The sequence below is a fragment of the Thiomicrolovo sp. ZZH C-3 genome, assembly GCF_054862725.1.
In genome coordinates this window covers 53,940-110,781 of the sequence record NZ_JBTKXX010000004.1, presented here as the reverse complement: position 1 = coordinate 110,781, position 56,842 = coordinate 53,940, and the positions used below count along the sequence as shown (strand labels likewise).

General features: G+C 57.8%; 52 protein-coding genes and 5 tRNA genes (2 of these 57 only partly in view). 26 read left to right on the top strand and 31 right to left on the bottom strand.

Annotation, left to right across the window (positions count from 1 at the left end; all coding sequences use genetic code 11):
• From ACXWTF_RS11895 to ACXWTF_RS11835, 13 genes are all read right to left on the bottom strand, one after another.
• On the bottom strand, nucleotides 1-78 hold the start of the coding sequence (locus ACXWTF_RS11895) for an HAD-IIB family hydrolase (protein ID WP_461715197.1). 756 nt of this gene lie to the left of the window's left edge; only the first 78 of its 834 coding nucleotides appear in the window; it begins with the start codon at nucleotides 76-78; its stop codon lies off the left edge, out of view.
• 37 nt (nucleotides 79-115) lie between these two features.
• A complete protein-coding gene (locus ACXWTF_RS11890; RefSeq protein WP_461715196.1) occupies nucleotides 116-445 on the bottom strand; it encodes an iron-sulfur cluster assembly protein in 330 nt (109 codons plus the stop codon).
• A 1-nt stretch (nucleotide 446) separates the two neighbouring features.
• A complete protein-coding gene (locus tag ACXWTF_RS11885; RefSeq protein ID WP_461715195.1) occupies nucleotides 447-863 on the bottom strand; it encodes a SufE family protein in 417 nt (138 codons plus the stop codon).
• 47 nt (nucleotides 864-910) lie between these two features.
• Nucleotides 911-2,062 carry a SufD family Fe-S cluster assembly protein gene (locus ACXWTF_RS11880; RefSeq protein ID WP_461715194.1) on the bottom strand — a complete coding sequence of 384 codons (1,152 nt, stop codon included), beginning with the start codon at nucleotides 2,060-2,062 and terminating at the stop codon, nucleotides 911-913.
• Entirely contained in the window at nucleotides 2,059-2,805 is a 747-nt protein-coding gene (gene sufC / locus ACXWTF_RS11875) for a Fe-S cluster assembly ATPase SufC (protein ID WP_461715193.1), read from the bottom strand. Before sufC ends, ACXWTF_RS11880 begins: the two co-directional genes overlap by 4 nt.
• Nucleotides 2,802-4,235, bottom strand: a complete 1,434-nt coding sequence (gene sufB / locus ACXWTF_RS11870; RefSeq protein WP_461715192.1) for a Fe-S cluster assembly protein SufB — start codon at nucleotides 4,233-4,235, stop codon at nucleotides 2,802-2,804. The genes sufC and sufB overlap by 4 nt, the downstream gene beginning before the upstream one ends.
• A gap of 1,249 nt (nucleotides 4,236-5,484) precedes the next feature.
• Nucleotides 5,485-5,561, bottom strand: a tRNA-Asp gene (locus ACXWTF_RS11865).
• 71 nt (nucleotides 5,562-5,632) lie between these two features.
• Nucleotides 5,633-5,708: transfer RNA gene (locus ACXWTF_RS11860), tRNA-Glu, on the bottom strand.
• A 235-nt stretch (nucleotides 5,709-5,943) separates the two neighbouring features.
• Nucleotides 5,944-6,972, bottom strand: coding sequence for a lactonase family protein (locus ACXWTF_RS11855; protein ID WP_461715191.1), 1,029 nt, complete (start codon nucleotides 6,970-6,972; stop codon nucleotides 5,944-5,946).
• 290 nt (nucleotides 6,973-7,262) lie between these two features.
• Nucleotides 7,263-7,338: transfer RNA gene (locus tag ACXWTF_RS11850), tRNA-Val, on the bottom strand.
• Nucleotides 7,339-7,348: 10 nt separating this feature from the next.
• Nucleotides 7,349-7,425 (bottom strand) — tRNA-Asp (locus tag ACXWTF_RS11845).
• Between the two features lie 82 nt (nucleotides 7,426-7,507).
• A tRNA-Lys gene (locus ACXWTF_RS11840) sits at nucleotides 7,508-7,583 on the bottom strand.
• A gap of 60 nt (nucleotides 7,584-7,643) precedes the next feature.
• Nucleotides 7,644-8,738: a CinA family protein gene (locus tag ACXWTF_RS11835; RefSeq protein ID WP_461715190.1), complete on the bottom strand. Its 1,095-nt coding sequence runs from the start codon at nucleotides 8,736-8,738 to the stop codon at nucleotides 7,644-7,646.
• A gap of 157 nt (nucleotides 8,739-8,895) precedes the next feature.
• Here ACXWTF_RS11835 and ileS point away from each other — a divergent pair, with 157 nt between their 5' ends.
• The 9 genes from ileS to ACXWTF_RS11790 all read left to right on the top strand — a co-directional run bounded on the left by ileS (nucleotide 8,896) and on the right by ACXWTF_RS11790 (nucleotide 18,597).
• A complete protein-coding gene (ileS, locus tag ACXWTF_RS11830) occupies nucleotides 8,896-11,658 on the top strand; it encodes an isoleucine--tRNA ligase (RefSeq protein ID WP_461715189.1) in 2,763 nt (920 codons plus the stop codon).
• Complete coding sequence (locus ACXWTF_RS11825; RefSeq protein ID WP_416768374.1) at nucleotides 11,651-11,776, top strand: hypothetical protein; 126 nt, start codon at nucleotides 11,651-11,653, stop codon at nucleotides 11,774-11,776. The genes ileS and ACXWTF_RS11825 overlap by 8 nt, the downstream gene beginning before the upstream one ends.
• Nucleotides 11,773-13,113 (top strand): Asp-tRNA(Asn)/Glu-tRNA(Gln) amidotransferase subunit GatA, encoded by a 1,341-nt coding sequence (gene gatA, locus ACXWTF_RS11820; RefSeq protein WP_461715188.1) that lies wholly within the window; start codon nucleotides 11,773-11,775, stop codon nucleotides 13,111-13,113. Before ACXWTF_RS11825 ends, gatA begins: the two co-directional genes overlap by 4 nt.
• A gap of 11 nt (nucleotides 13,114-13,124) precedes the next feature.
• Entirely contained in the window at nucleotides 13,125-14,570 is a 1,446-nt protein-coding gene (guaB, locus tag ACXWTF_RS11815; RefSeq protein WP_461715187.1) for an IMP dehydrogenase, read from the top strand.
• Nucleotides 14,571-14,692: 122 nt separating this feature from the next.
• Complete coding sequence (locus ACXWTF_RS11810; RefSeq protein WP_461715186.1) at nucleotides 14,693-15,964, top strand: O-acetylhomoserine aminocarboxypropyltransferase/cysteine synthase family protein; 1,272 nt, start codon at nucleotides 14,693-14,695, stop codon at nucleotides 15,962-15,964.
• Nucleotides 15,961-17,076, top strand: a complete 1,116-nt coding sequence (gene metX / locus ACXWTF_RS11805; RefSeq protein WP_461715318.1) for a homoserine O-acetyltransferase MetX — start codon at nucleotides 15,961-15,963, stop codon at nucleotides 17,074-17,076. The genes ACXWTF_RS11810 and metX overlap by 4 nt, the downstream gene beginning before the upstream one ends.
• A 33-nt stretch (nucleotides 17,077-17,109) precedes the next feature.
• Nucleotides 17,110-17,310 carry an exodeoxyribonuclease VII small subunit gene (gene xseB / locus ACXWTF_RS11800; RefSeq protein WP_461715185.1) on the top strand — a complete coding sequence of 67 codons (201 nt, stop codon included), beginning with the start codon at nucleotides 17,110-17,112 and terminating at the stop codon, nucleotides 17,308-17,310.
• Nucleotides 17,307-18,101, top strand: a complete 795-nt coding sequence (locus ACXWTF_RS11795; RefSeq protein WP_461715184.1) for a carbon-nitrogen hydrolase family protein — start codon at nucleotides 17,307-17,309, stop codon at nucleotides 18,099-18,101. The genes xseB and ACXWTF_RS11795 overlap by 4 nt, the downstream gene beginning before the upstream one ends.
• Nucleotides 18,094-18,597 carry a redoxin family protein gene (locus ACXWTF_RS11790; RefSeq protein WP_461715183.1) on the top strand — a complete coding sequence of 168 codons (504 nt, stop codon included), beginning with the start codon at nucleotides 18,094-18,096 and terminating at the stop codon, nucleotides 18,595-18,597. Before ACXWTF_RS11795 ends, ACXWTF_RS11790 begins: the two co-directional genes overlap by 8 nt.
• Before the next feature lie 723 nt (nucleotides 18,598-19,320).
• Here ACXWTF_RS11790 and ACXWTF_RS11785 read toward each other — a convergent pair.
• Together ACXWTF_RS11785 and ACXWTF_RS11780 are read right to left on the bottom strand one after the other, a co-directional pair.
• Nucleotides 19,321-19,725, bottom strand: a complete 405-nt coding sequence (locus ACXWTF_RS11785; RefSeq protein WP_461715182.1) for a secondary thiamine-phosphate synthase enzyme YjbQ — start codon at nucleotides 19,723-19,725, stop codon at nucleotides 19,321-19,323.
• A 7-nt stretch (nucleotides 19,726-19,732) separates the two neighbouring features.
• Nucleotides 19,733-20,224 (bottom strand): hypothetical protein, encoded by a 492-nt coding sequence (locus ACXWTF_RS11780; protein WP_461715181.1) that lies wholly within the window; start codon nucleotides 20,222-20,224, stop codon nucleotides 19,733-19,735.
• Nucleotides 20,225-20,650: 426 nt separating this feature from the next.
• On the opposite strand from ACXWTF_RS11780, the gene ACXWTF_RS11775 reads away from it, so the two are divergent.
• From ACXWTF_RS11775 to ACXWTF_RS11760, 4 genes are all read left to right on the top strand, one after another.
• Nucleotides 20,651-21,319, top strand: a complete 669-nt coding sequence (locus ACXWTF_RS11775; protein WP_461715180.1) for a HesA/MoeB/ThiF family protein — start codon at nucleotides 20,651-20,653, stop codon at nucleotides 21,317-21,319.
• A 98-nt stretch (nucleotides 21,320-21,417) separates the two neighbouring features.
• Nucleotides 21,418-22,344, top strand: coding sequence for a ribose-phosphate pyrophosphokinase (locus ACXWTF_RS11770; RefSeq protein WP_461715179.1), 927 nt, complete (start codon nucleotides 21,418-21,420; stop codon nucleotides 22,342-22,344).
• A 165-nt stretch (nucleotides 22,345-22,509) separates the two neighbouring features.
• On the top strand, nucleotides 22,510-24,306 hold the full coding sequence (gene lepA / locus ACXWTF_RS11765; protein WP_461715178.1) for a translation elongation factor 4: 1,797 nt from the start codon (nucleotides 22,510-22,512) through the stop codon (nucleotides 24,304-24,306).
• 10 nt (nucleotides 24,307-24,316) lie between these two features.
• Entirely contained in the window at nucleotides 24,317-24,889 is a 573-nt protein-coding gene (locus ACXWTF_RS11760) for a ComF family protein (RefSeq protein WP_461715177.1), read from the top strand.
• 2 nt (nucleotides 24,890-24,891) lie between these two features.
• On the opposite strand, the gene ACXWTF_RS11755 is transcribed toward ACXWTF_RS11760, so the two are convergent.
• The 5 genes from ACXWTF_RS11755 to ACXWTF_RS11735 form a co-directional block, all read right to left on the bottom strand.
• Nucleotides 24,892-25,614, bottom strand: a complete 723-nt coding sequence (locus ACXWTF_RS11755; RefSeq protein WP_461715176.1) for a DUF4230 domain-containing protein — start codon at nucleotides 25,612-25,614, stop codon at nucleotides 24,892-24,894.
• A 33-nt stretch (nucleotides 25,615-25,647) separates the two neighbouring features.
• Nucleotides 25,648-27,204: a SagB/ThcOx family dehydrogenase gene (locus ACXWTF_RS11750; RefSeq protein WP_461715175.1), complete on the bottom strand. Its 1,557-nt coding sequence runs from the start codon at nucleotides 27,202-27,204 to the stop codon at nucleotides 25,648-25,650.
• Between the two features lie 135 nt (nucleotides 27,205-27,339).
• A complete protein-coding gene (locus ACXWTF_RS11745; RefSeq protein WP_461715174.1) occupies nucleotides 27,340-29,682 on the bottom strand; it encodes a putative bifunctional diguanylate cyclase/phosphodiesterase in 2,343 nt (780 codons plus the stop codon).
• Nucleotides 29,683-29,794: 112 nt separating this feature from the next.
• Complete coding sequence (locus ACXWTF_RS11740) at nucleotides 29,795-31,768, bottom strand: hypothetical protein (RefSeq protein ID WP_461715173.1); 1,974 nt, start codon at nucleotides 31,766-31,768, stop codon at nucleotides 29,795-29,797.
• A 71-nt stretch (nucleotides 31,769-31,839) separates the two neighbouring features.
• A complete protein-coding gene (locus tag ACXWTF_RS11735; protein ID WP_461715172.1) occupies nucleotides 31,840-32,229 on the bottom strand; it encodes a hypothetical protein in 390 nt (129 codons plus the stop codon).
• A gap of 215 nt (nucleotides 32,230-32,444) precedes the next feature.
• Between ACXWTF_RS11735 and grpE the strand changes: the two genes are divergently transcribed.
• Both grpE and dnaK read left to right on the top strand, forming a co-directional pair.
• On the top strand, nucleotides 32,445-33,002 hold the full coding sequence (gene grpE / locus ACXWTF_RS11730) for a nucleotide exchange factor GrpE (protein WP_461715171.1): 558 nt from the start codon (nucleotides 32,445-32,447) through the stop codon (nucleotides 33,000-33,002).
• 20 nt (nucleotides 33,003-33,022) lie between these two features.
• Nucleotides 33,023-34,903, top strand: coding sequence for a molecular chaperone DnaK (dnaK, locus tag ACXWTF_RS11725; protein ID WP_461715170.1), 1,881 nt, complete (start codon nucleotides 33,023-33,025; stop codon nucleotides 34,901-34,903).
• 83 nt (nucleotides 34,904-34,986) lie between these two features.
• Here dnaK and ACXWTF_RS11720 read toward each other — a convergent pair whose 3' ends face one another.
• Nucleotides 34,987-36,195 (bottom strand): MFS transporter, encoded by a 1,209-nt coding sequence (locus tag ACXWTF_RS11720; protein WP_461715169.1) that lies wholly within the window; start codon nucleotides 36,193-36,195, stop codon nucleotides 34,987-34,989.
• 87 nt (nucleotides 36,196-36,282) lie between these two features.
• Between ACXWTF_RS11720 and ACXWTF_RS11715 the strand changes: the two genes are divergently transcribed.
• The 3 genes from ACXWTF_RS11715 to ACXWTF_RS11705 all read left to right on the top strand — a co-directional run bounded on the left by ACXWTF_RS11715 (nucleotide 36,283) and on the right by ACXWTF_RS11705 (nucleotide 38,574).
• A complete protein-coding gene (locus tag ACXWTF_RS11715; RefSeq protein WP_461715317.1) occupies nucleotides 36,283-37,545 on the top strand; it encodes a glutamate-5-semialdehyde dehydrogenase in 1,263 nt (420 codons plus the stop codon).
• A complete protein-coding gene (locus tag ACXWTF_RS11710) occupies nucleotides 37,545-38,114 on the top strand; it encodes an ATP-binding cassette domain-containing protein (protein ID WP_461715168.1) in 570 nt (189 codons plus the stop codon). The genes ACXWTF_RS11715 and ACXWTF_RS11710 overlap by 1 nt, the downstream gene beginning before the upstream one ends.
• Nucleotides 38,115-38,202: 88 nt before the next feature.
• The gene (locus tag ACXWTF_RS11705; protein WP_461715167.1) at nucleotides 38,203-38,574 is read left to right on the top strand and encodes a response regulator; all 372 of its coding nucleotides are present in this window, start codon (nucleotides 38,203-38,205) and stop codon (nucleotides 38,572-38,574) included.
• An 82-nt stretch (nucleotides 38,575-38,656) separates the two neighbouring features.
• On the opposite strand, the gene ACXWTF_RS11700 is transcribed toward ACXWTF_RS11705, so the two are convergent.
• Entirely contained in the window at nucleotides 38,657-40,717 is a 2,061-nt protein-coding gene (locus ACXWTF_RS11700) for an ATP-binding protein (RefSeq protein ID WP_461715166.1), read from the bottom strand.
• A 160-nt stretch (nucleotides 40,718-40,877) separates the two neighbouring features.
• On the opposite strand from ACXWTF_RS11700, the gene ACXWTF_RS11695 reads away from it, so the two are divergent.
• The 4 genes from ACXWTF_RS11695 (at nucleotide 40,878) to ACXWTF_RS11680 (ending at nucleotide 45,661) form a co-directional block, all read left to right on the top strand.
• Complete coding sequence (locus ACXWTF_RS11695; protein ID WP_461715165.1) at nucleotides 40,878-44,030, top strand: FIST N-terminal domain-containing protein; 3,153 nt, start codon at nucleotides 40,878-40,880, stop codon at nucleotides 44,028-44,030.
• 127 nt (nucleotides 44,031-44,157) lie between these two features.
• Complete coding sequence (locus tag ACXWTF_RS11690; protein WP_461715164.1) at nucleotides 44,158-44,676, top strand: PAS domain-containing protein; 519 nt, start codon at nucleotides 44,158-44,160, stop codon at nucleotides 44,674-44,676.
• 16 nt (nucleotides 44,677-44,692) lie between these two features.
• On the top strand, nucleotides 44,693-45,082 hold the full coding sequence (locus tag ACXWTF_RS11685) for a hypothetical protein (protein ID WP_345969389.1): 390 nt from the start codon (nucleotides 44,693-44,695) through the stop codon (nucleotides 45,080-45,082).
• Between the two features lie 45 nt (nucleotides 45,083-45,127).
• Nucleotides 45,128-45,661 carry a SixA phosphatase family protein gene (locus ACXWTF_RS11680; RefSeq protein ID WP_461715163.1) on the top strand — a complete coding sequence of 178 codons (534 nt, stop codon included), beginning with the start codon at nucleotides 45,128-45,130 and terminating at the stop codon, nucleotides 45,659-45,661.
• On the opposite strand, the gene ACXWTF_RS11675 is transcribed toward ACXWTF_RS11680, so the two are convergent.
• Nucleotides 45,655-46,293 (bottom strand): response regulator, encoded by a 639-nt coding sequence (locus ACXWTF_RS11675; RefSeq protein ID WP_461715162.1) that lies wholly within the window; start codon nucleotides 46,291-46,293, stop codon nucleotides 45,655-45,657. The genes ACXWTF_RS11680 and ACXWTF_RS11675 overlap by 7 nt on opposite strands.
• 134 nt (nucleotides 46,294-46,427) lie before the next feature.
• Here ACXWTF_RS11675 and ACXWTF_RS11670 point away from each other — a divergent pair, with 134 nt between their 5' ends.
• Nucleotides 46,428-46,742 (top strand): hypothetical protein, encoded by a 315-nt coding sequence (locus ACXWTF_RS11670; protein ID WP_461715161.1) that lies wholly within the window; start codon nucleotides 46,428-46,430, stop codon nucleotides 46,740-46,742.
• A gap of 9 nt (nucleotides 46,743-46,751) precedes the next feature.
• Nucleotides 46,752-47,303, top strand: a complete 552-nt coding sequence (locus tag ACXWTF_RS11665; RefSeq protein WP_461715160.1) for a YqiA/YcfP family alpha/beta fold hydrolase — start codon at nucleotides 46,752-46,754, stop codon at nucleotides 47,301-47,303.
• Here ACXWTF_RS11665 and ACXWTF_RS11660 read toward each other — a convergent pair.
• The 8 genes from ACXWTF_RS11660 to ACXWTF_RS11625 form a co-directional block, all read right to left on the bottom strand.
• Entirely contained in the window at nucleotides 47,300-48,442 is a 1,143-nt protein-coding gene (locus tag ACXWTF_RS11660) for a DegT/DnrJ/EryC1/StrS family aminotransferase (protein WP_461715159.1), read from the bottom strand. The genes ACXWTF_RS11665 and ACXWTF_RS11660 overlap by 4 nt on opposite strands.
• A 31-nt stretch (nucleotides 48,443-48,473) precedes the next feature.
• Nucleotides 48,474-48,860 (bottom strand): fluoride efflux transporter CrcB, encoded by a 387-nt coding sequence (crcB, locus tag ACXWTF_RS11655; RefSeq protein WP_461715158.1) that lies wholly within the window; start codon nucleotides 48,858-48,860, stop codon nucleotides 48,474-48,476.
• Nucleotides 48,857-49,549 carry a lysophospholipid acyltransferase family protein gene (locus ACXWTF_RS11650; RefSeq protein WP_461715157.1) on the bottom strand — a complete coding sequence of 231 codons (693 nt, stop codon included), beginning with the start codon at nucleotides 49,547-49,549 and terminating at the stop codon, nucleotides 48,857-48,859. Before ACXWTF_RS11650 ends, crcB begins: the two co-directional genes overlap by 4 nt.
• The gene (locus tag ACXWTF_RS11645; protein WP_461715156.1) at nucleotides 49,527-50,702 is read right to left on the bottom strand and encodes a hypothetical protein; all 1,176 of its coding nucleotides are present in this window, start codon (nucleotides 50,700-50,702) and stop codon (nucleotides 49,527-49,529) included. Before ACXWTF_RS11645 ends, ACXWTF_RS11650 begins: the two co-directional genes overlap by 23 nt.
• Nucleotides 50,702-51,376: a phosphoribosylformylglycinamidine synthase I gene (purQ, locus tag ACXWTF_RS11640; RefSeq protein ID WP_461715155.1), complete on the bottom strand. Its 675-nt coding sequence runs from the start codon at nucleotides 51,374-51,376 to the stop codon at nucleotides 50,702-50,704. The genes ACXWTF_RS11645 and purQ overlap by 1 nt, the downstream gene beginning before the upstream one ends.
• 91 nt (nucleotides 51,377-51,467) lie before the next feature.
• Complete coding sequence (gene purS / locus ACXWTF_RS11635) at nucleotides 51,468-51,710, bottom strand: phosphoribosylformylglycinamidine synthase subunit PurS (protein ID WP_345987174.1); 243 nt, start codon at nucleotides 51,708-51,710, stop codon at nucleotides 51,468-51,470.
• A complete protein-coding gene (purC, locus tag ACXWTF_RS11630; protein WP_461715154.1) occupies nucleotides 51,710-52,426 on the bottom strand; it encodes a phosphoribosylaminoimidazolesuccinocarboxamide synthase in 717 nt (238 codons plus the stop codon). Before purC ends, purS begins: the two co-directional genes overlap by 1 nt.
• The gene (locus ACXWTF_RS11625) at nucleotides 52,426-53,754 is read right to left on the bottom strand and encodes a S41 family peptidase (RefSeq protein WP_461715153.1); all 1,329 of its coding nucleotides are present in this window, start codon (nucleotides 53,752-53,754) and stop codon (nucleotides 52,426-52,428) included. The genes purC and ACXWTF_RS11625 overlap by 1 nt, the downstream gene beginning before the upstream one ends.
• Nucleotides 53,755-53,974: 220 nt before the next feature.
• Here ACXWTF_RS11625 and ACXWTF_RS11620 point away from each other — a divergent pair, with 220 nt between their 5' ends.
• Nucleotides 53,975-56,551: an ATP-dependent Clp protease ATP-binding subunit gene (locus ACXWTF_RS11620; protein ID WP_461715152.1), complete on the top strand. Its 2,577-nt coding sequence runs from the start codon at nucleotides 53,975-53,977 to the stop codon at nucleotides 56,549-56,551.
• Between the two features lie 23 nt (nucleotides 56,552-56,574).
• Nucleotides 56,575-56,842: the 5' portion of a hypothetical protein gene (locus tag ACXWTF_RS11615; RefSeq protein WP_461715151.1), read on the top strand. It continues 131 nt past the right edge of the window; the window shows 268 of its 399 coding nt (coding positions 1-268); the start codon lies at nucleotides 56,575-56,577; its stop codon lies beyond the right edge, outside the window.

The window sequence follows — 56,842 nt, the reverse complement described above, 5'->3', positions numbered from 1 at the left end:
GCGGGAGAAGGGGCTGACGCTCTGGTCGGAACGCAGAAAGGTGTGGTCAAGATCGGTCAGAAATACGGGACTGTTCATAAGGCATAGTGTAGCACTTGTGCGCTTGGAAACGGACTTACAGCATCCCCAGCTGCAGCCGTGCCTCCTCGCTCATCTTCTCCATCGTCCAGGGGGGATCGAAGACGAGGTTGGCTTCGACGACGAGGTCGGGTTCGTCGTTGATGAGGTAGCCGATGTTTCGGACCTGGTCGATAAGGCTCTCGGAAACGGGGCAGGTGGCGGAGGTGAGGGTCATCGTCACGACGCACCTGGTCGCCCCGCCACTCTCTTTGGCGCAGTCGATGCCGTAGATGAGCCCCAGGTCGTAGATGTTGACGGGGATCTCCGGGTCGTAGATGCCGCGCAGCTTTTCGGTGATCTTCTCTTTGAGGGCGTCGAAGTTCATGTCACTCCCCTTTGCAGGCCTTGGCGTACCCGTATATGACGTTGAGGAAGGCTTCGAGCCCCTGCTGGCGGACGGGGCTGAGCAGCTCCATAACACCCATCTCTTTCAGTTTGTTCGGATCGAAGGCGAGGATCTCGTCGGGGGTCCTATTGTGGAAGATGCCCAGCAGCATCACGAGCATCCCCTTGGCGATGATGGAGTCCCCCTCGGCCTCGAGGAGGATCTTTCCCTTGTCATAGGCTTTGTGCAGCCATGCCAGGGAGGAGCATCCTTTGATGATGTTCTCCTCGGTCTTGTACTGAGGATCGAGCTTGCCTGCCTCCTTGCCGAAATCGAGGATGTACTCCATCTTCACGTCTTTGTCGGGGAGGAGGGCAAGGTCCTCTTTGTAGAGCTGAACCTGTTCATCCATCGTCATGGTATCTCCTTTAATCGTAATACGTAGCACTTAGCACACAGCACGCTTCACTCTGTAAAGTATGCCGCTTCGAAATCGGCACGGATGCGTTCGGCGTAGGCGCTGTCGCCGACACTGCCGATGAGGGCGTCGGCGAAGGCGAGGACGAGCATGCTGCGCGCCTCCTCCTCGGCGATCCCCCGCGAACGCAGGTAGAAAAGCGCGTCTTCATCGAGCTGGCCTATGGTCGCACCGTGGGAGGCTTCGAGTTCGTCGGTATAGATCTCCAGCTGCGGCTTGGCGTACATATAGGCCTGCGGGGAGAGCAGCACGGCTTTGGTGTTCTGCCGCGCGTCGGCGTAGCGCGCCTGCGCGTCGACGCGGATAAGGCCGTCGAAAATCCCGGTGGCCGCGCCGCGCAGGACGCTGCGCGCCTCCTGGACGCAGGTCGCATGGGGCGCGTGATGGTTGATATGCACGACGTTGCCCCGGCGCGCAGTGCCCGACGCCATCAGCAGGTGGCCGGCGTCGCAGCGGGCATGGGCCTCCAGGTCGATTTTGTAGAGGTGCAGGGCCTGGGCGCTGCCGAAGTCGAAGGTCTTCAGCTCCAGTCGGCCGTTTTCAGCGAGATGGAAGCGGTGGGTGCCGATAAGCGCCGTCTCCTCCGCCGTGCCGCGCTCGTCCCTAATCCACCGCAGGGCGGCACCGTTGCCGATCTCGGCGTCGATGCCGTACAGTACGAGGCTCTCCGCGCTTCCTTCCCCCTCGAAGGTCTCGAAGATCTCCGCATGTTTTTCCGGCGCGACGGTGACAGAGAGGCGGTAGGGGAGAAGGGTCCGGGCATCACTGACGATGTGCCGGAGCTCAAAACTCGCATTTTCATCAATATGCAGTGCAATGACGGCAGGCGCCAGCAGGTGCGAGAGAAAATAGAGCGCGTCGTAGTGGTCCGGATCGGCCATCAATTCGGAGGGGTAGGAGACAGAGCAGTCCGCCGGGAGTTCGGTGACAACCCCGTCTTCGATGACGAGGCGTTCGCCGGTTTTCGGGGTGTGCGCCGCGGCCGTCTTGAGGGTGTAATCCCTGGTAAGCAGGGGCTTGACCGCAAAATGACGGTACTGCTCCGTTTTATTGCCGGGAAGGCCGAGCTGCTTCAGCCGCTCGAACAGCGGACCGGGGGATCGTTCCCGGACGAGGTCAAGGCTCAGCGCACCCATCATGCATCCTCCGCGATCGCCCCGTAGCCCTCGGCTTCGAGGCGCTTGACCAGTTCCGGACCGCCCGTTTTGACGATCCGGCCGTCTTGGAGGACATGGATGTAGTCGGGGTCGATATAGTCGAGGATGCGGCTGTAGTGGGTGATGACGAGGAAGGTGCGCTCCCCGTTCTTCATCCGGTTGATCCCCTCGGAGACGGCTTTCAATGCGTCGATGTCGAGGCCGGAGTCGATCTCGTCGAGGAGGATGACGTCGGGTTGCAGGATCTCCATCTGCAGGATCTCATTGCGTTTTTTCTCGCCGCCGGAGAAGCCTTCGTTGAGGTTGCGCGAGATCATATCCGGTTTCATCCCCAGCTGTTCGACGTGGCTGCGCATCAGCCGCAGAAACTGCGCCGCGTTCGTTTCGGGTTTTCCCTCGTGGCGCTCTTTGGCGTTGAGGGCGGTCCGCAGGAAATAGGCGTTGTTGACGCCGGGAATCTCGACGGGGTTCTGAAAACTGAGGAAGATTCCTTCCAGCGCCCGCTCCTCCGGTGCCATCTCCAGAACGTTCTTGCCGTTATAGAGGACCTCACCTTCGGTCACGTCGACATCGTAATGGCCGACCACTGCTTTGGAGAGGGTCGACTTTCCCGCGCCGTTGGGGCCCATAATGGCATGGACCTTCCCCTTTTCCAGAGTGAGGCTGAGGCCTTTGAGAATGGTGTTGCCGCCTATGGCGGCATGCAGGTTCTTTATCTTCATCATCCGACACTTCCTTCCAGGGTGAGATTGAGCAGCTCTTTGGCTTCGACGGCGAACTCCATGGGGAGCTGGGCGAAGACCTCTTTGCAGAAGCCGTGGACGATCATGGAGACGGCGTCCTCTTCGCCGATACCCCGCGAACGGAGGTAGAAGAGCTGCTCGTCGCTGATCTTGCTCGTCGTCGCTTCGTGTTCGATCTGCGCGGAGGCCTCCTGCGACTCGAGGTAGGGGAAGGTGTGGGCCCCGCACTCCCCGCCGATGAGGAGGCTGTCGCACTGGCTGAAGTTGCGCGCACCCTGTGCGTTGGGCCCTACTTTGACCAGCCCGCGGTAGCTGTTCTGGCCGTGCATGGCGGAGATCCCCTTGGAGACGATGGTCGAACGGGTGTTTTTCCCGACATGGATCATCTTCGTGCCCGTGTCCGCCTGCTGGGCGCGGCTCGTGACGGCGACCGAGTAGAACTCGCCGACGCTGTTGTCGCCTTTGAGGATGCAGCTGGGGTATTTCCAGGTGATCGACGAGCCCGTCTCCACCTGGGTCCAGGAGATCTTGGAATTGGCCCCTTCGCAGATGCCCCGCTTGGTAACGAAGTTGTAGATCCCCCCTTCGCCCTCGCTGTCGCCTGGGTACCAGTTCTGGATGGTGGAGTATTTGATCTCCGCGTCTTTTTTCGCGATCAGCTCGACGACGGCAGCGTGGAGCTGGTTCTCGTCGCGCTGCGGGGCGGAACACCCCTCGTTATAGGAGACGTAGCTGCCTTCGTCGGCGATGATGAGCGTGCGCTCGAACTGGCCGGTGTTCTGGGCATTGATGCGGAAATAGGTGGAGAGCTCCATCGGGCAGCGGACCCCTTTGGGAACGTAGACGAAGGTGCCGTCCGTGAAGACGGCGGCGTTGAGGGCGGCATAGTAGTTGTCCGTCATCGGAACGACGGAGAACATATACTCCTGCACAAGCGCGGCATGGTCGCGCATCGCCTCGGAGATGGAGCAGAAGATGATCCCGAGCTCCTGGAGGGTGTCGGCGTAGGTCGTCTTGACCGAGACGGAGTCGAAGACCGCGTCGACGGCGATGCCCTGAAGCATCTTCTGTTCATCCAGGGGAATGCCGAGTTTGTCGTAGGCTTCAAGGATCTTGGGGTCGACCTCGTCGAGGCTGTTGGGGGCTTTTTTCGGGGCGGCAAAGTAGGAGATGGCCTGGTAGTCGATGGGGGTGTAGTGCAGATGGGCCCAGTGGGGCTCCTCCATCTTTTCCCATTTATGCAAGGCCTTGATGCGCAGCTCGGTCATCCACCCCGGTTCGTGTTTCTTGGCGGAGATGAAGCGGATCACATCCTCGTTCAGCCCCGGGGGAACGGTGTCTTCTTCGATATCGACGGTAAAGCCGAGTTCGTAATCTTTTGCAAGAATTTTGTCAACTTCAGCCTGTGCCATAGCGGCTCCTTTTAAGGGCATCACCAAAGTCCCTGTGTGGAGCTCAGAGAGCATTTGAAGCATGAGATTTTTTTTGTTTTCATTGAAGGCCTAGCCAAAAGCTAAGTCAAGATGAAAACGGAAGAAAGATCGTGCTTCAAACGCTCTCCCGCAGGGCATAACAGTGAAAAGCCATACTCAGCGTTGCCACTTTTCGACTTAGCTAAGGCTAGGTCTTCAAAGCGTCGCCTTGATTATGACTTTCTCTGCTATGCTGAGACCACACAGGGATTTTGGTGATGCCCTCGTGTCTATCCAGCCACTATAGAGCAAATAAGACAAAATTAGTCTTAAAAAATAAAACAGTCACAGATGCTATGGTGAAATAAAGTCGGCGTATTTCGGAATGAAAGAAAAAGGTTGAGAATAGGTGATTTGATTGTAAAAGCATGGCGCGGTGGACGTGAGAAGCGTCACAAAACGTGAACTGCTTCACGTTTTTAGCTTTGAAACCGGCGTGTTGTCGAACAGCGTGAGACCACGAAGGTGGTGTCATAAACAGAGAGCGGAGCGATACCTTGATAGCGAAGCGGGTGAGAGTGTATTGGAACGGTTGGACATAGGTTAAAATAAACGTGTTTTGATTGTAAAAGCATGGCGCGGTGGATGTGGAAAGCGTCATAAAACGTGAACTGCTTCACGTTTTTAGCTTTGAAACCGGCGTGTTGTCGAACAGCGTGAGACCACGAAGGTGGTGTCATAAACAGAGAGCGGAGCGATACCTTGATAGCGAAGCGGGTGAGAGTGTATTGGAACGGTTGGACATAGGTTAAGATAAACGTGTTTTGATTGTAAAAGCATGGCGCGGTGGATGTGGACAGCATCATCAACCGCGAACTGCCTCACGCTTTTATCTCCGAAACCGGCGTGTTATCGCACAGCGTGAGACCACGAAGGTGGTGGCATAAACAGAGAGCGGAGCGATACCTTGATAGCGAAGCGGGTGAGAGTGTATTGGAACGGTTGGACATAGGTTAAAATAAACGTGTTTTGATTGTAAAAGTATGGCGCGGTGGACGTGAGAAGCGTCACAAAACGTGAACTGCTTCACGTTTTTAGCTTTGAAACCGGCGTGTTGTCTAACAGCGTGAGACCACGAAGGTGGTGTCATGAATAAAGAGCGGAGCGATACCTTGATAGCGAAGCGGGTGAGAGTGTATTGGAACGGTTGGACATAGGTTAAAATAAACGTGTTTTGATTGTAAAAGCATGGCGCGGTGGACGGGACTCGAACCCGCGACCCCCTGCGTGACAGGCAGGTATTCTAACCAGCTGAACTACCACCGCACATGAAGTAGAGCGAAAGTATACTTCGCTAACTTTAAAAAGAGCTTTTTGGGCATCGAAAAGCACCCGTATGGCGACCCTTGAAGGATTTGAACCTCCGTCTCTACCATGAAGTGGCAGCGTCCTTGGCCCCTAGACGAAAGGGTCATCGTGCAAAAGCAGGGGAGGATTATACTGCGAAGTTGCCTATTCTGTTATTAATTTATCGAAAATTGCTGCTTTGTCCACGGTCTGGAAATCGGGTCTCTTTCTTCGTCGTGAAAACTGTCCAATAAAAAGTGATGAGAAGCATCTTGGCTTTTGCCGATGTGTGTGAATGGATGGAGTGTTATTGTAAAAAGGTGTACCGGGAAATGTACCGGTACACCGTGCAGTTGCAGGCTTAATGCGCCGTGATCAACATTTTAGGTCCGACACCAACGGCATATTTGCTGATTGGTGTCAATGCACCCGTATCGCCGATCTCGAAAGCACTTACATTATTATCGTCGTAATTTGCGACGTAAAGCGAGGTACTCTTGGAGTCGACGGCCACAGATTTCGGATGACCGCCGGAGGCATAGGTGTCGATGTATGTCAGCGAACCGTTTGATTCGACGTTGTATGCATTGACGGAAGCATCGGATTTCGTTGTCACATAAAAATACTTTCCGTTCGGTGTTACGGCACAGCTTTTCATACCGGAACCGGTGGTCGTGACCGGGAAACCGGCCATGAGGGTGATCTCGCCGGTCTTCTCATTCACACTGAAGCCCTTGATCTCATTGCCGGTGGCATCGACTGTATAGAGGTAATCGCCGTTCGGGGTAATGGCCAGCCAGTTGTTGGCCCCTGAAGCCGCATAGGGCGTATTGGGCGTGCCGGTGTAATTACCGTCATTCGTGATGACATGCCCGTGGATCTCACTCTCTTCCGTACCGACATAGAAGAACTTGCCTGAGGGGTGCATGGCGATGGAGTGTGCCTCATACTCCGATGTCGGCGAGAAAGGCTGTTCGGTCAATGCGCCCGTCGTTGTGTTGATCTTGAATGAATGCAACTCATACTCATTCTGGTCGGTAACGTAGAGGTATCTGCCGTTCGGTGAAATAACGGCGTTCAGGGCCATACCCACCACTCGGGTGTTTGCAAGGTGTGTCAGGCCACCGCTTGCATTGAGTTCCCAGGTATCGATGCTGGCTGAAGAGGTGTTGTCCCAATCGTCAACGTTCATCGAATAAACGAATTTACCGTTTGGATGCTGCACCAAACCGGTCGGGTTGGAACCTGCCGCCATGACCGCAACCGGCGTCAGCGCACCCGTTGCCGTGTCACGGGTGAAAGAAGAGAGCGTGTCATCTTCCGCATTTGCTGTGATGACATATTTGGATTTAGGAACACTTGAACTGCTGCTGCCACATCCCGTGGACATAACCAATGCTGCTGCCAGTAATGACAGACCTATTAAACCGATGTTTTTCATAGCCATTCCTTTATGTTGATAACACAGCATGGCATAACAAAAATTAGCAGTGGCTTAAGATGTTAAGCCCTAAAAACAGGGGTTTTTGAGGATAGTATTATTAAATATTTCTATATGTTACAAAGTGGTTAACTGTGTAATTTTTCGATGAATGGGAGTGTGCGCTTCTGACGATGTTTGTATCGCGTTTATGCAACTGTTGATAGTGGCTTTTGTGATACAAAAAGATAAAGAGTGAGTGGTGGGCACTACTGGACTCGAACCAGTGGCATCTACCTTGTAAGGGTAGCGCTCTACCAACTGAGCTAAGCGCCCGAAAAAAAAGTGGCGCGGTGGACGGGACTCGAACCCGCGACCCCCTGCGTGACAGGCAGGTATTCTAACCAGCTGAACTACCACCGCATCCGTAATAAGTAGGGCGAAATTTTACCGCTTAATCTTTAAAATCAGATTAATTTGGTGTCATTTCATTTTGCAAAATAGATGGTGTCCCGTGTTGGATTCGAACCAACGGCCACATCATTAAAAGTGACGTGCTCTACCAGCTGAGCTAACGAGACATGCTCACAAATGCAAGGCCGAAATTATAGGGAAATATGCCTTATAAAGTCAAGAAAATCTCAAGAAATTTTGAAAAAAGTTTTTTTATCCAGGAGCATCAGCATTTTAACCGCATGCAGGACCGTCTGTTCCTGTATATAGTTGCGGTCGCCGCTGAGGTGCAGACGCGCCGTATCGAGCGCCTCCTTGCTGCGGACGGCGACCTGGACTGTACCGACGGGTTTTTGCGGCGTGCCCCCCGTCGGTCCCGCGACGCCGCTGACGGCAATGGCGTAATCGGCGCCGGAAACTTCCAGCGCACCGGCGCTCATCGCCTCGACGACTTCGCGGCTGACGGCGCCGTGGGCTTCGAGGGTGGCGTTTTCCACTGCGATCCACTCGGATTTGAGCCGGTTCGAGTAGGTGATGAGCCCCCCCTCAAAAACGCCGGAAGCGCCGCTCTCTTTTGTAAGGTAGTAACTGAGCAGGCCGCCGGTGCAGCTTTCGGCGAAGGTGACCGTCTTGCCCGCGCTGTCGAGGGCCTCGATAAGCCAGAGGGCGATGTTGTCCGCCGCGACGGCGCTCGGGAAGCGGGTCATGAGGTGCTGGACGGCACCGTCGACATCCCCGAAGCGTTCCGCTTCCAGGCGGCACTGCAGCCAGCCGGGAATAGGCGCGGTGAGGGCATAGGTCACCCGGTAGCTCTCCGCGAACTGTTTCAGAACGGGCATCAATGCCGCCTCGTCGCACTCGAAAAGGTGAACGAGGGCACCTTCGGAAGGGGTGGTCATTAACTCCGGGGCGGGCAGTTCACCGCCGTTTTCGACCTGCATCACGTGCAGATCGAGGCTGCCGTCACTGAGACGGTAGTACGCCGGGGTTATACTGCGGGAGCGGGAAGGAACGAGCCCCTCGTCGCGCATGACGAGAGCGTCGTCCGTCAGTGTGGCGAGCTCCCTGGCGACGAGGGGGGCGAGGGCGGGCTCGCAGAGGATAAAAAAGGTCTCTGCTTTTTCCGAGGCACAGCTGCGTTCCGGAAAAAAACGCTCGGCTTCCCTGAAAAGAAAGCGCCGCTCAGGCGTGATGCCGGAACGGGCAAAATGGCGGTCGATATAGCGGCACATCGGCTGGTTTTCGATCAGGCCGTCGCCGATAAGAAAAAGGGAGTACTTCATACCGTGAGTATAGCGCAAAACGCTCCGTTGCCGGTGAAGCGAAGATTGCGCCACGTTCGGCCCCGGGGCAGGAATAAACAGCTTTTTTTAATGGGTTTGAAGCTATAATGCACCAATTTTTTAGATTGAGAATATTCGCCCTTCTTGAAGGAAAATGATGGATTACAAAGCGACACTGCTCCTGCCCACGACGGACTTCGCCATGCGCGGCAACCTGGTCCAGAACGAACCCAAACGCTACGCCGAATGGTTCGAAACGGGTGTGTACGAGACGATGAAACAAAAACGCGAAGGGGCCCCGTCTTTCACCCTGCATGACGGCCCGCCCTATGCCAACGGCCATACGCACATCGGCCATGCGCTCAACAAGATCCTCAAAGACATCATCGTCAAGCAGCACTACTTCAACGGCAGCAGCGTCCGGTTCACCCCGGGCTGGGACTGCCACGGTCTGCCGATCGAGCAGCAGGTCGAGAAGAAGCTCGGCGGCAAGCAGAAGAAAGAGGCGCTCTCCACGGCCGAAGTGCGCAAGCTCTGCCGTGAGCACGCCCAGAACTTCGTCGGCATCCAGCGCGATGAGTTCAAACAACTCGGCATCATCGCGGACTGGGACAACCCCTACCTGACGATGGATTACAAGTTCGAAGCAAACATCTACCGCACGCTTTGCGACGTGGCGAAGAAGGGACTGCTGGTCGAGCGCAGCAAGCCGGTCTACTGGAGCTGGGCGGAACGCACGGCACTGGCCGAGGCGGAAGTGGAGTACGAGGACAAAGAGGACTACTCCATCTTCGTCGCCTTTGAGCTGAGCGAGGAGTCCAAGGTCCGCCTCGGCATCGAGGGCAGCGCTGCGCCGGTCATCTGGACGACGACCCCGTGGACCCTGCCGGCCAATACGGCAATCTCCATGAACCCGGAGGAGCAGTACGTCCGCAGCGCCGACGGCTACATCGTCGCGAAGAAACTCTACAGCGCGCTCAAAGAGCAGGAGATCGTCAAGGGCGAGGTCGTCCAGACCTTCGACGCGACGCAGTTCGAGAACCTGCACGCGGTGAACCCGCTCAACGGGCGCCGCTCGCAGATCGTGCTCGGCGAGCATGTTTTGATGGATAACGGTACGGGCTGCGTCCACACGGCGCCGGGCCACGGTGAGGACGACTACCGCGTCGGGCTCAAGTACAACCTCGACGTTATCATGCCCGTCGACGAGACGGGCTGCTACGACCAGAGCGTCGTGCGCGAACGCCTTATCCCGGATGCAGAAAGCTTCGTCGGGATGCATATTTTCAAAGCGAACGAGCCGATCATCGAGCTGCTGGGCGACAGCCTGCTCAAGGTCAGCAAGTTCAACCACTCCTACCCGCACTGCTGGCGTTCGCATACGCCGCTGATCTTCCGTGCGACAAAGCAGTGGTTCATCGCCGTTGACGAGAAACCCGAAGGCCAGAGCAAGACCCTGCGCGAGATCGCCCAGGAGGAGGTCGAAGCGACGACGTTCTATCCGGAGTGGGGCCGCAACCGCATCAAGGCGATGGTCGAGAACCGCCCGGACTGGTGTATCTCCCGTCAGCGCGACTGGGGCGTGCCGATCGCCTTCTTCCGCGTCAAGGCGACGGGCGAGGTCGTCCTGGACGAGAAGGTTCTCAACTTTACCGCGATGGTTTTCGAGATGCACGGGACCGACGCATGGTACAGCATGCCGATCGAACAGCTGCTCTACCCGGGCAGCGGTTATACGGCCGACGAACTGGAGAAGGTCAACGATATCCTCGACGTCTGGTTCGACAGCGGCTCGACGTGGAACGCCGTGCTCAAATCCCGCAACTATGATGCGGGAACCTACCCGGCGGACGTTTACCTCGAAGGGAGCGACCAGCACCGCGGCTGGTTCCAGAGTTCACTCTTTCTCAGTGCGGCCGTCGAACACCGCGCGCCGTACAAAGCGCTGATCACGCACGGCTTTACGATGGACGGCAAGGGCGAGAAGATGTCCAAGTCCAAGGGCAACGTCGTCGCCCCGGACAAGGTACTCAAACAGTACGGTTCGGAGATCCTGCGCCTGTGGGTAGCGCTGGCCGATTACCAGAACGATCAGAAGATCAGCGATGACATCCTGAAGCAGACGGCGGAGCAGTACCGCAAGCTGCGCAATACGTTCCGGTTCCTCCTGGCGAACATCAACGACCTGGAAACGATCGTGCCGTTCGGCGAGATGGGGGTCCTGGACCAGTGGATCGTCTCCAAGGCCTCCCACGTCTTCGACAACGTCCACGGGCAGTTCAAACGCTACAACTTCGTCGGCGGGATGAGCACACTGAACAACTTCATCGTCAACGAGTTGAGCGGGATCTACCTCGATATTACGAAAGACCGCCTCTACTGTGACGCGCAGAACGATCCGCACCGCCGCTCCAGCCAGAGCGCGATGGCGCTGATCACCCGTTCGATGCTGCTGCTTGTCGCACCTCTTCTCACCTATACGGCCGACGAGATCGTCGAGGCGGCCCCGGCGGTGATCAAGGGCGATGCCGCGAGCATCTTCGACCTTGAGTACGCGTCGATCGACGTGCCGACGAGCACTTTCAATGAAAATGCGCTGGTCAAGGTCAGAGAGGGGATGTACGAGATCGTCGATGCCCTTAAAAAAGAGAAGAAGATCAAGAGTACGCTGGAACTGGCACTGCATACGGACGCGGCGATCGTGAAAGCGCTGCCGCAGACCGAGGCGGAGGACTGGTTCGTCGTCTCCGGCGTACTGCCCCTTGAGACGGCGGGCGAGACGCTGGGCGAATTCGAGGTGGACGGCGAGCGCTACGTGATCGCGGCGGCGTCGCTGCAGAAGTGTCCGCGCTGCTGGAAATTCCATGCCCGCGAAGAAGAGGCCCTCTGTGCCCGCTGCGCGGAGGTGACCGGTGCCTGATCTGGCAGCCCCCGTACCGATGGGCTTCATCGCAGAGACGGTCCTGGTGATCTTCGCCGTGATTGCGATCGGTATCCTGGCCGTGCGCCGGGCAAAAAAAGCAAAGGATGAACATTGATGACGCTTAAGGAAGCTTTGAAACTTTCGCCGGAAGCGCTGGAGAGCCTCCGCGCCGAACTGAAGTCGAAGATCGAAGGCGACAGCGAACTGGGGGCCTACGTGGGTCTGGAGAGTGCCGGCAGCGGCGTTCCCATTGCGATCAAGGATAACATCCAGGTCAAGACGTGGAGCGTGACGTCCGGCTCGAAAATCCTGCAGGGCTACGTCGCGCCTTACAACGCGACTGTCGTCGAAAAACTGCTCTCGGCGGGCCTTTCGCCGTTCGGCCGTACCAATATGGACGAGTTCGCGATGGGCTCCACGACCGAGAGCAGCTACTACGGCAAAACGCTCAACCCGCGCAACCGCGGCTGCGTCCCGGGCGGCAGCTCCGGCGGTTCCGCGGCGGCGGTCGCGGCGGGGCTTGCCGTCGCGGCGCTGGGCTCCGACACCGGCGGTTCCATCCGCCAGCCGGCGGCATTTTGCGGTATCGTCGGGATGAAACCTACTTACGGCCGTGTCAGCCGCTACGGCCTGGGTGCCTATGCGAGCTCGCTGGATCAGATCGGCCCGATGACGCAGAATGTCGAAGACGCCGCGATCCTGTACGACATCATCAGCGGTTACGACCCGAAAGACTCTTCGAGCGCGGACGTCGCCTACGAGAGTGTCGCGGACAAGCTTGACCCGAACCGCAAACTGACCGTCGCGATCCTTCCTTCCTACCTTGAAGGGGCATCCGACGCGGTCAAGCAGGGCTACAATAAGGCGGTCGAGGCACTCAAAGCCGCGGGCCATACCATTGTCGAGAAGTCGCTGATGGACGCCAAGTACGACATCTCCGCCTACTACATCACGGCGACGGCGGAAGCGTCGACAAACCTCGCGCGCTACGACGGTATCCGTTACGGCAGCCGGGTCGAGGGCGAGAACCTCTCCGATCTCTACATCAAGAGCCGCTCCGAAGGCTTCGGTGAAGAGGTGAAGCGCCGTATCCTGCTGGGGAACTTCGTCCTTTCCAGCGGCTACTACGACGCCTACTACGTCAAGGCGCAGAAGGTACGCCACCTGATCAAGGAGGAGTATGAGAAGCTCTTTGAAGAGGTCGACCTGATCCTGAGCCCCGTCGCGCCGGACACCGCGTACGAGTTCGGAGCCCTCTCCGACCCGTTGCAGATGTACCTGAGCGATATCTATACCATTTCGGTCAACCTCGCCGGCCTGCCGGCGATCTCTCTGCCGGTCGACAGGGCGGAAAACGGCATGCCGGTCGGGCTTCAGCTGATTGCCAAAGCCTTTGATGAACAAACACTTTTCGACGGTGCGCTCAGTCTTGAGCAGGCCGTAAACCTTTAAGAAGGAGTCCCATGAAAATCCGTAAACGTGCATTGACGTTCGAAGACGTCCTGCTGGTCCCGCGTTATTCCGAAGTGCTGCCCAAAGAGGTCAGCCTCACGACAAAACTCACCAAGAACATCACGATGAACATCCCGATGGTCTCTGCGGCGATGGATACCGTGACCGAGTACCGTGCGGCGATCGCCATGGCACGCCTGGGCGGTATCGGTATCATCCACAAGAACATGGACATCGAAAGCCAGGTCAAGCAGATCAAGAAGGTGAAAAAGAGCGAGTCGGGGATCATCATCGACCCGATCTACGTCTACCCGGACGCGACCCTGGCCGATGCCGAGGCGCTGATGCAGGAGTACCGCATTTCCGGCGTTCCGGTTGTCGACCTTTACAACAAACTGCTGGGGATCCTCACCAACCGCGACATGCGTTTTGAAAAGGACCTGAGCAAGCGCGCTGACGCCGTCATGACGAAGATGCCGCTGATCACGGCGGGCAAGAACATCTCCCTCGATGAAGCGGAGCAGATCATGCACAAGAACAAGATCGAGAAACTGCCGATCATCGACGACGAGGGGCACCTCCAGGGGCTGATCACCATCAAGGATATTAAAAAGCGCATCGAGTATCCCACCGCGCTCAAAGACGAATTCGGCCGTCTCCGCGTCGGCGCGGCGATCGGCGTCGGACAGCTCGACCGTGCGCAGGCACTTGTCGACGCGGGTGTCGACGTGCTCGTCCTCGACTCCGCCCACGGCCACTCCAAGGGGATCATCGACACCGTCAAGGCGATCAAGGCGCAGATGAACATTGACATCATCGCCGGGAACGTCGCGACGGCCGAGGCGGTCGAAGCGCTGGCCGAAGCCGGTGCGGACGCCGTCAAAGTCGGTATCGGACCGGGATCGATCTGTACAACGCGTATCGTCGCAGGTGTCGGCGTACCGCAGATCTCTGCGATCGACGAGTGTGCCGAAGCGGGCCGCCGCGTCGGTGTGCCGATCGTGGCCGACGGCGGGATCAAGTACTCCGGTGACATCGCCAAGGCGCTTGCCGTCGGTGCGAGCTGTATCATGGCCGGTTCACTGCTGGCGGGGACGAAGGAGTCTCCGGGCGACCTGATCAACTACCAGGGGCGCCAGTACAAGTCCTACCGCGGCATGGGCTCCATCGGGGCAATGACGAAGGGGAGTACGGACCGTTACTTCCAGGAAGGCACGGCGGCGGACAAACTCGTACCGGAAGGGATCGAGGGTCGCGTACCGTACCGCGGGCCGATCGCGGGCATTGTCCACCAGATGATGGGCGGCCTGCGCTCCTCCATGGGCTACTGCGGTTCCGAGAGCATCGAAGCGTTCTGGCAGAACGCAGAGTTCGTCGAGATTACGAGCGCGGGGCTCAAAGAGTCCCACGTCCATGACGTCCAGATTACGGCGGAAGCACCGAACTATCATATCTGATCGGTATACTAACGGATAGCGTAAGCGTTCAGCTTCACGCCGCTGCGCTACGAAAGACCGCCTTTGCCGGCGGAAAAAGCGGAGGGGCCCCGCTCCCCGCACTGTAAAGAGGGGAAGTACACATGCATTTTCAGACCAAAGCGCTTCATGAAGGCTATACGAAGGATATGCAGGGAACGATGGCGGTGCCCATCTACCAGACGACGGCATATGAATTCCGCGATGCGGAGCATGCGGCGAACCTGTTCGCGCTCAAAGAGCTTGGCAATATCTACACCCGTCTGAACAACCCGACGACGGACGTCTTCGAGAAGCGTTTCGCCTCCCTTGAAGGGGGTGCGGCGGCCCTGGCGACTTCGAGCGGCATGTCCGCCATCTTCTACGCCCTGGTCAATGCGGCGGAGGCAGGCGACAATATCGTCTGCGCCGCGCAGCTTTACGGCGGCTCCCTCACCCTGACGGCCCACACCATGAAACGTTTCGGCATCGAAGCGCGTTTTTTTGACGTGCACAACCCCGCTGAAGCGGAGAAGCTCATTGACGACAAGACGAAAGCGCTCTTTTTCGAGACGCTGACGAACCCGAGCATCGACGTTCCAAACATCGATGAACTTGCCGCACTCGCGGACAAGTACGGCGTGCTCAGTATCGTCGATAACACCGTCGCGACCCCGGCGCTCTGCCGGCCGATCGAGCACGGCATCGACGTGGTGGTGCACAGTGCCAGCAAGTATACGACGGGCCAGGGACTGGCTATCGGCGGGATCATGGTCGAACGCAGCAACCTCGTCGAAAAACTCCGGGGCAACGCGCGCTACCCGCAGTTCAATGAACCCGACGCCAGCTACCACGGCCTGGTCTACGTCGACGTGCCGCTGCCCCCCTATACCCTGCGCGGACGCCTCAGCCTTCTGCGCGACATCGGCGCCGTCGGATCGCCGTTCAACTCCTGGCTCTTTATCCAGGGGCTCGAGACGCTGAAAATCCGTATGAAAGAGCATTCGCACAATGCGCTGATGCTTGCGAAGTTCCTGGAGACGCACCCGATGGTCAAGCGGGTCAACTACCCGGGCCTGGAGTCGAACAAGAATTTCGCGAATGCGAGCCGCTATTTTGACGGGGCGATGAGCAGCGGCCTGCTCAGTTTCGAGGTCGCCGACCTGGAAACGGCCAAGCAGGTCGTTGACGCGACGCAGCTCTATTCGCTCGTGGTCAACATCGGCGACTCCAAGTCCATCATCACCCACCCGGCCTCGACGACGCATCAGCAGCTCAGCGCCGAGGAGATGGACGCCTGCGGCGTGCCGGCAGGGCTGATCCGCATCAGCGCGGGTCTTGAGAATGCGGAGGATCTTATCGCCGACATCAAACAGGCACTCGAGGCGGCATCATAGACCCGTTAAACCTTCAGACCCATACCGAGCACATTACCAATCCGCTCTATCTGGAGAGCGGGCGTATCCTCGAACCGTATGATATTGTCTATGAAACCTACGGGCACCTCAGCGAGGCGAAGGACAACGTCGTTGTCGTCACGCACGCCCTGACGGGTTCACACCATGCCGCGGGCCTCTACGAAGGGGACAACAAACCGGGCTGGTGGGACGGCCTGATCGGACCGGGCAAGGCGATCGACACGGACCGTTTCTTCGTCATCTGTTCCAACGTCATCGGCAGCTGTTTCGGTTCGACCGGGCCGATGTCGCCGATGCTCCCGAACGAAGAGCCCTACCGCTACAAGTTCCCCGTTATCACGGTCAAAGATATGGTCAAGGCGCAGCGCATCCTTTTTGACAAGCTGGGCATCCACCGTGTTCACGCCATCGTCGGCGGCTCCATGGGCGGTATGCAGGCGCTGCAGTTCGCGGTGCACTACCCCAACTTCGCCGACCGTATCGTTGCCATGGCCTGTACCCATGCGACCCAGCCCTGGACGATCGCGTTCAACAAGATCGCCCAGGAGGCGATCCTGAAAGATCCCGATTTCAAAAGCGGCTATTACGACCCCGCAGATATCAAAGCAAACGGCCTGACGGGGATGGCCGTCGGCCGGATGGCGGGGCACATCAGTTTCCTCTCGCCCCACAGCATGGAGCGGAAATTCGGGCGCGAATACAAACGGACCGACGGTCTTTACGAGCTCTTCGGGAAGTTTCAGGTAGAGTCGTATCTTGAATACAACGGCTACAACTTCACCAAGTGGTTCGACCCGCTCAGCTACCTCTATATTACGAAGGCGATCAACATCTACGACCTCTCCCGGGGGTTCGACACCCTTGAAGAGGCGCTGCTGCGCATTCGAAGCCGCCTCTACCTGGTCAGCTTCGAGAGCGATATGCTCTTTATGTCTGAGGAGATGCGGGTGATGGCGGACATTCTGGCGAAAGAGAAGATGACGCCGGTTGATTACCTGGAAGTCAAGAGTGATTACGGGCATGATGCCTTCCTGGTCGAACTGGAGAAATTCAAAGAGTACGTGCGCGAGGCGCTGGAACACGGCATTTAGCGTACCCATGCTGCACGCAGCGAAGGAGTAAGAGTGGAAGCGAACGATTTTGAAGGGCGCCTGGAAGAGGCGAAACAGATCCTGGAGAAACTGATGAATCCCGAGATGACGCTCGAGGAGAGCGTGAAAGCCTACGAGTCGGGGACCAAGGCGCTCAAAGAAGCGCAGCAAATCCTCGAAGAGGCGCGCAAAAAGATCGAACAGATCCGCAGCGGGGAGGAGACGGAGTCGTGACGCTGGGCGTGCTGCAGCTTCCCTCGGTCGGCATGAGCACGACGAAGCTGTACCACTACGTCCGGATCGCCCACAAACGCGGTGTCCGCGTGCTGCTGATGGGCGAATACCTCCTGAACTCCTTTTTCAAAGAGCTGCAGCAGACCCCCGTGTCGATGCTGCGCGAACTCTGCGATCACCAGCTGGGCATTTTGCGCGACCTCGCCGCCACCTACGATATGACCTTCGTCGCCCCCCTGGTAACGGTCAAAGGGGGCAGCCCCTATAAAAGCATCGTCAAAGTCTCTCCCCGTTCGACGGCCTACTACCAGCAGCAGGTACTGATTGATTATCCCCATTGGAATGAAGCCTCCTTCTTTGCCAACCCGGTCGAAACGCTGCATGAACCGTTGACCTTCCGTGTCGACAATGTCCGCTTTGGGATCCTCGGCGGTTACGAACTGCACTTCGACGCCCTGTGGCAAAGCATCTGGGAGAAGCGGATCGATTGCATCCTGCTGCCGACGGCGTCGACGTTCGAGTCGCAGCAGCGGTGGCGGGAGCTGATCAAGATGCGTGCTTTTACGCACAACTGTTTCGTGCTGCGGGCCAACCGCATCGGCGACGTGAAAGAGGACGGGTATCTCTGGCGTTTTTACGGCGATTCGCTGCTGGCCAATCCCGACGGGGAGATTGAAAGCAGCCTGGGGGATACCGAGGAGCTGATGGTCGTCGAGATCGACCATGCGCAGGTCATCGAGGCGCGCCGGGGCTGGAAGTTCAAAGAGGCAGTGGAGAAGCGGCGTGGCTAGATGGAAAAAGTGGCTCAAAGAGCTCATCGTTCTCGCGCTGCTGACGGCGGTGGGCGCCACCGTCATCGGCTTCCTGCGCGCACCCTCATTTGAAGGGGCCGCCCTGCCGAAGGTGGAGGTCTCCAAACTCTACGGACTGGCCTACGACAGCAGCGTCAAACCGGACCAACCCTATATTTTGCACTTTTGGGCGACCTGGTGCCCCGTCTGCCATGCGGAAGCGGGCAACATCGACGCCCTCGCCAAGGACGAAAAGGTTATCACCGTCGCCGTCAAATCGGGCGGGCTGGAGAAGATCGGCGACTACATGAAAGCCAACGGCCTCTCTTTTCCCGTCATCAACGACCAGAACGGCGCCATCGCGGAAGCCTTCAAGATCGGCGTCTTCCCGACGACGATTATCGTTGATAGAAAGGGGAAAGTCTTCTGGGCCGAGAGCGGGTATACGACGACGTGGGGACTGAAGCTGCGGCTCTGGCTGGCAGAGCTTTTTTAATAGACTTCCGGCTGCCGCCGTGGTTGCGGTGCTCGGCGAGGTGAGAATAGTGGGCAGCTCTTCAATCTTCAATTTTGACAACACTCTTCATGCCACTTTTTTAGAAAAAGTAGCGCAAAAAGCGGCCTTTCGCGAAACGCACATCCCTCCCGGCTTGAGGGTATATCTAGAACCCCTGTGCAGTTTCAGCGAAGCAGAGAAAAGACATAATCAAGGCGGCGTTTTGAAGGCCTGGCCGTAGCCAAGTCAAGAAGCGTCAACGCAGAGTATAGCTTTTCTCTGTTTCGCCCTTCGGGAGGGCTCTGGAAGTGCGACTTTTCCTCTGTTTCCCGCTTGACTTAGCTACAGCTAGGCCTTCGCAGAAAACAAAGAAAACCTCACGCTTCCAAAGCCCTCTGAAATCTACACAGGGGTTCTAGATATACCCTTACCTCCGGGATGGCTTATAAGGATCGCGCTCAAGGCCAAGAGTCCATTTAATTCATGCGCTTCGACGTGTCGAAGCTCTGTTCCGAATATTAGCTTCGGTAGGCCGAAGCGCATATAATCAATAGGCAATCTGTCGTTAAGCGTGCTTTGAAAGCCGCCCTGAAGGCATAAAGCCGAGAAGGGCGTGCGATTCGCGCAACGACGATTTTCTTTTGGTTCTTTTCTTATGAAAAAGAAAAGAATAAAGAGATAGATGGTTCCTATGACAAGTACAGGAGCGAGAAATGTCCAGTCTCAGTAGACCGTCACGACGATCTTCCGGCTGCCGCCACGGTCGCGGTGTTCGCCGAGGTAGACTCCCTGCCAGGTGCCGAGGTTGAGGCGGCCTAAAGTGACGGGAATGGTCAGCGACGTGCCGAGCATGGCGCTTTTAATGTGTGCGGGCATGTCGTCGTCGCCTTCGTAGGTGTGGACGTAGTAGGGCTTGGCGTCGGCGACGTCGCTGAAGAAGCGCTCCATATCGCGGCGGACGGAGGGGTCGGCGTTTTCATTGATGCAGAGCGAGGCGCTGGTGTGTTTGAGAAAGAGGTGGGCGAGGCCCGTCGTGACGCCGGACTTTGCGACAGCGTTTTCGACGGCGTCGGTGATGAGGTGGAATCCCCGCGGGTAGGGGGGCAGGGTGACGCTGGTCTGATACACCTGGAGCCTATTCCTCCGCGAGCCTGTTCATCATGAAGAGGTAGAGCTCTTTGTGCGGCACGTCCTTCTCCAGCGCTTCGCGGTAGAGCTTTGTCACCTCGAGGTGATGCTTTTCGTAGGCGAAGTGGGGGAAGTGGTTCTGCCACGCCTCTTTGATGCGCTGGGTCGCCATCCGGTCGACGAGCCACTCTTTGAACATCATGTAGGTGCCGAAGAACATCCCCGTAAAGAGGATGGCGAGGATGATGAGCAGGTGACAGTCGATCTTCTCGAGTTCTTTGTGAAAGAGGAGGCTCAGCGGCAGGAGAATGAGGTTCCAGAGGATGAGAAAGACGAGAATCGTGCGGCCGATCCGCAGTTTCAGTCCAGGGATCTTCCCTTCGAGCTTGAGGCCGTCGTCGTGGTTCTTGTTGATCTCGAGCAGTTCGCGCAGCAGCAGCGGCTGGTCGTTACTGCGGGTCACAAAGGGGATGATGGTCTTGTCGATAAAGGCGAGCACGCTTCCTCCTGCGGTTTTGTGGGCTTATTATAGCGGTTTTTACACACTTTGGCCGTCGCGACTGCCTAAAACAGGCCTCTGCAGGTGAATTTATCAAAAAGTTATTAAAGGACACGTCCAAAAACCTGTACGATCTCAGCGCGGCAGAGAAAGTCATAATCAAGGCAATGCTTTGAAGGCCTAGCCATCGCTAAGTCGAAAAGCGGCAACGCCGAGTATGGCTTTTCTCTGCAGCGCCCTGCGGGAGGGTTTTTGAAGCACGATCTTTCCTCCGTTTTCCTCTGGACTTAGCTACGGCTAGGCCTGCAACGAAAACAAAGAAAATCTTATGCTTTAAACACCCTCTGAGAAGCGTGAAGGGTTTTTAGACGTGTCCTAAACTTTTTAATGTTACAGTGCGATTAGCTATTTGAGGAGGTGTGGATCATGATGCAGTATTTCCATCGTCAGATCAAGCTCTGGGGTGAAGAGGTTCAGCAGTCGCTGCAGGAGAAGCGGATCGCCATCATCGGGAGCGGGGGGCTTGGCAGCTCACTCGCTTTCGCCCTGGGGGCAACGGGAATCGGGGAGATTCATATCGTGGATTTCGATGAGGTGAGCGTGCACAACATTCACCGCCAGATCGCATTCAAGACGGGGGACGAGGGGAAGAACAAAGCTGTCGTCAATGCAGGAATCGTCGAGGCGCGTTGCCCCTATACGAAAGCGTATGCCCATGAGTGCGATTTCAACGCCTTTGCCAAAAAAGGGATCGAGGTCGACCTGATCCTTGACGCGACGGACAACCTGCCGACGCGGGGGCAGATCAACGAATACGCCAAGATCAAAAACACGCCGTGGGTCTACGGTTCGGTGGAGGCGTTCCACGGACAGGTCTGCTTCTTCGACCGCTCCTCATTCAACGATGTTTTCAAGATCACCCTGAAAGAACCGGCGGGGATCGCCGCGCCTATTGTCATGCATATCGCATCGCTGCAGGCGAACCTGGCCCTGCGCTACCTGGCGGGACAGCCGGTCAAAAAAGACTTCCTCTATTACCTCTTTTTCAACGACGAGGGCGAACTCGTGACACAGAAATTCGGCCTGCCGGTATAACGGCGGCTGTTTTACTCCCTGCTAAGCCGCGCACGCTATAATTTCATACTCAATTTGCCGTATGAAACGGCAACGATAATCACCTTTGGAGAATTGCGATGCGCGGTTACAAGATTTTTGCGGGAAGTGCCAGCGAAGAGTTTGCGAAAGAGGTCTGCAGCTACCTCGACGTTCCCCTGGCGAAAGCGGACATTAAACGTTTCAGTGACGGGGAGATCTCCGTTCAGGTCGCGGAGAGCGTCCGCGGACGTGATGTCTTCATCATCCAGTCGACGGGGGCACCGTCCAACGACAACCTGATGGAACTGCTCATCATGACCGATGCCCTGCGCCGCTCCTCCGCAAGCTCTATCACCGCCGTCATTCCCTATTTCGGCTATGCGCGCCAGGACCGTAAAGCGGCACCGCGCGTTCCGATCAGCGCGAAGCTGGTCGCCAACCTCTACCAGACGGCGGGCATCGACCGCCTCGTCACCATCGACCTGCACGCCGGTCAGATCCAGGGCTTCTTCGACATCCCCGTCGATAACCTCTACGGCTCCATTATCTTCCAGCAGCATATCGAGAGCAAGAACCTCCCCAACCCGATCATCGCGAGCCCGGACATCGGGGGCGTCGCCCGTGCCCGTTACTTCGCGGAAAAACTCGGCCTCGAGATGGTCATCGTCGACAAGCGCCGCGAAAAGGCGAACGTGGCCGAGGTCATGAACATCATCGGTGACGTCGAGGGCAAAGACGTTATCATGATCGATGACATGGTCGATACGGCCGGCACAATGGTCAAAGCGGCGGCGGCCCTCAAAGCCAAGGGCGCGACTTCGGTCATGGCGTGTGCGACCCACGCGGTTCTGAGCGGTAAAGCGTACGACAATATCGACAAAGGGGAGCTGGACGAACTGATCGTCACCAACTCCCTCGATTCCAAACCGCACCCGAAGATCAAGGTCCTGACGGTTGCACCGCTCTTCGGCGAAGTCATCCGCCGCGTTTACCACAACGAGAGCGTTAACTCGCTTTTTGCATAACGTACCAGGAGTAAAACCCCTGATACTGCGCTAACGCTGAGTTCGCTTCGGCAGCGGGCTCACACTCCGAGAGTACTTCTTGAAGGGCGCGTGCAGACGACTGAAAGAAGTACCTTCAGGTATAAACCGCACTGATTTGTTTTACAGTGAAAGCATGAGGAATATATGGATCTCAAACATATTCGCAACTTCTCCATCATCGCCCACATCGACCACGGCAAAAGCACCCTGGCCGACCGGATCATCCAGGAGTGCGGTTCCGTCACGGAGCGCGAACTCAAATCGCAGATGATGGATACGATGGATATCGAGCAGGAGCGCGGTATCACCATCAAGGCGCAGAGCGTCCGGCTCGATTATGTTAAAGACGGCGAGCATTACGTTCTCAACCTCATTGACACCCCGGGCCACGTCGACTTCAGCTACGAGGTGAGCAAATCGCTCGCTTCCTCCGACGGAGCACTGCTGATCGTCGATGCGGCGCAGGGGGTTGAGGCGCAGACCATCGCCAACGTCTACCTGGCCCTGGACAACAACCTTGAACTCCTCCCGGTCATCAACAAGATCGACCTGCCCGCCGCCGAACCGGAGCGCGTCGCCGAAGAGATTGAATCGAGCATCGGGATCGACGCCACAGATGCGCTGATGGTCTCCGCCAAAACGGGTGTGGGTATCCGCGAGCTCGTCGATGCCATCGTTGATCGCATTCCCGCCCCGGTGGGCGACCCGGTAGCACCGACCAAGGCGATCATCTACGACAGCTGGTTCGACCCCTATCTCGGTGCGCTGGCGCTGGTGCGCGTCTTTGACGGCAGTATCCGTAAAAAGCAGATCGTCAAGCTGATGAGCAACAACGAGCAGCACGAGGTCCTCGACCTCATGTACCCGCACCCGCTCAAGAAGATGAAGACCGATGCGATCGGCAGCGGTGAGATCGGCATCGTCGTGCTCGGCCTCAAAGATGTCGGCACGCTCAACGTCGGCGATACGATCACCGATGCGAAAAACCCGACAACGGAACCCGTCGGTGACTATGAACCTGCCAAGCCCTTCGTTTTTGCGGGACTCTACCCCATCGATACGGACAAGTTCGAGGACCTGCGTGATGCGCTGGACAAACTGCGCCTCAACGATTCGTCACTCAGCTACGAACCGGAAACCTCTATTGCGCTGGGCTTCGGTTTCCGTGTCGGTTTCCTCGGCATGCTGCACATGGAGGTCGTCAAGGAGCGCCTGGAACGCGAATTCGACCTGGACCTGATCGCGACGGCGCCCTCGGTCGTTTACGACGTCTTTCTGACGGACGGCTCGACACAAGAGGTGCACAACCCCTCCGAACTGCCGCCCGTCAACCACATCGAGCGGATCGAGGAGCCCTACGTCAAGGCGACGGTCATCACACCGACGGAGTACCTCGGCAACATCATGAACCTGCTCGTCGCCAAGCGCGGTCTCCAGGAGAAGATGGACTATCTCAACGAGGAACGCGTCTTGCTGGAGTACTCCGTACCGATGAACGAGATCGTCGTCGACTTCTACGACAAGCTCAAGTCCATCTCCAAAGGGTACGCGAGTTTCGACTATGAACCGACCGACTTCAGAGAAGGCGACCTCGTCAAGCTCGACGTCCGCGTCGCCGGCGACGTCGTCGACGCCCTCTCCGTCATCGTCCCCCGCGAACAGGCGGAGCAGCGCGGCCGTGCCCTGGTCAAGAGCATGAAAGAGCTCATCCCCCGGCAGCTTTTCGAGGTGGCGGTACAGGCCTCCGTCGGCAATAAAGTCATTGCCCGGGAGACGGTCAAGTCGATGGGCAAGAACGTCACGGCGAAGTGTTACGGCGGGGATATTACCCGTAAACGCAAACTGCTTGAGAAACAGAAAGCCGGTAAAAAACGGATGAAGGCGATCGGCAAGGTACAGTTGCCGCAGGAGGCATTCATGTCCGTCCTTAAAATGGACTAGGCGGCAGGCTTTGCGCTGTCTACTCTGTGAATCGTGGTCGTTTAGCCGCATTTGCAGGGCCTGCCGTGAGGAACATCTCACCCCCTCTCTTCACACCCGTAAGATCGTCGGGAAACTCTCCGTACACTCCTTTTACCGATACGACGAGATCGAGCCGCTGCTGCTGACGAAGCATACGGATATCGGTCACCACCTTTACAGGATCATGGCATCGCTCTCCTTCGCACCGTATGCGAAGGCATTGGGGCCGGAGGAAGCCGTAGCCGTCATTGCCGTCGATGACCACGTCCGGCACGGCTATTCGCATACGGCGGTCCTGGCCCGGGCAATGAAAACCGCCGTATTGATACCGAGGCACACCGTGCTGCGTGACCGTTCGGGACACCGTTACTCCGGGCAGGACTTCCAGTACCGTCTGACGCATCCGCGGGATTTTACGATAAAGCCTTTTCCGGAAACGAAAGTGATCCTCGTCGACGATATCCTGACAACGGGCCTGACATTGACCCAGGCGGCAGAAGCGTTGGAGCGGGAAGGGAAAGAGGTGCTTTTCTGCCTGACGCTCGCCGATGCGGAACGCTGAGCTTACGCGTCAGCAGCGGGGGGAAGCTGAGCTTCGGACCGGTTTCCCGGAAGGTAGTCGACGGTGTTCTCGATCGTCGGGGACTCGGAGAAGTCGAAGCGGATCGCCGCGGCGTTGAGGGCGAAGGCGATCTGCTCCAGCGTCGTGCGGGCGGATTTCTGCACGTCGGGAAGCAGCTCGATCATCATGCCGTTGGCAATGGCGGAGACCTGCTTTTTCGCCTCTTTGATCAGGGCGTTGCGGTCGTTTTCATCGAAGCCGTCGCTGAAGACGCCTGCAATAAGGTCCGGCAGCAGCCACGGCAGCAGTTTGCCGTTCTGTTCGTCATAGAAACTGATGTCCTTGATACTGAGCGAGTAGCGGCACTCGGGCATCTTGAAGAGGTACTGTCCCTCGCTGAGCTCCTCGATACCGAAATGGCTGTCTTTGAGGTTGTAGCTGAAGTCGATGTCGAAGGTGAAGATCATCGCCAGTTTCTTTTTGGAGATGAGCCAGCGCAGGTATTTTTCCCCGAAGTTCCCGAAGATATGATCGGAGGCCGTGACGATCTCTTTGGTGACGACCTTGTAGACGTTGAGGTTCCCCAGGGACTCCATCTTCTCTATGGTTGAATAGAGGGCGACGTTTGCCGGCCCTTCTTTCTTATTGCGCTTCAGGTACCAGAGTAATAGTGCGATACCTCCTGCAAGCAGGAGGCCGCTGAAAAACATAATGACATTATCCATGCCCTATTGTAGCTCAGCCGGGATAATAGTGCACTATCGTCTGCTGTAGGGGAGTTTTGTCTGCAGGCGGAGGTCGGGAATGGCGTAGCCGATGGCCAGGTGGTAGAGGGTCTGGAAATCGTTCCCTTCCAGTCCCAGCAGCCGGTGCATGACATCGTCGAGGAAACAGCCGATCCCCGTCGCGCTGAGTCCCAGCGACGTCGCTTCGAGGTAGAGCTGCTGGCCGATGGCACCGCACTCCCAGTAGAGGCTTTTGTAGCGCCCCGGTCCGAAATGCTCAATCTGGGAGGAAAATTCACAGAGCATTCCCAGCGAAAAGGCGCCGTCGGAAGCGATCTCCTGGCTGCAGGAGATGAATTTGGCCTGGGGGCGGAAGTCACCCGCTTCGAGCAGATAGAGATGCTCCCCTGCCGGCCGGAAAAGAAAATCGCCGCGCATGCGTGTTTTGAAGGCTTCCAGGTAGCTGTCGTTCAGCAGGTAGAGGTAGACGCCGGGCACCAGGGTCTCGACGTCGTGCACAAATAGGACGAGGGATGTTGCGGGGATGAACCCTTCAACGCTGCTCCTCGCCGCGTGCATCAGCTGGCTGAACGTCTCAAAGCTGATATGGGTGCGGCCGAAATCCATGGCGCGGGCACTGCGGCGGGTCAGGATGATCTCTTCGGCAGGGGTGCCGCATCCGCTTTGAAGGGGGACGGGTGTCGTATCAACCGGCAGGCTCAGTGCGGAAGCCGTAGCCCTATCAACGAGGGTGATTGCCTCCCAGGGGTGTTGGGAAGGGCTGAGGCGGTTTGCCGTCCCTGCGTACGCTGTACGGCATTGTGCTAGTAACGGGATAAGGTCAGGATCGGTCACAACGTTTTCGGGCGTAATGAGTAGCAGGGCGTCGGCGATCTCCTCCTCGTTCGGCTGGAAGCGTACCGGCTGATCCAATCCCAGCAGCGTTTGAAGCGTCTCGTAGTCTAGGGTTTCAAATAGGCGTCCGTGCCAGCCGTTGAGTCGTGCGGAAACCTGCACGGCACGCAGGGCATGACCGGCGTCGAGCTGAGTGTAGCGGAAGGCGCGCTCGCCGTATTTCCAGGCTTCGCGCCATACGATGGACGTCAGCCCCATCAGCAAAGAGCCCCCGGGGAGTGTCGACCAGATGTCCGTATCGAAGGCGTGCAGGATCTCCAGGCTGTGGGTCAATGGTGCATAATGGGCGATGACACTTTGGGTGCTGATGCCGTCAACCGGCGGGAGGATAACGTAACCTTCTGTGGGGTGGAGGTTGCCGCTGGAGGCGTTGCAGCGCAGGGCCCAGCAGTCACTGCCGATGCATTTGATCGCGGCAAGCCCTAAACTGTAGCGCAGCATCACGGCGAGGGTCTCCATCGTCAGGGGTGCGGGGGCGCGCGTCTCAAAAAGAGCGGCGTAGGTTAGTTCGGGCCTCGGGGAGGGCAGGGGAAGGATGATTGCTTCCGCACCGTCAAAGCGGCGGTAGGGGTCGGGCTGCGTCGCCCAGTCCATGTAGCCCAGCGACGCCGCATAGCGGTTGGGGTGGTGCTTGGTGCGTTCGTGGTATTCGAAAATGGTTTCCAGGGTATGCATGCCGTGATTGTTCCTAAACTCTTTTGAAGGGGTGCTTGCGCAGAGTGTGCGGCGAAAATGATTAAGCCTCAGCACCCGCTGGAATGCATATCCCGTTCATCCCGGTGTCCCGGAGATGATGCCTCTGGGAGGTCGTTACTCTACATGTGTCGGATGTTCGGGAAGCTGCTCGTTCTGCGCGGACTGATTCGCGCCGATTCTGGTACTGATCAGCGCTTCGAGTTTTTTGACCGGCAGGGCCTTTTCGCAGAGGAACCCCTGGTAGTAGTCGCATCCGAGTTCTTTAAGCATGTTCAGCTCTTCATCCGTTTCGACCCCTTCGGCGACGACGGTCAGGTTCATGCTCTTGGCGATGGCGATGATGGTCTTGACGATCATCAGCGAGTTCTCGTTGTGTTTCAGGTCGGTGATGAAGGAGCGGTCGATCTTGATGACGCTGACCGGCAGGTGCTTGAGATAGGAGAGCGAGGAGTAGCCTGTACCGAAATCATCCAGGGCAACATGCACACCGAAGGCTTCAAGTGCTTTGACCTTGTCGATAGCGCCGAGGGCGTTGTCGATCATGGCACTTTCGGTCAGTTCGAGTTCGATCATGCCGGGGGCGATCTCATGCCCGGTGACAAGGGCCCGTAGGTACTCAACGAAATCGGGCTGGTTGAACTGGTAGGAGCTGACATTGACCGAGACGCGTTCGATGGCGTTGGCCGCACCGGTAAACTGCCACTGTTTGATCTGCTTGATGCTCTCTTCGAGCACCCATTCCCCGATCTTCACAATCAGTCCGGTCTCCTCGGCATAAGGGATAAACGCCTCCGGCAGGATGAGCCCCTTCTCGGGGTGGTTCCAGCGGATGAGCGCTTCGACCTGGGCGATCTTTTCACTGTCGATAGCCACCTTGGGCTGGTAGTAGAGCTCAAACTCCTTCTCATCGAGGGCTCTGCGCAGCTCCTTTTCCATTTGGATAAGTTCATGCTGGGAACTCTCAAAGGAGTCATGGTAGAGCTCGGCATGCTGGCGCCCGGTCCGCTTGGCCTGGAACATCGCGATATCCGCACGTTTGATAATGGGATCCGGGAGGCGGTCCTCTTCGCCGTTGAAGACATTGATGCCGATACTTGCAGAGAGGGAAATGGACTCCCCGTCTATTGTAAACAGACCGCTGATCACGTCGATCAGCCCTGCAGCGATCTCCATCGCTTCTCCGGCCGCTTCGGTAAAGTCGTCGGAGAGGGTGTTGAGGAGGACGAGGAACTCATCGCCCCCCACCCGTGCGACGGTGTCTTCGGCACGCAGCTGCTTGAGCAGCCGCTGGCTGACCTGGTAGAGCACCTGGTCGCCGATATAGTGGCCGAAATCGTCGTTGATATGTTTGAAGTGGTCCAGGTCGATGAAGAGCACGGCACAGTGGAAATGGTGGTGCCTGCTCTGCTCGATGGCGAGCGTGATCCGGTCGGTGACGAGGCTGCGGTTGGGCAGTTTTGTGAGGGGGTCGTAGAAGCTGTTCTGCTTGATCACCTCCTGGGCTTCCTTCTCCAGCGTCAGGTCCCTGACAAAACAGATGGCCCCCTGGTGGAGCCGTTTTTTGTCGGTGACGGGGACGGTGGAGAGCTCGATGTAAAAAGAGTCTTCCGAGAAGGTGGAGTAGAAGGGGCCTTCATACCGTCCTTGTCCGTTCTGCAGTGCCTCTTTCAGGGCCGGCAGGATACGTTTGTCCGTAAGGGTGTCGAGGTCATACCCGATGAGGGATTCGCGCTCCGTCAGCTGTAGAATTTTGAGCATCTGATCATTGAGATCGGTAATATGCATGCCGCTGTCGTAGTAAAAAATCCCGACGGGGGCGTTGTCAAGGAGGGAGACGAGACGTCCCTGGGTATTCTCAAGGTCCGACATGGCCTGGGTGAGGGCAAATTTGCTGTAGATGGCATTGTCGATGACCGTTCCGAAATGCTTGGCGCTGAAGATGAGCAGGATTCCCAGGGCACTGACGATGTAGGCGATCGTCTGGTAGAGCGGATCCTCCATCCAGGCCAGGCGGACGATGATCGGTGCGAAAGAGAGCAGGGCATAGGCGACGACCAGCTCCCAGGAAGCGGAGATGATGCCCAGCGCAGTAGCGGTCAGTCCGAGAATGAAGAGGACGACGACCATCTGGTAGAGGATCTCGTGGTGGGGAAAGAGCAGCAGGGCGGTGCTGCCCCAGAGCCCGCCGCCGATCAGGACATAGGTGTAGTACCGGTGCAGCCAGAGGGTGCTGTTGGCGCGCAGTTCATCCTCGGAGCTGTTGCTGTAGAGCAGATAGTGGTAGAAGCGGAAGAGCAGGACAATCGCCGAGACGCTCACCCAGACGGCCAGGGCGAAGTTGTCGACATAGTGCCACATGATGACACTGAAGAGAAGGACGCTGAAAAAATGGATGATAAGGATGACCGGAACGGTACTGTAGAGGTACTTCAGTTTGTCAAAATCGAATTGCCGCATTGTTGCTTATTCCCCTGGAATACTTTCCGAACAGTTTATGAGACTGTGATTGGATGTTAAGAGAACCAATCATAGCATAAAAGTCCCCACAGCCGGGGAAACGGTCCGGTTTTTATTTGAAAAGTGAATCAAAAAGCTGCTGGACCTGTTTGCCGGCCTCCTGCTCGATGAGTTTCCTCGCATCGATGGTCACGCCGGGGCGGGAGATCTTTCCTTTGAGCCGGAATGGGATCACGGCCCCTGCCGCCTCAAGTTTGACGTCGGCCCGGAGGGTATCGGCTGCCGTATCGATCTTCGCGTGCGTGCTCTGCAGGGTCGCCCGGTCGGAGCGGAGCCGGACATCGGCATCGATCTTTGTATCATCGAGGCGGGCAAGCGTCGTGCCGTCGAAGCGCTCTTTGTAGAGATCGACACTGCTGTATTGGCGCAGCAGATCAAAGGCGTTGTTGCGGGAGAAGGCCCCTTCGCTGAGCGCTCCTTTGAGTTCGCCCTTTTTGTCGTCAAGCCGGTAGTCGAGGGTCCCGTCGAAGCGGGCATCGAAGGTCTCGGGCTGGACGAGCATGTGCAGGGCAGCGGCCGTGCTGACCTGTTTGAAATCGGCATGAAGCGTCTGTGCTTTCAGGGTCGCGGCAATCGTTCCTTTTAAGAGGCTGCTGTTCGCATGCAGCAGCAGGGCATCATCATAGGTCAAATCGCCGGTGATCTTTGCAGTCCCCCGGAGCGGGCGTTCGGCCAGGGTGGAGAGCCTGCTCAGGTCGGGAACATTTGCCGTGTACGCCGCCTTCAGACGCTTTTGCTTGACGTTGTACTCCAGCGTATCGGAACGCAGAATAAAGAGGTCGGAGACGAAATCCGCAACGGTTGTGACAGACTCCCCGGCGAGTCGGCTCTGGGTCTTGAGCGTAAAAGCACTTGCGGGGAAAGGACGCCCGAGGAGTTTGGAAAGGGCGTCCGCATCTGCTCTGCCCTGGTTCATCTCAACCGCGACCGTCCCTTTGAGAGCGCCCGGTTCCAGGCTAGGCATTGTTGCCTTTCCGGAGACGTCGGCATCGGCAATCCGGGGGTAGCCGAACATGCTCAGCAGCCGTGCGAGCCTTAGATGCTGGGCGGTGACGTCGGCGGAGACAGGCGTGTAGGCTTTCAAGACGGCTTTGAGCGTACCTTTGCCTCCGGCGAGCTCTCCCGAAGCCGTGGCATCGAGATGCTCCCGGTCGCCTTTGAGCGCTCCTGCAAGTGCGACGGGGCCGTGCAGTGTCTTCCCTCTCAGCCCCCCCAGGAGGGCCAGCTCTTTGATGGCAAAAGCATAGCGGATATCCATACCGCCGTTTTGCGGGGTCAGCGTCCCCTCGGAGGTGAAGCGGCCCAGGGCGGAGTCGGTCCTGGCGTCGTAGGTGACGGTGTCGGCATTCAAGCGAGCTTTCAGTGTGGCGTTGAGGGCTGCATCGGGCAGCTGCACGCCGTAAGTGCTGTGGATCAGCTGACGGTTCAGGACGCCCTGCGCCAGGACGGCGTCGACCGTGCCGTCGAGGGCGGCGGGGTCGATGGAGTGCAGGAGAATCTCCGCGTCGATGCTCCCGGAGGCCAGCGGCGCCTGGCCGAGGAGGGAAAGCAGCTGTTCGAGCCTGGCATGGCGGACCGTGGCAGTGAGGGCCCCCGGGTTGAATGCATCCAGGGTCAGGCGGTAGTTTGTGTCGCCGCCGGCGGCATCGGTGTGCCCGGCAATCTCCAGCAGGGGCAGGGTGCCCGTCACCGTTCCTTCGGTCTGCAGGCTCCCCTGCATTTTCTGTGAACTGAGTGATGCCAGGTCTGTCAGATCGGCCCGGTAGCCGGCGGCGAGCGACCGGTCGAAGAGAGAATACTCCCCCTCCGCTTCGATGCGGCCGGCGCGATCCAGGAGGATGACGACGCTGAAACGGCGGAAACCGAGGTCGAACTGTTCAACATCAGTGGGCAGCGGCAGGGCTTCATTGAGCTTTTCTTGCACGATGCCGGCAATGATGCGGTTGCCCGGCGGGGTGAAAGGGAGGATGAGCAGGATGGCGATGAGTACGACGAAGCCGGTGAGGATCATAAGCGTCCGTTTCATGTCGCTCCTTTTTCGGTCATGGATGTATAGGGACATTATAACGCTGCGTCCGTTTGCCGGCCGGCAGTCGATTATTCGGTGTAGGTGGAGAAGGCGCCTTCAACGCTCAGAGCGCTTTTATAGCGTGTCGGGGTGAGGCGGACGGCTTTCGTTTTCAGGTTGCAGACGGCCAGACGGTAGTTGGATCCCATAAAAGGTTCGACGATGCAGACGATGCTGTCGCCGACCTGCCGCGTTGCATGGATGGTGCCCTGGAGAGTGTGAAAGAAGTACTTGGGGTAGCTCAGCGGCGTGATCTCGACGATGTCTACGCTTGTTCTGCGGTCAAGCGTCCCGGCAATGAGCGCCGCATCCTCATAGCTCTCGAACTGGACGCACCACTCGTCGAACTCCTTGTTGAAGTGTTTCAGATCCTCATCCAGAAAACCTCCCGCCGGCGATTGCAAAGCAAAAATACTCATATAAACGGCCTTTTCTAGCGGGATATCTTTTGACGGAATTGTACCATCTCCCCTGCAGCAGGGCTCTGAAGCGGGGTTGGGTAGGGAAAAAATTATACTTTAGTCATATAGACTCAATTATATTGAATTAAATATTACAATCAGTACTTGACATAGATAGACTCATGTAGTATAATTTGGTCAGATTTCAATGCGAAAGGAGTCTGACAGTCGCTATGTCTCAGGAAGAAAACAAGCCTAATAATGAAGAAACTTTGCCCAATGATGAAGAAATGATTGAGGAGATGGTTTCCGAAGAAGCCGAAGAGGTCGGTTCCGACCTTGAACGCGTCCAAATGGAACTGGATCAGCTCAAAGATAAGTATACACGGGTTCATGCGGACTTCGACAACATCAAGAAGCGCCTGGAACGCGAAAAGTACCAGGCCCTTGAATATGCCCAGGAGAAGTTCGCAAAGGACCTGATCCCGGTCGTCGACTCGCTGGAGATGGCCGTGAAGGCCGCCGACGGCGAAGGTATGGAGGCCTCCGAGCTTCTGGCCAAAGTGAAAGAGGGCGTCGAACTGACAATGAAGCAGTTCCTCAGCGCCCTGGAGAAACACGGCATTACGGCCGTAGGCGAAGAGGAACCGTTCGACCCGAACGTCCACCACGCGGTACAGCAGGTGGACAGCCCGGACCACGAGAGCGGCGAGATCGTCAGTACCTTCCAGAAAGGGTACAAATATAAAGAACGCACATTGCGCGACGCAATGGTCGTTATTGCAAACTAAAATAAAGAGAGGAACGACACATGAGTAAAGTAATCGGTATTGACCTTGGTACAACAAACTCCGCAGTAGCAGTCTATGAGGGCGGCGAAGCGAAAATCATCCCGAACAAAGAGGGGAAAAACACGACGCCTTCCGTCGTTGCCTTTACGGACAAGGGTGAAGTCCTCGTCGGTGACCCGGCGAAGCGCCAGGCGATCACGAACCCGGAGAAGACGATCTACTCCGTCAAGCGTATCATGGGTCTCATGATGAACGAAGAGAAGGCCAAAGAGGCGCATGACAAAGTCACTTACAAGATCGTTGACAAGAACGGTATGGCGGCGGTCGACGTCGCCGGTAAAGTCTACACGCCGCAGGAGATCTCCGCGAAGATCCTCACCAAGCTGAAAGAGGATGCGGAAGCCTACCTTGGTACGCCTGTCGCTGACGCGGTCATCACCGTCCCGGCCTACTTCAACGATGCCCAGCGTAAAGCGACGAAGGAAGCGGGAACGATCGCGGGCCTGAACGTCCTGCGTATCATCAACGAACCGACGGCGTCCGCACTGGCATACGGCCTGGACAAAAAAGGCGAAGAGAACGTGCTCGTCTACGACCTGGGGGGCGGTACGTTCGACGTTACGACCCTCGAGATCGCGGAAGGGACTTTCGAAGTCCTTTCCACCGACGGTAACGCCTTCCTTGGCGGTGACGACTTCGACAACCGTATCGTCGATTTCCTCGCAGCCGAGTTCAAGTCCGAAAACGGTATCGACCTCAAGGCGGACAAGATGGCACTCCAGCGCCTCAAAGACGCGGCGGAAGCGGCGAAGAAAGAGCTCTCAAGCGCAAGCGAAACAGAGATCAACCTGCCGTTCATCACGGCGGACGCGACAGGCCCGAAACACCTCGTCGTCAAACTGACCCGTGCGAAGTTCGAAGGGATGATCGACGATCTCATCAAAGAGACGATGACACACATCAACGTTGCGCTCAAAGATGCGGACCTTGACAAAGGCGAGATCAAAGAGGTCATCATGGTCGGCGGTTCCATCCGCGTCCCGCTGGCACAGCAGAAGGTCTCCGAATACTTCGGCGGCAAAGAGCTGAACAAATCGGTCAACCCGGACGAAGTCGTCGCCCTCGGTGCGGCGATCCAGGGCGGGGTCCTGCGCGGTGACGTCAAAGACGTCCTGCTGCTCGACGTGACACCGCTCTCCCTCGGTATCGAGACCCTCGGCGGCGTGGCGACCAAAGTCATCGAGAAAGGGACGACGATCCCGGTCAAGAAGTCCCAGGTCTTCTCCACGGCCGAAGACAACCAGCCGGCGGTCTCCATCCACGTCGTCCAGGGTGAGCGCGAGTTCGCCAAGGATAACAAGTCCCTCGGGATGTTCGAACTGACCGAGATCCCGGCGGCACCGCGCGGCGTTCCGCAGATCGAAGTCACCTTCGATATCGACGCCAACGGTATCCTGACCGTTTCCGCGGCCGACAAAGGTACGGGCAAACGCCAGGAGATCAAGATCACCGGTTCGTCAGGACTCTCCGAAGAGGAGATCAACAAGATGGTCCAGGACGCCGAGTCGCATAAAGCCGAAGATGAGAAGCGCAAAGAGCTTGTCGACCTGCGCAACCAGGCCGATGCGATGATCGCCCAGACGGAAAAAGCGATGAACGAAGCGGGCGAGAATATCGACGCTGCGGACAAAGCGAACATCGAAAGCGCGATTGCTGCCCTCAAAGAGACGCTCAAGGACGAGAATGCGACCAAAGAGCAGATCGAAGAGAAGCTCAAGACGCTGACAGAAGCAAGCCACAAACTGGCCGAGCAGATGTACAAGCAGGAGCAGGGCGGTGCCGCGGCCTCCGAAGGGGCCAAGAAAGCCGACGACGACGTTATCGACGCCGAAATCGAATAATAATAGCAGGCCCCCTGGGGCCTCCCTCCTTACACCTCTCCTTTTTCTCCTTATTGCGGCACAGTTCATAGCGAACAGTGCGTTTAGACCCCCGGATCTTCCAGCGAAAAACGGCGGCTGATCCATCGGAAATAGAGCGCCGAAACGATAAAAGCAACCCCGAGCAGGGCCATGACGATCTGCAGCCCCAATCCCCACTCCACCAGGATACCGATCAGAAACGAGACGGCAGAGACCGTCAGCAGGAAGATCATGTCGTTATAGGCGATGACACGGCCGTAGTAGGCCTCCTCGGTATGGTGCTGCAGCAGGGTATAGGTAAATGACCAGATGGTCGTCGTGCTGAGGCCGACAAGGATGGAGGCCGCCAGCGCGAGATAAAAGTGGGGCAGTGCCACCGCCCAGACGAGAATGGAAAAGGCCTGCAGCAGCAGAAGCAGCGGAAGCCTTCGGATGGTGATCCAGCGCCCCAGCAGCAGCGGGCCTCCCACCAGCCCCAGGGCGCGAAAAGCGTGGGTTAGCCCGATGGCCAGCGGCGCGGCGACGGCCGGAAGGTAGTAAGCCTCCGCTGCCAGCGGGACCAGGCCGTCAAAGGCGGTAAAGCCGACAAAGGCATGCAGAATAATGAGGTGCAGGGTCAGAGGGTTGCGTTTGAGGTAGCCGATGCTCTGTGACATCAGTGTAAGATAGCGGTCCGATTCGCGTGCCTTGTGCGGGGGGAAGAGGGCGGGCAGCAGCAGCACGAACGCGACGGCGAACAAGGCGGCGTCGGCAAGAAAAGCGGTCTTGACGCCGAGGTAGTAGACGGCAATACCGCTGAGGGCCATCCCGACCGTGTAGGAGACAGACCAGATAATGGAGTGCAGTTCATTGGCGTGTTTGAGGGCCGAGGCCTTCAGAAAACGCGGCAGCAACGCCATTTCGAGCGTAAAGTAGAAACTCGAAGCTCCCATACGGATGAAGACGAGGATGAACAGCAGCCACAGGTGCGCGGCGTCGTCGATCAGCATCAGCGGCAGGGTCGTGACGATCTCGATCAGCAGCAAAAAGAGCATCAGCCGTTTCGGGGCGATCTTGTCGATGAGCGCACCGGAGAAGGGGGCCTGCAGGACCCCGGGCAGGAAGTGCAGGGCCGCGACGGTGGCGACGACGAGGGGTGATGCGCCGAGGTTAAGCAGGAGGGTAAAGATGGCGACGTTGCTGAACCACGCCCCGAAATAGGCGATGAGCTGGATGGTGGAGATACGCCGCAACAGCGGTTCGTTCTTCAAGAGGGCTATGTAGTGTTTCACGCAGGAATGCTCCGGGAAAGATTGACGGAGGAATGGTAGCGTAATCGCGGCTAAAGCGCGCCGCACAGCCGCCCTTTGGTATAATGGCTGTCAAAAGCGACAGAAAAGCGAGACGATATGAATGCATTTTTGGAAGAGGCGAAAGCGGCGAGCCGGGAGCTGATGCTGCTCAGCGGTGCGGAGAAGAACCGCCTGCTGCGGGAGATGGCGGCTGCGCTGCGCTCGGCGACGATGGACATCATCGAAGCCAACGCACAGGATATGAAAGCGGCGGAGGAGAACAACCTCAGCCCCGCGCTCAAAGACCGGCTGCTGCTGGATGAAAAGCGCATCGACGCGATGGCGACGGCCGTCGAGGAGATCGCGGCGCTGAAGGAACCCGTGGGCCGGGTACTCGACGGCTGGGTGACGGACGACGGGCTCAAGATCGAAAAGGTGAGTATCCCCATCGGCGTGATCGGCATCATCTACGAATCGCGCCCCAACGTCACCTCCGATACGGCGGCGCTCTGTTTCAAGAGCAATAACGTCTGCGTGCTCAAGGGGGGCAAGGAGGCGGAGCACTCCAATGTCGCCATCGCCAAGGTGCTGCGCGCGACGCTGAAACAAAACGGCCTGCCCGAGGCGCTGATCTCCCTGCTGCCCGATGCGTCGCGCGAAGGGGTGGCGAGACTGATCAAGATGGATAAATACGTCGACCTGATCGTCCCCCGCGGCGGGGAGGGGCTGATCCGTTACGTCAGCGAGAACGCGACGGTGCCGGTCGTCAAGCATGACAAGGGGCAGTGCCACACCTACATCGACAAAGACGCAGACATGGAGAAGGCGGTGAAGATCGCTGTCAACGCCAAGGTGGACCGTCCCGGCGTCTGCAACGCGATGGAGACCCTGCTCGTCGACAGAAGCATTGCGGCCGAAGCGCTGCCGAAGCTCAAAGCGGCCTTTGATGCGGCGCATACGGAGCTTAAAGGGTGTGACGATACCCGGGAGATCATCGATGTCGCCGAAGCGACGGAGGCGGATTTCGATACGGAGTACCTGGCCAACATCCTTAACATCCGTACGGTCGACGGCGTCGACGGTGCTGTGTCGCACATTATCCGTTTCGGTTCGGGCCACTCCGAGGCGATCATCACGGAGAACTATACGACGGCGGAGCGCTTCCTCAATGCTGTCGATGCCGCGGCGGTCTACGTCAACGCGTCGACCCGCTTCACCGACGGCGGGGCCTTCGGCTTCGGTGCCGAAGTGGGGATCTCCACGAACAAGCTGCATGCACGCGGCCCGATGGGCATCGAGGGGCTAACGACCTACAAGTTCAAAGTCTACGGCAACGGCCAGATCCGCTGATGCAGGTGCTACGGGTTGAGGGGCTCTCCTTCGGCTACACGCAGGAGCGGGCGCTCTATGACGACTTCTCCATGACACTTGAAACGGGAGAGATCAAAGCGATCGTCGGTCCCAGCGGGGCGGGCAAGAGCACCCTTTTCGAACTCATTCTCGGCAACCTCCGCCCCCGTGCCGGCACGATCGAGGCGCTGCCGGCCTCCATGGTCTTCCAGGATCCCTACAGCTCCTTCCACCCCACCTATACCATCCTCAACCAGATCAACGATGTGGCGGATACGGCGGGGATGGAACACTACCTGCAGGATATGGGGCTGGACGAAGCGCTCCTGCACAAACTGCCCCATGAGCTCTCCGGGGGCCAGCTGCAGCGCGCTTCCATCCTGCGCGCGCTGCTGATGAAACCGAAGCTGCTGCTGCTGGACGAGCCTACTTCCGCACTGGACAACGTCATCCAGCTTGATGTGATGCAGCTGCTGCTGCGCCACCTGGGAGAGGTCGGCATGCTGCTGATCACCCACGAGATCGATCTGGCGAACTGGTGCGCCGACGAGATCATCGAAATCGGCTGAAGGGCGTCCTCTCTCTTTTGTGCGAAAATACCTACAGAAATGAAGCGCATGCTCCGCTACAATGCGTCAAAAATTACAAGGAAAGCGCATGAGCAAACGTATTCTGATCGTGGATGACATCGGTTTTATCGTCGAATTCGAATCGCAAGTCATTGATGCCCTCTCCAAAGAGGTAAAGCAGAAGATCCTGATCGATTCGGCCAACTCCGTCCATGAAGCGCTTTCGAAGATCGCGCAGAACGACTACGATGCCATGGTGGTCGATATGAACCTCCCCGACGGTACGGGGATCGAGATTGCGAAGGCGGCACAGGCGAAGAGTGCCGATACGCGCATTGCGGCACTGACGATCTATCCCCAGAAGTTCGAACAGGACCACACCTTCTTCGACGCCTTTTTCAAAAAACCGATTCTGCCTGATACCTATAAAGAGAATGTCCGCCGGCTGCTTCAGCTCTAGAAGAAACGACTCCCGTCACGCTTCCTGGCATTTCCGCACAAGCGCATTAACGGCGCCGCGGGCTCCCAGCTTATTCCTGCTATCACTCCTTGGCGGCGAGTGCCGCTTTGAGCATACTTTTAATCTCTTTTTTATTGAACGGTTTCCCGACATAGGCGTCAAAGAGGGGGTTGTCCGAGGCGGCCGCTTTCGGATCCCCTGAAATGGAGACGACGTACGCGGCCGGGAGGTCGTGCTGTTTTTCGATGGCCCGCAGTTCCCGGACGACTTCATTGCCTGAGATCTTGGGCATATTGTTATCGAGCAGGAGCAGGGAATAGGGCTGGTTGTCCAGGATCCCTTTGGCAAGCAAGTCGATGGCCCGCTGGCCGTCCTGGGCCGTTTCGATCTCACAGAACTCCTCTTCGAGAATGGCTTTGACCAGTTCGATATTGATGCGGTCGTCATCGGCGACAAGGACTTTGGGCACGCTGCGGCTGGAAAGCATGGCATAGAGCGTACTGGCGTAGTAGCCGTACTGTGAAATGACATCCATTCCTGCCGCTTTTTGCGTTTTGGTCATGGAGAGGAAGCGCTCCTCGATGATCGTCAGGGGCAGGGTGTGCTCTTTGGCATACGTGTATACCTGTTCGTCGCATTTGTGCTGAAACGCGATGAGGTGCGTGGCGTCGGAAGGCGTCTGGACGACAGAGCGGATTGCGATGATGTTGGATTTCGGCAGGCCCATACGCAGCAGGTAGCGCATGATGTTCTTGCTCGTCGGCATGTTGGTTTCGTCCATGAGGATGGCGAGCTTGCTGCCGGGCTGCTTGAGCGCCGCAAAACTCGGAGCCGTGTTGACGACCTGCAGCGGGACCGTGAAGAAGAAGCGGCTTCCTTTGTCTATTTCGCTCTCCAGCTCCAGTGTACCGCCGAGGTCATGGACGTACTGGGCGCTGATGGCGAGGCCGAGACCGGTGCCGCCGAAGGTCGAAGCCGTTTCGTCGGTTGCCTGTCTGAAGGCTTCAAAGATCGCCTGCCGGTGCTCCTCGGCGATCCCTATCCCCGTATCGGTCACTGCGATCTTCATGGCGTTGTTGCCGGTTTCGTAGACGACGGCAAGCTCGACGGAACGCCCGGTCGGGGTGAACTTGTAGGCGTTGCCGATCAGGTTGATAATGATCCGCTTGAGCTTGGCGGCGTCGATGGTGATCTCCTTGGGGAGTGCCGGGTCGATATAGACAAGGTAGTCGAGTGCCTTGTCCGACATGTTCGCCGAGAAGATATCGGCGATATCCGCAAAGAACTTCGCCGGCGTGATCCGCAGCGGTTTGGTGTCTGCACGTTCCCGCTGTGTCGACACACGGTCGAGGATGGAGGTCGTCAGTTCGTTGATGAAGCGGGCGCTCTCCTTGGCATTGCGGACATACTGCAGCAGCCGGGCGTTGTCGACCTGCCCCTCGAGCAGTTCCAGGAAACCGAAAAGGGCGTTGGCCGGGGTCCGGATATCGTGGACCGTATTGGCGAGGAAGATGAGGGTTTCATCGGAGGTCGCCGGCGAAGGGTGTGCCTGTTCGTTCTCCTCGACCTGCCGGCTGATCGCGTTGGAGCTCTCTTTCAGGCGTTCGCTGAGATAGATCTCTGGTGTACCCTTCGCCTGCTTTTCCGGGTACATGCGGTAGATGACGTTGATGAGGAAGGGGGCGACCGCTTCGAGCATCTCCATGTCATCTTCGTCGAAGTTCTGCTTGTGGCGGACCGAAGAGTAGGCCGTGACGATGCCCAGCAGGCGTTCGTCGTTGATCAGCGGCAGGATGATCTTGGATTTCATGCGGATCTCATCGGGGTTGTCCGTCTCCGGACAGTACTCTTTCTCGCTGGCAAGATAGTTGTAGATCCCCCCGCTCAGGGTCAGGAAGCTTTTGGCCAGGACGCCGCGCTGGTCGAGCATGGAGATCTCGCAGACCTGGTCGGCTTCGCGGGCACGTTTGAGCGACGCTTCCATCTCGTCAAAGACCCAGAGCGAGGCGAATTCGGAATCGAGCAGCGTGGTCACAAGCTTTTCGGCCACTGCGTTGATCTGCCGGTTGTCGTTGGCGACTTCGATGCTGCGTGTCGAATCCTGGAGCAATGATTTCAGCTCGCTGCTGTTGAATTTTTGCATCGGTATTCCCTCTGGCATGGAGTGTACGGGCATTGCCGCCCGGAAGCTTTGAGGCGGATTATAATTAAAAACAGGGATGAAAGACTGTAGGAAAATGCCTACACTTCGTGATACAATTGAGACAATACATAAAAAGACACATTGAGAAACAACGCGATAAATGATACAGTTTAACCATATTTACAGTGACAAAGAGACCTTTGAAAAGGCGCTGGCGGAGACGGGGATTGGCTTTGAGAACAAGACGGTGCTTGTGCAGATGTTCTCTTCATTACAGGAACGGGATGCGGTAGCGCAGATCGCGGCGGCGGTGCTTTCACTGCTGCCAGGTGCCACGCTGATCGGCGCGTCGACGGTGGGGGAGATCGTCGGCGGGGTGATGACGGAGAAGCAGACGGTGCTGGGGATCTCCGTTTTTGAGAAGAGCACTGTCCGCGCCGTTTCCGGGATTGATGACGATTCACTCAGACTGGGGAATATGCTTGGAGAGGCACTCTGCAAGGATGATGTCCGCTGTCTCATCTGTTTCGCGGACGGCATCCGCCACAGCAGCGACTTCCTGGAGGCCTTTCGGGCTGCCAATTGCAAGAACATCCCGATGGCCGGCGGGATGGCCGGCGACCTGCTGCGTTTCAAGCATACCTATACCATCCACCAGGACCGCGTCTTTGAAGGCGGGGCGGTCGGTGTCGCATTGGTCGGGGAGGCGCTGGAGGTGTTCCAGGACCTGAATATGGGGTGGCACCCCGTCGGCAAAGAGATGACGATTACCCGCGCCGAGAAAAACCGGGTCTATACCATTGACGGCAAGCCCACGATCGAACTCTACCGGGAGGTACTGGGAGCGTCCGTTGTCCGGGAGCTTCCCGCATCCGCCATGGGCTTCCCCCTGATCAAGCAAAGCGGCGGGATCCCGATTGCCCGTTCCATGCTCGGGGCGTTCGAGGACGGCAGCGTCCTTTATGCAGGTACCCTGAAGGAGGGAGACCGCGTACAGTTCGGCATCGGCAGTGCGGATCTTGTCAACAGCTACACCCCCGGGGAGACGATCCCCAGTGAAGTGCAGGCGTTGCAGGCTGCCTTCATCTACTCCTGTTCGGGCCGGAAACAGTTCCTGGGTAAACAGCTTGAAGTGGCCCTGGACCGGATTGATGCGTTTGCGCCGGCGGTCGGTTTTTTTACCTACGGCGAGTTCTACACCTCCGCGTCGGGGGCGGAACTGCTCAACATCACTTCGACGATCCTCTTTCTCCGCGAAGCGGGGACGCAGAGCAGACGTTTCGAGGGTCCGCAGGGCGGGCGGAAGCAGCAGCGGGCCGCCAATGCCGGCGAAAAGGCTGTGTTTCATCTCATCGATTACAATACGCAAGCCCTGGAGAAGCAGTCTCGGTCGCTGGCGGCGGCAAAAAGAAGTCTGCACGAACATATTGACGGCATCAATGAGGTCCTGATCGTCTCCAAGACGGACAAACACGGCATCATTACCTACGTCAATCCGAACTTTGAACGGATCAGCGGCTACTCGCGCGAGGAACTGATCGGACAGTCCCATAACATCGTCCGCAGCCCGAATACACCCGATGCGCTTTTTGAAGAGATGTGGAATACGATCACTTCGGGGCAGATCTGGCACGGCAGTTTCGCGAACCGCCGGAAAGACGGCACGGACTACTATGTCAAAAGCTCCATCATCCCCCTGCATGATGAGCAGGACAAAATCGTGGAGTTCTTCGCGATCCGGGAAGATATCACCGACCTGATCGAAACGCAGCTGGCCTACAAGCGCGAACACACTTTTACGCAGAAGCTGCTCAACAACGATGAGAGCATTATCCTGATCATCCGCAACGGGGTGACGGAGAAGGTCAACCAGACCTTTTTCAGGCTTTTCCCCTTTGATGACTTCGATGACCTCATGAAGTCCAAGCGCTGCATCAATTCGCTCTTCATCCCCAAGGAGGGGTTTCTCAGCGCGGGAGGAAGGCAGGCATGGTACCAGAAGCTCCTGGACGAACCCAACCGGATCCACAAAGCGCTGATGGAAGATAGGGAAGGGACCGTCCGTACGTTTTCGGTGCGGGCGAGACAGGTGAAGTTCGAAAACGATGAGTACATCTTCTGCTCCTTCAACGACGTCACCGAACTGGAGGAGGCCCGCATCCAGGCCGAGAAGGCCGAAGAGGCCCAGGCGACGTTCCTGGCCAATATGTCCCATGAGATCCGCACGCCGATGAACGGGATCCTCGGCTTTACGGGCATGCTGAAAAAGAGCGGTCTGAATGCTCAGCAGATGGAGTACCTCGACATTATCGAACGCTCCTCGGCAACCCTGCTTGAGATCATCAACGATGTCCTTGATTTTTCAAAAATCAAGAGCCACCATATGGTGCTCGAGCACATTCCCGTCGATCTCTATGAAGAGCTCAATACCGCCTTCGCCCTGATGCAGCCCGCGGCGCTCCAGAAGCAGCTGCACTACGCAAGCCGTTTCGATCCGGAGATGCACAAGGTCGTGCTGGGGGACCCGACCCGTCTGAAGCAGATTATTATCAATCTGCTCTCCAATGCCATCAAATTCACCCCGGAATCGGGTGAGGTCAAGCTGCGGACCGAGGTCCTTGAAACCCATCCCAAAGACGGTCAGCTGGTCCGTTTTGTCGTCGAAGACAATGGGATCGGTATCCAGAAGGAGAAGCAGGAGCGCATATTCAGCCCCTTTACCCAGGCCAACGAATCGACGACGCGGGAGTTCGGCGGGACCGGTCTTGGGCTGAGCATCTGCGCCTCTTTGGTTGCGGCGATGGGCAGCGAACTCAAACTCTACAGCAAAGAGGGCAAAGGCACGGTCTTCTACTTTGACCTTGTACTGGCGTCGTACGATGCCGTCTCAAACGCCCTGGCCCAGGCGGAAGAGAGCGAAACGTCCGATACGGGAACGGCACAGGCGATTAACACCGGTATGAAAGTACTGGTCGCCGAAGACCTCGAGATGAACCGGCTGCTGGTCCAGCTGCTCCTTTCCAATTACGGCATCGATGCCGTCTTTGTCGAAAACGGCAAGGAGGTCCTTGACAAAATGGAGGAAGATGCATTCGATCTGATCCTGATGGACGTCAACATGCCGGTGATGAACGGACTCGATGCGACCCGCCGTATCCGGAAGAAGCTTGGCAGCACCATCCCTATTATCGCGCTGACGGCGAACGCCATGGAGGGCGACCGGGAGAAGTTCCTGGAAAGCGGCATGAACGGCTACCTGACCAAACCGCTGGAAGAGAAAAAGCTCGAAGCGGTGCTCCGGCAATACTCCTAGCCACCCACCGGCAGCGCCTTCGCCGGCAAAGATAGACCCCTCCCTCACATGTAGGATATTCCCTACATATTCCGATCACGCTATTCCGTTAAGATTGTCCCGAAAAAATCAAAAAGGGAGCCAGAATATGGAAAGACCGACACCGACCGACGTTGAACATGAAGTGACCGATGTGGATATGATCGTATCCAAAGGTGATGCCGACGGGAACATCACCTATACCAACCCGATTTTTATGAAAGTTTCCGGGTACTCACAGGGGGACCTGCTGGATCAGCCGCACTCCATCCTGCGCCACCCGGACATGCCAAAGGTGATCTTCAAATACCTGTGGGAGAACATCAAAGCGGGCAAGGAGGTCTACGCCTACGTCAAGAACCTCTGTAAAGACGGGGGGTACTACCTGGTACTTGCCCAGGTCCGTATGGCCAAAAACCCCGACGGTTCTTTCAGAAACTACGTTTCGACGCGCCGCCGGATGAAGCAGCCGGCCCGGGATGTCATCCTCCCGCTCTATACAAAGCTGCTCGAGATCGAAAAGAGCGACGGGGTGGAAGCATCGGAAAAAGCACTGATGGATTTTCTCAGCGAAAACGGCCAGAGTGTGGACACATTCAACGACTTTATGCAGTCACTGAACAACTAGAGAAGAAGGATAGACAATGATCGATTTTGACAAATCCATGCAAAGACTCCGTGCGGTGAACGGTTACCTCGGTTCGGCGGTTTTGAACTACTCCGGTGAGACCCTCTATATCGATAACGACCATACGGGGACAGACATCCCCTATTCGGCCAGTATTTTCAATGACGCCTTCCGGATGGTGACGGAGTCCTCCCTGGACGTCGGCTTCAGCGAAGCATCCTCCATTGAGGCGAAGACCCACGACGGTCACGTTTTTCTCATTAACAGTGCCGGTGAATTCGGCCAGGACAACTTCGCGAAGATCAACGTCTTCGCCATTTTCCGTGACGACGGGAATGTGGCGCTGGCCAAGATGATCATGGACAAAGCGGCCAAGACCATGTCACAGGAGCTGGGGCGCATCTAACCGCGTCTCCCGCACCGGAAGGGCGATACCATCAAAACGCTATATTTGATTCATCATGCGAAATCGGACTGGGAAGAGCCGGGGGCAAGCGATTTCGAACGCGGATTGACCGACAGGGGCTACCGGGATATCAATACCATCGGATCGTACCTGCTGCTGCGGGGGATCGTACCTGATATCATCCTCTCGAGCAGCGCCCTGCGTGCCCAGGAGAGTGCGGACAAACTTGCCCTCAAAGTGGGCTTCGAGGGGCCGCTGCTCTACCTGAGCGAACTCTACCTGACACCCCCGGAGACGATCCTGGAGACGGTGATGCTGCAAGAAGACGACGCGGAAAGCATCTTCGTCATCGGCCACAACCCGCAGTTGACCGCGTTTGCGAATATGCTGACAGAAGAGCATGTCTCGAAGATCCCCACGATGGGGGTGGTGGCGATGACGTTTGATATCGGGAGCTGGCAGGCACTGGAGGAGCAGAAAGGCGCCATCGATTTCTTTATCTTCCCGAAGCAGTTCAAGTACTACCTGCCGAACCAGATCCGGGCCGTGCTGGACCGGAACGGGCCCGCCGATCAGTAAGCGGCGATCTCGTGCTCGAAGGCGAAGCGGAGCAGCTCTGTCGTACTGGAGAGGCCCAGTTTCTCCAGGATGCGGGTGCGGTAGGTTGAGACGGTCTTGGGACTGACGCCCAGTTCCGCGGCGATCTCCTTGTAGGAGAGGCCGCGCGCGATCAGGGAGAGCACCTCCAGTTCGCGCTTGGAAAGCGAGGCCGTCATGGCCTGCTCCTGCTTGCCCAGGTCGGTGCCGTACGGCATGGTCTCTTCCAGGGTGGGGCTGATGTACTTCTTACCTTTGGCCACGGTGATGATGGCCCGTACGAGCTCGTCGCCGATCACGGCCTTGTTGAGGTAGCCCGAGGCACCGGCCCGAAAAGCCTGCAGTGCATAGGGGTCTTCGGGGTAGGCGCTGAGCACCAGTATCGGCAGTGCCGGAAAGCGGGCACTGACGCTTTCGATCGATTCCATTCCGTTTTTGTCGCCGAGATTCAGGTCGAGGATCAGCAGGGTGTACTCCCCCTTGGCCAGGAACGCCATCAGCTCGTCGAATGAGGAGGCGTTGGCAGTGACGGACATCTCATCCTGCCGTTCGATCAGCATGATCAGTCCGCTGCGGACGATCTCGTGGTCATCGGCGATAATAATATTCATCATGGTGCTCTTTCGCATACTTTTTTGGTGCCTATTATAATAAAAATAAGATGGTAACAGGCTGTAACACGCGCTTTAACGCGATTTAATTCATCCTGGGGTAGCCTGTCCCCAATCAAACGGTAGGAGACGAACAATTGGAGCAGCTGATCACGGAGACATTGGGATACGCCCGTACCCATTTCACGGCCTTCGGCCTGGAAGCCGCGCAGGTGGATGCGCTGATTGCCGCAGGGGAGCGGGACCTTCGCAAGGAGCTTCTGCAGCTCAAAACGCTGGCGGCAGCCCTCCCGGTCAATGATGAAAAAGTCGCCCAGTCGCTCCATGCGCTCAAGGGACTGTTGATGAATATGGGCAATAACAACGCGGGCCGGCAGTTTGCAGAGCTCGAAGCAACCTTCAAAAAGACCGGGGAGGTCGCGGGGATCCTGAAACTACTGGCAGCGGGGTAAGGCCGGCCCATGATCCTCTATCTTCACGGGTTCGCCAGCTGCGGCGATTCGACGAAAACCAGGCTGCTCAAGGCGTATTTCGGCGAAGCGGAAGTAATGGCGCCCGACCTCCCGGTTGCACCGGCGGAAGCGCTTGCGTTTTTGCGGCGGTTGATCACGCAACATGACATTACGCTTCTGATCGGCTCCTCCCTGGGCGGTTTTTACGCGACGGCGCTGAGTAGCGAGTTTGATCTGGCTGCCGTATTGATCAACCCCTCTGTCCATCCCTACCGGACGCTGGCACCCTATGTGGGGACGAACACGTTCTGGTGCAGCGGCGAACCTTTCGAGTGGACAAACGAGTACCTGCTGCAGCTGGCACGGATTGCCGAGATGATGCAGCTGTCCGACACACGACTGCTGGTGCTGCTGCAGACGGGGGATGAGCTGCTGGATTACCGCGTGGCCGAAGCCGTCTATGCTGGATATGAGGTCGTAGTGGAAGCAGGCGGCAACCACCGCTTTGAGAATCTGGGGGAGTACCTTGAACGGATCGAGGCGTTCTACAGGGGTGCTTAGCGCACGCCGCTGGGCAGGGTGGCGATGCGCGCCTGGAGCCAGCGGGCATTGTCCGCGTCCGTCCCGGCGCATTCGCTGAAGCGGGGCAGGTCACTGATCAGCGGCCAGAGCGCCCGGGCGGCGACCCCTTCGGCATTGGTCGCCTCCAAGAAGGCGTCACGGTCTTCGGGCGCTTCGAAGAGCAGGGCATTGAGCCAGCAGTTGGGTTCGCTCTGTTTTTTCATCCGGAACAGCTGCAGCTCCTCATCCTCTTCATACTCCGCGAAGAACTCCCGGTAGCGGCGGGTGAGGTCCCGCTGTTTGGTGACGATGGTGCGGATGTGCTCCATCTGCGCACAGCCGACTGCGGCGTTCAGGTTGGATATACGGCTGGAAAAACGCCCCTGGGCCGCGCCCGGGGTATCGGAGAGATAGGGGATCGTCCCGACGCTTCTTGCCTGTTCGGCCAGGGCTTCGTCATCGCAGACAAGTACGCCGCCGTCTCCGCAGGTGGCGATCTTATGCCCTTCAAAACCGTAGATGCCGCAGCGGCCGAAACGCCCGGCCATGGTCCCTTTGTAGGCGGAACCGAAGGCCTCGGAGGCATCCTCGATCAGCATAATGCCATACTCGTCGCAGACACTGCGGATATCGTCGATGCGGCAGGGAAACCCGAGGGTGTGCACCGGGACGCAGGCGGTGATCCGCTTGCCGGTATGGCGGTTGAAACACCCCTCCTCACGCAGTTCGGCATTGTAGGCGAGGAACTCCCGCAGACGGTCGGGGTCCATCCCCATCGTCTTGCGTTCGACATCGATGAAAATGGGCTCGGCGCCGAAGCTGTCGACGGTGTTGGCCGTCATCGCATGGGCAAGGGGCTGGGTCAATACCTCGCAGTCCGGGCCGGTCCCCGCCAGGACGAGGGCGGCACGCATTGCCGATTCGGTACTGTTGAAGGCAACGGCATGGCGGGCGCCGCAGTATTCACGCACCATTCCCTCGAAACGTTCGACGTATTCGCCCTCCGAGGAGACCTCCATACTTTCGATACAGCTGCCGAGGTAGTTCTTCTCGTTGCCGACGAAACGGGGTGCGTGGAGTGGAACGGCCCCGTTGCTTCTGAACAGGTTCCGGATATAACGTACGGTATTGCTGTACATAGCCTTCCTTTCGATCAGTGATTGCCTGCGCTCAACGCAGCAGGGTCGATGCCAGCTTGAACCCTCCGCCGGCCATCAGGACGGTCCCAAGGGCATTGAGCCCGATATTGGCGGCTGCCAGGGCGAGGTGGCCGCCATTAAGGAGCATGACGCTTTCGATCGCGAAGGTCGAATAGGTCGTCAGTGCCCCCAGGATCCCCGTGGAGAGGAAGGATTTGACGTGCAGCGAGAAATAGGTCGTGTACATGAAGTAGGCGACCAGGATTCCCATGATGAAACTGCCGATCAGGTTGACGCCGAGGGTACCGAAGGGGAGATCGTGGGGGACGCGGTGCGAGATGAGGCCGTTGAGGTAGGCGCGAAGGACGGCGCCGATAAAGCCGCCGCTCCCGATAGCGAGTAGGGTGGTAAGGCTCATGCGTTTTCCTTTTGGACATAGCGGTCATAGGTTTCTTGCATCTGGTGCTGCACGGTTTCAAGCCACTTCTTGTCACTTTTGTCCGCGGTGAAGCTCTCGAGGTAGATCGCGGTGATCGTTCCAGGTGCGGCAGTCATGCGTTTGGTGCTGAAGAAGTGGGCAGTATGGATAAGGACGACCGGCTGCACCGTGAGGCCGAGTTTGTCGGCGATCAGTTTCGCCCCGGGTTTGAAGCGCCGCATCCTGCCGCTCTCAGAGCGCGTCCCTTCGGGGAAGATACAGACGATCCTGCCGTCATCGATACGCTCCTTGGCCGCTTTGAGCAGGGCGACGAGGGCGCTTTTGCTTTCGCGCTCCAGGGGGATCTCCTTGGAGAGACGGACGGCCAGGGAGAAGAAGGGAACCTCGAAGAGCTCTTTTTTGGCGACCCAGGCGAGTTCGCGCTTTGTCGCGCTCTCGATGACGCCGATATCGAGTTCGCTCTGGTGGTTGATGATATACATCTGCGCCTCGGGGTCGGGTGTGCCGACTTTGCGGACATGGACAAAGATCAGCAGCCGAATGAACCAGGCGGCAATTTTGGAGGCGTAGGGGCGCGGAACAAAGGGGTAGAGGAGGATCTTCAGCAGCAGTCCCGTAAAGATGACGAGGGTGCTGTAAACCCAGTTAATCCGCGCAAGTATCTTCATGCTTGACCCAACCGATCTGGTCGTTCTGGAGACGTATCTTCGTGTAGCCCTTGACATGGCCCTCGGCATCGAGCTGGTAGCGTGCCGGGGTGATCTCGAAAACCGTGGCGTTGCGCATCGGCAGCAGGTAGATCGGGGCACCCTCTTTGATGCAGACCTTTTTCAGCGGGACGTTGAGCCAGGCGGCATAAGCGCCGGCTGCGACCGCAACGGCCAGCAGGGTCCAGGAGCGTTTCCAGAGTGCGAGTGCGAAAAAAAGAACGAACACGGCGAGAAAAACGATCGTTTTCTGGGTGACGTGCCCGTGCTCGATCGGGTTGATGTCGCTGGTCGTCGAGACGAGGTCGTCATCGACCTCGATCGGGATGCTGAGACGTTCGTACCGTTTGCTCTGGAGGTTGAAATACTGAAAGCGCAGCACTTCGACGGTCTTGGGCAGGACGGCATAGTAGCTCATCGAGGCAAAGTGCGGATCGCCCTGCAGCGACTCGAAGTCCTGTTTCCCGGCCTCGGCGAGGTGGAAGTCTTTCAGGTCACTGCGGTTCGCATCGGCGGAGATCACGATGATATTGTGCCCCTTGTCGTAAACAGTCGTTTTGGCATGGGTGATCGTGAAGCGGTCCGCCAGAATACCGCAGAAGTTTTTCGGCGGGTTAAGGATCGTCGCCTCGACGGCACCGCCCCGGATGGGGTCGGAACTCTCCTCTTCACCGTACCCCAGGGTCAACACCGGGGTGATGTCGGGCAGCAGCGCACGCTTGCCCGTCACTTTGAAATAGAAGCGGTCCAGGTAGGTGTGCTCCTGCCGCTCGCGTTCGGGTGTGTCGCTGAGCAGGGTGAGACCGCTGCCGCCGCTGAAGCGGTAGGAGAGGTCATCGAAAAGGTCGGTGGTGATGACGGTCCGGATAAGAATGGAGACGATCTCGCCTTTAAAGAGGCGCTCGGGCTTCTCAATGAGGGTGGCATAGAGGTGCCGTGTTTCCGGCGTCTCTTCCTCCACGGTGAGGTCGGCGCTTTCGACTTCGGCGGCATCATCCGGCGCTTCGGCCTGCAGGCTAAAAGGCATGACGGTCTCGGGAATGTCGGTGACGATGGTCACGGCCTGCAGCAGGCCAACGGTCCCGAGCCAGAGGAGCAGAAGGAGCGAACGCATCAGGAAGCGAAGAACCCTTCCAGCATTGCCTTGCCGTCCGCGGAACCGAGAATGGCTTCCATGGCGCGCTCGGGGTGCGGCATCAGTCCAAAGACATTCTTGTCCGCATTGCAGACGCCGGCGATGGCATCGACGGAACCGTTCGGGTTGCTGATGTTGCCTTCGCTGTCGCAGTAGTGCAGGAGGACCTGGTCGTTGTCATACAGCGCTTTGAGGCCCTCCGGGTCGATATAGTAGTTCCCGTCGTGGTGGGCGATGGGGATGTTTACGACATCACCCTTCTCCAGCTTCTTAAGGAAAACATTGTCATTCCCGGCGACCTTGAGGTGGTGGTGGCGGGAGATGAAGTGGAGGTGCTCGTTGCGTTTGAGCGCACCCGGCAGCAGCCCCGATTCGGTCAGGACCTGGAAGCCGTTGCAGATGCCGAGGACTTTCCCGCCGCGCGCAGCGTACGCCTCGACGGCCTTCATGACGGGGCTGAAGCGGGCGATGGCGCCGCTGCGGAGGTAGTCGCCGTAGCTGAAACCGCCCGCGACGACGACCAGGTCGGTGTCATCGGCGATCGCCGTCTCTTTGTGCCAGACGACTTCTGTCGCGGCCCCCAGCTTTTCGAAAGCGTACTGCGTATCGTATTCGCAGTTCGTTCCGGGAAACTGAATGATGGAGACTTTCATTTTGACATTCCCTTCCGAACGAAGTCCGTAAGGGACTCCTCGGCGGAGTGCCCGCGCGGCTTGCCGCTTTTGTGAAACGCTTGAAGTTGTTTCATGAGACGATCTCGATGGCGTAATCTTCGATAACAGTGTTGGCCAGCAGGGATTCGCACATCTCGGTGACCTCTGCTTTGGCGCTCGCTTCATCGGCGGCAGTGAGGTCGAGGACGATCTGCTTACCGACGCGGACGTCGTTGACACCGTCGAATTTGAGTGAATCCAGTGCGTGGTGGACGGCTTTGCCCTGTGAATCCAGGACACCCTGCTTCAAAAATACGTTGACGATTGCTTTCATTAGTTTGCTCCCAAAATACGGTTGAGGACCTCTTCGTAGGCCACTTTGAGTCCGCCGAGTCCCTGGCGGAAACGGTCTTTGTCCATCTTTTCGCCCGTTTTCATGTCCCAGAAGCGGCAGTTGTCCGGGCTGATCTCGTCGGCGAGGATGATATTGCCGTCTCTGTCCTTACCGAATTCGAGTTTGAAGTCGACGAGGTTGAGCCCCTTGTCGGCGAAGTAGGGTTTGAGGATGTCGTTGACCTGGCGGGCCATACGGCGGATCTTGTCAAGCTCGTCCTGGTAGTCGACGAGTTCGAGGATCAGGGCGTGCTGGTCGTTGAGTTTCGGGTCCCCGAGTTCATCGTTTTTATAATCGAATTCAACGAGGGTGAAGGGGAGGACTTTGCCATCCTCGATGCCGAGGTTTTTGCTGAGGCTGCCGGTGGCGATATTGCGGACGATCACTTCGATCAGGATGACATCGACACGCTTGTGCAGCATATGGTTGTCGTTGAGCATACCCACGAAGTGTGTCGGGACCCCTTTCGACTCGATCAGTTTGAAGAGCTCCGTCGAGATCTTGTTGTTGAGCGCACCTTTGCCCGCTTCACTCGATTTCTTGGCGCCGTTGAAGGCGGTCAGGTCGTCTTTGAACTCGGAGATCAGCAGGTTCGGATCGTCCGTCGTAAAGAGTTTTTTTGCCTTGCCTTCATACAGCAGTTCGCGTTTTTCCATTAATGTGTTCCTTTCACGATGATAAGTGCTTTGAGAATGTCGATGGCTTCTTTGAGCTGAATGTCGTTGCCGATCTGTTTTTCGGTGATGATGTTGCTGTCCACCTTTTCATCTGCACCGGCCTTGGTGGTGTTGCCGTCGATCTTCTGCAGTTCGCTTTTGAGGTGCATCTTCAGGTCCGCCTCTTTGATCGCAAAGGCGTCGTCGTCGGTCTTCGGTACGACACCGCGGTCGACGAGCACGTCCGGGGTGACGCCGATCGCCTGGATGGTGCGGCCGCTGGGGAGGTAGTAGCGTGCCACGGTGAGCTTGATCGCCTCGATGTCGCTGATGGGCAGAATGACCTGGACGGAACCTTTCCCGAAGGTCTTCTTCCCGACCAGTACGGCACGTTTATGGTCCTGAAGGGCGCCGCTGACGATCTCCGAGGCGGAGGCGCTCCCCTCGTTGACGAGGACGACGAGGGGCTTCTTCGTCAGGGTGGCGGATTTGTGGGCACTGTATTCGGTGTTTTCGCGTGCGTCACGCCCCTTCTGGGAGACTATGACACCCTTGTCGACAAAGAGGTCTACGAGGCCGACCGCCTGGTCGAGCAGACCGCCGGGGTTGTTGCGCAGGTCGAGAATGAATCCCTTCGCGTCGCCGTTATGCTGGCGGATCGCCTTGGAGATGCCTTCGACGACTTTCTGGTCGAAACTGGTGACACGAAGATAGACGGCGTCGTCGCCGATCGTCTTGGCATAGACGGACTGGATCTTGATGATGTCGCGGATGATGTGGACCGGGAAGGGTTTGGTCTCACCCTTGCGGACGATGGTGATGTCAATCGGCGTTTTCGGCTTGCCGCGCATCAGCTGGACCGCTTCGTCGATATCCATGTCGAGGGTGGGGGTGTCGTCGATCTTGAGGATGATGTCGCCCGCCTGCAGGCCGGCCTTGTCCGCCGGGGTGCCTTCGATCGGGGCGATGACGGTGAGGGCACCGTCCTTGATGCCGACGGTGATCCCGAGGCCGCCGAACTCCCCTTTGGTCTGGACCTGGAGGTCTTTGAATCCCTTCTGGTTCAGGTAGGAGGAGTGGGCGTCGAGTTTGCCCATCATCCCCTCGATGGATTTGTTCATCAGGGTCTCGATGCTCTCTTCGTCGACGTAATATTTTTCGACGATACTGAGGACCTTCGTAAATTTCGCCAACGCCTGGAGCCGGGAAGCTTCAACCGTCGGTGTCCCCTCTTTGGGTGCGTCGGCGAGGAGGGCGGTGGAATAGGTCAGGGCTACGGCCGCCGTTGCCGTGAGAAAGCCCATCGCCATCATCTTTTTCTTTTTCATTTTCTACTGCTTTCCAGTCTCGCAATTTTTGAGCGTCTATTATAGTCAAACAATAGTAAAATAAAAGCATGTGGAGCGCAGCGTGCCGTGCAAAAAAACAGGGGGTGACAGAGTGGCATGATGAAACTTTAGTCACACTGTATCAAGTTAAGTTGACACAGTGTGACTAAAGATGCTATAATCACTTCACTCAATAAGCAGCTGATAAAGGAAGAATGACATGAATACGATTTTTGAAAAACTGACCCATCAGATGACACAGACCATTGAATCGGCCCTCTCGCTGGGGCTGCATAACCAGAACAACGAGGTGGAACCCGTTCACGCGCTTTGGGCGCTGCTGACCAACAGTGACAGTGTCCTGAACCAGGCGCTGCGGAAAATGAACGTCGATAAAAGCGCGATCGAGCTCGACGTCAAAAGCGCGGCGGACAAGCTCCCCAAAAGCAGCGGCGTGAGCAAGGAGAATATGCGGATCTCGCGCAACCTTGTCCAGGCCCTGGAACGGGGCGTGGGGGAGATGACGCGCAACGGCGACAGCTTTATGGCCGTCGACAGCTTCATCCTCGGCAACCTCGAGAGCGAGCCCTTCGGTACGATCCTGGGCAAATACATCGACAAGATGGAGCTGCGCAAGACCTTTGAGGCGATGCGCGGCGGACAGAAGATCGAGAGCCAGACGGCGGACGAGAACCTCGAAAGCCTCGAGAAATACGGGATCGACCTGACGGCGCAGGCGGCGGCGGGCGAACTCGCCCCGGTCATCGGCCGCGACGAAGAGGTGCAGCGTATGATGCAGATCCTCATCCGCAAAACGAAGAACAACCCGATTCTGCTTGGCGAACCGGGTGTCGGTAAAACCGCCCTGGTCGAAGGGCTGGCGCAGCGCATCTATAATAAGGAGGTGCCGCTTTCCCTGCAGAACAAGAAAGTCGTGGCGCTGGATATGAGCGCGCTTATTGCCGGGGCGAAGTACCGGGGTGAATTCGAAGACCGTCTCAAGGCGGTGATCGACGAGGTGAAGCAGAGCGGCAACGTCATTCTTTTTATCGACGAGATCCACACCATCGTCGGTGCGGGGGCTTCCGAGGGGAGCATGGACGCGGCGAACATCCTCAAGCCCGCACTCGCCCGCGGCGAACTGCACACGATCGGGGCGACGACGCTCAAGGAGTACCGAAAGTACTTTGAAAAAGACGCGGCCCTGCAGCGCCGTTTCCAGCCGGTCACGGTGGACGAGCCCTCCATCAACCAGGCGCTGCAGATCCTGCGCGGGATCAAGGAACGCCTCGAAGGCCACCACAACGTGACCATCACCGACGCGGCGCTGGTGGCGGCGGCGAAACTCTCAGACCGCTACATCTCCGACCGTTTCCTGCCGGACAAGGCGATCGACCTGATCGACGAGGCGGCGGCGGAGCTGAAGATGCAGATCGAGTCCGAGCCGCATGCGCTCTCCGGTGCGAAGCGGAAGATCCAGGAGCTGCAGGTCGAGAAAGAGGCGCTGAAAATGGATGAGAATCCGGCCAACGACAAGCGTCTGGGGGAGATCGAAAAAGAGCTGGCGGACGCCGAAGAGGAGAAACGGAGCCTCGAGGCGCAGTACCAGGGCGAAAAAGAGGTCTTTGAACGCATCGCCGGCATCAAGGGCGAGATCGAGGCCAAGCGCCGCGAAGCGGAACTGGCGAAGCAGCAGGGCGAGTTCAACAAGGCCGCCGAGATCGAGTATGGGAAAATCCCGCAGCTGGGCGAAGAGGAGGTGGCACTCCAGGAGAAGTGGAAAACGATGCAGGGGGAGGGTACGCTGCTTAAAAACAGTGTCGACGAAGCCTCCATCGCCGGGATCGTCAGCCGCTGGACGGGGATCCCTGTCACGAAGATGCTGCAGAGCGAACGCGAAAAGATCCTCCATATCGAGGATGAACTCAACCGCGACGTCGTCGGGCAGGCGAAGGCGACCCATGCCGTCGCCCGGGCCATCAAGCGCAACAAAGCGGGGCTCTCCGACGCCGACCGTCCGATCGGATCGTTCATGTTCCTGGGGCCGACCGGGGTCGGTAAGACCCAGACGGCCAAGACCCTGGCCAAGTTCCTCTTCGACAGCGAAGAGGCGCTGATCCGTCTCGATATGAGCGAATACATGGAAAAACACGCGGTCTCCCGCTTGGTCGGTGCGCCTCCGGGATACGTCGGCTACGAAGAGGGCGGACAGCTGACCGAGGCGGTGCGCCGCAAACCCTACAGCGTCGTGCTGTTCGACGAGGTGGAAAAAGCGCACCCGGACGTCTTCAACATGCTCCTGCAGGTGCTCGACGACGGACGGTTGACGGACAACAAGGGGGTGACGGTCGATTTCACGAATACGATCATCATCCTCACCTCCAACATCGCCAGCGATAAGATCATGACGATGCAGGGGGACCCGAATCTCGAAGAGGTGGTGCTGGGCGAACTGCGCGGCAAGTTCAAGCCGGAGTTCCTCAACCGCCTCGACGACGTCGTCATCTTCAACCCGCTGGGCGAGGATCAGATCATCGCCATCGTCGACCTCTTCTTCGAAGCCATCGCCAAGAAGGTGGAAGAGCGCAACATTTCGCTCACCCTGAGCGAAGAGGCGAAACGGCTGATCGCCCGGGCCGGGTTCGACCCGGTCTACGGGGCACGGCCGCTGAAACGCGCGCTCTATGAGATCGTCGAAGACCGCCTGGCCGACCTGATCCTCGGCGGCGAGGTCGAGGAGGGCAACCGGGTCGTCTTCGATGCCGAGGGTGACGAGATCACCGTGGCCGTCGATTAATCCTGACGCGCTACAATCCCGGAATGAAAATGCTCAAACGCCTTCTGCTCCTCCCGGTGGTTGTACCGGGGCTCTTTGCGACACTGTTCGCCTGTACGGGGGACTGCCTGACCTGTCACCCGAAGCTGTTGCCGACGATCCAGAACGATCCGCGCCACAAGCCGATGCTGGGCTGTATCGACTGCCACAGCGCCGATCCCAACGCCATGGCCGAATGCGGCAGCGAGTGTTTTGCCTGCCACCCCGTCGAGAAGATCGAGAACGTGGGGGTAGCGGAGCATAAAGTGATCC

What these genes read in the sequence shown, in the direction of transcription:
- ACXWTF_RS11890 (WP_461715196.1), bottom strand. Translation starts at nt 445, where the DNA reads ATGAACTTCGACGCCCTCAAAGAGAAGATCACCGAAAAGCTGCGCGGC.
- ACXWTF_RS11885 (WP_461715195.1), bottom strand. Translation starts at nt 863, where the DNA reads ATGACGATGGATGAACAGGTTCAGCTCTACAAAGAGGACCTTGCCCTC.
- ACXWTF_RS11880 (WP_461715194.1), bottom strand. Translation starts at nt 2,062, where the DNA reads ATGATGGGTGCGCTGAGCCTTGACCTCGTCCGGGAACGATCCCCCGGT.
- sufC (WP_461715193.1), bottom strand. Translation starts at nt 2,805, where the DNA reads ATGATGAAGATAAAGAACCTGCATGCCGCCATAGGCGGCAACACCATT.
- sufB (WP_461715192.1), bottom strand. Translation starts at nt 4,235, where the DNA reads ATGGCACAGGCTGAAGTTGACAAAATTCTTGCAAAAGATTACGAACTC.
- ACXWTF_RS11855 (WP_461715191.1), bottom strand. Translation starts at nt 6,972, where the DNA reads ATGTCCACGGGATGTGGCAGCAGCAGTTCAAGTGTTCCTAAATCCAAA.
- ACXWTF_RS11835 (WP_461715190.1), bottom strand. Translation starts at nt 8,738, where the DNA reads ATGAAGTACTCCCTTTTTCTTATCGGCGACGGCCTGATCGAAAACCAG.
- ileS (WP_461715189.1), top strand. Translation starts at nt 8,896, where the DNA reads ATGGATTACAAAGCGACACTGCTCCTGCCCACGACGGACTTCGCCATG.
- guaB (WP_461715187.1), top strand. Translation starts at nt 13,125, where the DNA reads ATGAAAATCCGTAAACGTGCATTGACGTTCGAAGACGTCCTGCTGGTC.
- ACXWTF_RS11810 (WP_461715186.1), top strand. Translation starts at nt 14,693, where the DNA reads ATGCATTTTCAGACCAAAGCGCTTCATGAAGGCTATACGAAGGATATG.
- ACXWTF_RS11775 (WP_461715180.1), top strand. Translation starts at nt 20,651, where the DNA reads ATGATGCAGTATTTCCATCGTCAGATCAAGCTCTGGGGTGAAGAGGTT.
- ACXWTF_RS11770 (WP_461715179.1), top strand. Translation starts at nt 21,418, where the DNA reads ATGCGCGGTTACAAGATTTTTGCGGGAAGTGCCAGCGAAGAGTTTGCG.
- lepA (WP_461715178.1), top strand. Translation starts at nt 22,510, where the DNA reads ATGGATCTCAAACATATTCGCAACTTCTCCATCATCGCCCACATCGAC.
- ACXWTF_RS11755 (WP_461715176.1), bottom strand. Translation starts at nt 25,614, where the DNA reads ATGGATAATGTCATTATGTTTTTCAGCGGCCTCCTGCTTGCAGGAGGT.
- ACXWTF_RS11750 (WP_461715175.1), bottom strand. Translation starts at nt 27,204, where the DNA reads ATGCATACCCTGGAAACCATTTTCGAATACCACGAACGCACCAAGCAC.
- ACXWTF_RS11745 (WP_461715174.1), bottom strand. Translation starts at nt 29,682, where the DNA reads ATGCGGCAATTCGATTTTGACAAACTGAAGTACCTCTACAGTACCGTT.
- ACXWTF_RS11740 (WP_461715173.1), bottom strand. Translation starts at nt 31,768, where the DNA reads ATGAAACGGACGCTTATGATCCTCACCGGCTTCGTCGTACTCATCGCC.
- ACXWTF_RS11735 (WP_461715172.1), bottom strand. Translation starts at nt 32,229, where the DNA reads ATGAGTATTTTTGCTTTGCAATCGCCGGCGGGAGGTTTTCTGGATGAG.
- grpE (WP_461715171.1), top strand. Translation starts at nt 32,445, where the DNA reads ATGTCTCAGGAAGAAAACAAGCCTAATAATGAAGAAACTTTGCCCAAT.
- dnaK (WP_461715170.1), top strand. Translation starts at nt 33,023, where the DNA reads ATGAGTAAAGTAATCGGTATTGACCTTGGTACAACAAACTCCGCAGTA.
- ACXWTF_RS11710 (WP_461715168.1), top strand. Translation starts at nt 37,545, where the DNA reads ATGCAGGTGCTACGGGTTGAGGGGCTCTCCTTCGGCTACACGCAGGAG.
- ACXWTF_RS11705 (WP_461715167.1), top strand. Translation starts at nt 38,203, where the DNA reads ATGAGCAAACGTATTCTGATCGTGGATGACATCGGTTTTATCGTCGAA.
- ACXWTF_RS11700 (WP_461715166.1), bottom strand. Translation starts at nt 40,717, where the DNA reads ATGCAAAAATTCAACAGCAGCGAGCTGAAATCATTGCTCCAGGATTCG.
- ACXWTF_RS11695 (WP_461715165.1), top strand. Translation starts at nt 40,878, where the DNA reads ATGATACAGTTTAACCATATTTACAGTGACAAAGAGACCTTTGAAAAG.
- ACXWTF_RS11690 (WP_461715164.1), top strand. Translation starts at nt 44,158, where the DNA reads ATGGAAAGACCGACACCGACCGACGTTGAACATGAAGTGACCGATGTG.
- ACXWTF_RS11685 (WP_345969389.1), top strand. Translation starts at nt 44,693, where the DNA reads ATGATCGATTTTGACAAATCCATGCAAAGACTCCGTGCGGTGAACGGT.
- ACXWTF_RS11675 (WP_461715162.1), bottom strand. Translation starts at nt 46,293, where the DNA reads ATGATGAATATTATTATCGCCGATGACCACGAGATCGTCCGCAGCGGA.
- ACXWTF_RS11665 (WP_461715160.1), top strand. Translation starts at nt 46,752, where the DNA reads ATGATCCTCTATCTTCACGGGTTCGCCAGCTGCGGCGATTCGACGAAA.
- ACXWTF_RS11660 (WP_461715159.1), bottom strand. Translation starts at nt 48,442, where the DNA reads ATGTACAGCAATACCGTACGTTATATCCGGAACCTGTTCAGAAGCAAC.
- crcB (WP_461715158.1), bottom strand. Translation starts at nt 48,860, where the DNA reads ATGAGCCTTACCACCCTACTCGCTATCGGGAGCGGCGGCTTTATCGGC.
- ACXWTF_RS11650 (WP_461715157.1), bottom strand. Translation starts at nt 49,549, where the DNA reads ATGAAGATACTTGCGCGGATTAACTGGGTTTACAGCACCCTCGTCATC.
- ACXWTF_RS11645 (WP_461715156.1), bottom strand. Translation starts at nt 50,702, where the DNA reads ATGCGTTCGCTCCTTCTGCTCCTCTGGCTCGGGACCGTTGGCCTGCTG.
- purQ (WP_461715155.1), bottom strand. Translation starts at nt 51,376, where the DNA reads ATGAAAGTCTCCATCATTCAGTTTCCCGGAACGAACTGCGAATACGAT.
- purS (WP_345987174.1), bottom strand. Translation starts at nt 51,710, where the DNA reads ATGAAAGCAATCGTCAACGTATTTTTGAAGCAGGGTGTCCTGGATTCA.
- purC (WP_461715154.1), bottom strand. Translation starts at nt 52,426, where the DNA reads ATGGAAAAACGCGAACTGCTGTATGAAGGCAAGGCAAAAAAACTCTTT.
- ACXWTF_RS11625 (WP_461715153.1), bottom strand. Translation starts at nt 53,754, where the DNA reads ATGAAAAAGAAAAAGATGATGGCGATGGGCTTTCTCACGGCAACGGCG.
- ACXWTF_RS11620 (WP_461715152.1), top strand. Translation starts at nt 53,975, where the DNA reads ATGAATACGATTTTTGAAAAACTGACCCATCAGATGACACAGACCATT.